At 53.2% G+C, this 57,671-nt stretch carries 47 protein-coding genes and 1 pseudogene (2 of these 48 cut by a window edge); 10 read left to right on the forward strand and 38 right to left on the reverse strand.

Annotated features, from left to right (window positions below; translation table 11 throughout):
- On the reverse strand, positions 1 to 472 hold the 5' end (the start) of the coding sequence (locus AC06G8_RS19165) for a LacI family DNA-binding transcriptional regulator (RefSeq protein WP_447664332.1). Its footprint begins 599 nt before the window's first position; the window shows 472 of its 1,071 coding nt (coding positions 1–472); its start codon is at positions 470 to 472; its stop codon lies beyond the left edge, outside the window.
- A gap of 302 nt (positions 473 to 774) precedes the next feature.
- Between AC06G8_RS19165 and AC06G8_RS19170 the strand changes: the two genes are divergently transcribed.
- A complete protein-coding gene (locus AC06G8_RS19170) occupies positions 775 to 1,605 on the forward strand; it encodes a sugar phosphate isomerase/epimerase family protein (protein WP_480283573.1) in 831 nt (276 codons plus the stop codon).
- A 75-nt stretch (positions 1,606 to 1,680) separates the two neighbouring features.
- On the opposite strand, the gene AC06G8_RS19175 is transcribed toward AC06G8_RS19170, so the two are convergent.
- From AC06G8_RS19175 to AC06G8_RS19185, 3 genes are all read right to left on the reverse strand, one after another.
- A complete protein-coding gene (locus AC06G8_RS19175; RefSeq protein ID WP_480283574.1) occupies positions 1,681 to 1,806 on the reverse strand; it encodes a hypothetical protein in 126 nt (41 codons plus the stop codon).
- A 115-nt stretch (positions 1,807 to 1,921) separates the two neighbouring features.
- Positions 1,922 to 2,572, reverse strand: a complete 651-nt coding sequence (bshB2, locus tag AC06G8_RS19180) for a bacillithiol biosynthesis deacetylase BshB2 (protein ID WP_447664328.1) — start codon at positions 2,570 to 2,572, stop codon at positions 1,922 to 1,924.
- 26 nt (positions 2,573 to 2,598) lie between these two features.
- Complete coding sequence (locus AC06G8_RS19185) at positions 2,599 to 2,943, reverse strand: YojF family protein (protein ID WP_021882082.1); 345 nt, start codon at positions 2,941 to 2,943, stop codon at positions 2,599 to 2,601.
- Positions 2,944 to 3,346: 403 nt separating this feature from the next.
- Between AC06G8_RS19185 and AC06G8_RS19190 the strand changes: the two genes are divergently transcribed.
- Entirely contained in the window at positions 3,347 to 4,615 is a 1,269-nt protein-coding gene (locus AC06G8_RS19190; protein WP_447664327.1) for an alkaline phosphatase, read from the forward strand.
- Between the two features lie 295 nt (positions 4,616 to 4,910).
- Here the strand turns inward: AC06G8_RS19190 and AC06G8_RS19195 are convergent, their stop codons facing one another.
- The 12 genes from AC06G8_RS19195 to AC06G8_RS19250 form a co-directional block, all read right to left on the reverse strand.
- Positions 4,911 to 5,585: a hypothetical protein gene (locus tag AC06G8_RS19195; protein ID WP_447664326.1), complete on the reverse strand. Its 675-nt coding sequence runs from the start codon at positions 5,583 to 5,585 to the stop codon at positions 4,911 to 4,913.
- A gap of 240 nt (positions 5,586 to 5,825) precedes the next feature.
- A complete protein-coding gene (locus AC06G8_RS19200; RefSeq protein ID WP_480283575.1) occupies positions 5,826 to 6,770 on the reverse strand; it encodes a metallophosphoesterase family protein in 945 nt (314 codons plus the stop codon).
- Between the two features lie 350 nt (positions 6,771 to 7,120).
- On the reverse strand, positions 7,121 to 7,429 hold the full coding sequence (locus tag AC06G8_RS19205) for a hypothetical protein (RefSeq protein ID WP_480283576.1): 309 nt from the start codon (positions 7,427 to 7,429) through the stop codon (positions 7,121 to 7,123).
- Entirely contained in the window at positions 7,426 to 8,106 is a 681-nt protein-coding gene (locus tag AC06G8_RS19210) for a hypothetical protein (RefSeq protein ID WP_480283577.1), read from the reverse strand. Before AC06G8_RS19210 ends, AC06G8_RS19205 begins: the two co-directional genes overlap by 4 nt.
- Positions 8,106 to 10,778 (reverse strand): alpha/beta fold hydrolase, encoded by a 2,673-nt coding sequence (locus tag AC06G8_RS19215; RefSeq protein ID WP_480283578.1) that lies wholly within the window; start codon positions 10,776 to 10,778, stop codon positions 8,106 to 8,108. Before AC06G8_RS19215 ends, AC06G8_RS19210 begins: the two co-directional genes overlap by 1 nt.
- Positions 10,775 to 11,518, reverse strand: coding sequence for a hypothetical protein (locus AC06G8_RS19220; protein WP_480283579.1), 744 nt, complete (start codon positions 11,516 to 11,518; stop codon positions 10,775 to 10,777). The genes AC06G8_RS19215 and AC06G8_RS19220 overlap by 4 nt, the downstream gene beginning before the upstream one ends.
- A gap of 424 nt (positions 11,519 to 11,942) precedes the next feature.
- Positions 11,943 to 12,422, reverse strand: coding sequence for a zinc ribbon domain-containing protein (locus AC06G8_RS19225; protein WP_480283580.1), 480 nt, complete (start codon positions 12,420 to 12,422; stop codon positions 11,943 to 11,945).
- A 35-nt stretch (positions 12,423 to 12,457) separates the two neighbouring features.
- On the reverse strand, positions 12,458 to 12,883 hold the full coding sequence (locus AC06G8_RS19230) for a hypothetical protein (RefSeq protein ID WP_447664317.1): 426 nt from the start codon (positions 12,881 to 12,883) through the stop codon (positions 12,458 to 12,460).
- Positions 12,884 to 12,902: 19 nt separating this feature from the next.
- Entirely contained in the window at positions 12,903 to 13,496 is a 594-nt protein-coding gene (locus tag AC06G8_RS19235) for a zinc ribbon domain-containing protein (protein WP_480283581.1), read from the reverse strand.
- A 21-nt stretch (positions 13,497 to 13,517) separates the two neighbouring features.
- Complete coding sequence (locus tag AC06G8_RS19240) at positions 13,518 to 15,323, reverse strand: zinc ribbon domain-containing protein (protein ID WP_480283582.1); 1,806 nt, start codon at positions 15,321 to 15,323, stop codon at positions 13,518 to 13,520.
- 309 nt (positions 15,324 to 15,632) lie between these two features.
- The gene (locus tag AC06G8_RS19245; protein ID WP_447664313.1) at positions 15,633 to 16,529 is read right to left on the reverse strand and encodes an SDR family oxidoreductase; all 897 of its coding nucleotides are present in this window, start codon (positions 16,527 to 16,529) and stop codon (positions 15,633 to 15,635) included.
- Between the two features lie 344 nt (positions 16,530 to 16,873).
- Complete coding sequence (locus tag AC06G8_RS19250; RefSeq protein ID WP_480283583.1) at positions 16,874 to 17,746, reverse strand: GNAT family N-acetyltransferase; 873 nt, start codon at positions 17,744 to 17,746, stop codon at positions 16,874 to 16,876.
- Between the two features lie 216 nt (positions 17,747 to 17,962).
- On the opposite strand from AC06G8_RS19250, the gene AC06G8_RS19255 reads away from it, so the two are divergent.
- Together AC06G8_RS19255 and AC06G8_RS19260 are read left to right on the forward strand one after the other, a co-directional pair.
- On the forward strand, positions 17,963 to 18,583 hold the full coding sequence (locus AC06G8_RS19255; protein WP_447664311.1) for a TetR/AcrR family transcriptional regulator: 621 nt from the start codon (positions 17,963 to 17,965) through the stop codon (positions 18,581 to 18,583).
- Between the two features lie 130 nt (positions 18,584 to 18,713).
- Positions 18,714 to 20,354, forward strand: a complete 1,641-nt coding sequence (locus tag AC06G8_RS19260) for an esterase/lipase family protein (protein WP_480283584.1) — start codon at positions 18,714 to 18,716, stop codon at positions 20,352 to 20,354.
- 84 nt (positions 20,355 to 20,438) lie between these two features.
- Here AC06G8_RS19260 and AC06G8_RS19265 read toward each other — a convergent pair whose 3' ends face one another.
- Positions 20,439 to 20,786, reverse strand: coding sequence for a hypothetical protein (locus AC06G8_RS19265; protein ID WP_480283585.1), 348 nt, complete (start codon positions 20,784 to 20,786; stop codon positions 20,439 to 20,441).
- A gap of 136 nt (positions 20,787 to 20,922) precedes the next feature.
- Between AC06G8_RS19265 and AC06G8_RS19270 the strand changes: the two genes are divergently transcribed.
- Positions 20,923 to 22,020, forward strand: coding sequence for a PdaC/SigV domain-containing protein (locus AC06G8_RS19270; RefSeq protein ID WP_480283586.1), 1,098 nt, complete (start codon positions 20,923 to 20,925; stop codon positions 22,018 to 22,020).
- A gap of 431 nt (positions 22,021 to 22,451) precedes the next feature.
- Complete coding sequence (locus tag AC06G8_RS19275; protein WP_480283587.1) at positions 22,452 to 23,546, forward strand: MBL fold metallo-hydrolase; 1,095 nt, start codon at positions 22,452 to 22,454, stop codon at positions 23,544 to 23,546.
- A gap of 373 nt (positions 23,547 to 23,919) precedes the next feature.
- On the opposite strand, the gene AC06G8_RS19280 is transcribed toward AC06G8_RS19275, so the two are convergent.
- The 13 genes from AC06G8_RS19280 to AC06G8_RS19340 all read right to left on the reverse strand — a co-directional run bounded on the left by AC06G8_RS19280 (position 23,920) and on the right by AC06G8_RS19340 (position 44,669).
- Positions 23,920 to 24,390 (reverse strand): phage tail protein, encoded by a 471-nt coding sequence (locus tag AC06G8_RS19280; RefSeq protein WP_480283588.1) that lies wholly within the window; start codon positions 24,388 to 24,390, stop codon positions 23,920 to 23,922.
- A 174-nt stretch (positions 24,391 to 24,564) separates the two neighbouring features.
- Positions 24,565 to 24,975, reverse strand: coding sequence for a VOC family protein (locus tag AC06G8_RS19285; protein WP_480283589.1), 411 nt, complete (start codon positions 24,973 to 24,975; stop codon positions 24,565 to 24,567).
- 254 nt (positions 24,976 to 25,229) lie between these two features.
- A complete protein-coding gene (locus AC06G8_RS19290) occupies positions 25,230 to 25,334 on the reverse strand; it encodes a WCX domain-containing protein (protein ID WP_480283590.1) in 105 nt (34 codons plus the stop codon).
- Between the two features lie 120 nt (positions 25,335 to 25,454).
- The gene (locus AC06G8_RS19295; protein ID WP_480283591.1) at positions 25,455 to 26,312 is read right to left on the reverse strand and encodes an SDR family oxidoreductase; all 858 of its coding nucleotides are present in this window, start codon (positions 26,310 to 26,312) and stop codon (positions 25,455 to 25,457) included.
- 100 nt (positions 26,313 to 26,412) lie between these two features.
- Complete coding sequence (locus tag AC06G8_RS19300) at positions 26,413 to 26,829, reverse strand: Rrf2 family transcriptional regulator (protein ID WP_447664408.1); 417 nt, start codon at positions 26,827 to 26,829, stop codon at positions 26,413 to 26,415.
- Positions 26,830 to 27,067: 238 nt separating this feature from the next.
- On the reverse strand, positions 27,068 to 29,344 hold the full coding sequence (locus AC06G8_RS19305; protein WP_480283592.1) for a hemopexin repeat-containing protein: 2,277 nt from the start codon (positions 29,342 to 29,344) through the stop codon (positions 27,068 to 27,070).
- 135 nt (positions 29,345 to 29,479) lie between these two features.
- Complete coding sequence (locus tag AC06G8_RS19310; RefSeq protein ID WP_480283593.1) at positions 29,480 to 29,713, reverse strand: DNA/RNA non-specific endonuclease; 234 nt, start codon at positions 29,711 to 29,713, stop codon at positions 29,480 to 29,482.
- Positions 29,714 to 29,969: 256 nt separating this feature from the next.
- Positions 29,970 to 31,169, reverse strand: coding sequence for a hemopexin repeat-containing protein (locus AC06G8_RS19315; protein ID WP_480283594.1), 1,200 nt, complete (start codon positions 31,167 to 31,169; stop codon positions 29,970 to 29,972).
- Positions 31,170 to 31,208: 39 nt separating this feature from the next.
- On the reverse strand, positions 31,209 to 32,774 hold the full coding sequence (locus AC06G8_RS19320; RefSeq protein ID WP_480283595.1) for a hypothetical protein: 1,566 nt from the start codon (positions 32,772 to 32,774) through the stop codon (positions 31,209 to 31,211).
- Positions 32,774 to 37,492, reverse strand: coding sequence for a hypothetical protein (locus tag AC06G8_RS19325; protein WP_480283596.1), 4,719 nt, complete (start codon positions 37,490 to 37,492; stop codon positions 32,774 to 32,776). The genes AC06G8_RS19320 and AC06G8_RS19325 overlap by 1 nt, the downstream gene beginning before the upstream one ends.
- Positions 37,493 to 37,497: 5 nt before the next feature.
- Positions 37,498 to 40,188: a hypothetical protein gene (locus AC06G8_RS19330; RefSeq protein ID WP_480283597.1), complete on the reverse strand. Its 2,691-nt coding sequence runs from the start codon at positions 40,186 to 40,188 to the stop codon at positions 37,498 to 37,500.
- A gap of 1 nt (position 40,189) precedes the next feature.
- A complete protein-coding gene (locus AC06G8_RS19335; RefSeq protein WP_480283598.1) occupies positions 40,190 to 43,534 on the reverse strand; it encodes a DUF6603 domain-containing protein in 3,345 nt (1,114 codons plus the stop codon).
- A gap of 796 nt (positions 43,535 to 44,330) precedes the next feature.
- Complete coding sequence (locus AC06G8_RS19340; protein WP_480283599.1) at positions 44,331 to 44,669, reverse strand: hypothetical protein; 339 nt, start codon at positions 44,667 to 44,669, stop codon at positions 44,331 to 44,333.
- A gap of 225 nt (positions 44,670 to 44,894) precedes the next feature.
- Between AC06G8_RS19340 and AC06G8_RS19345 the strand changes: the two genes are divergently transcribed.
- Entirely contained in the window at positions 44,895 to 45,212 is a 318-nt protein-coding gene (locus AC06G8_RS19345; RefSeq protein ID WP_480283600.1) for a recombinase family protein, read from the forward strand.
- A gap of 35 nt (positions 45,213 to 45,247) precedes the next feature.
- Positions 45,248 to 45,814: a hypothetical protein gene (locus AC06G8_RS19350; protein ID WP_480283601.1), complete on the forward strand. Its 567-nt coding sequence runs from the start codon at positions 45,248 to 45,250 to the stop codon at positions 45,812 to 45,814.
- A gap of 10 nt (positions 45,815 to 45,824) precedes the next feature.
- Here AC06G8_RS19350 and AC06G8_RS19355 read toward each other — a convergent pair whose 3' ends face one another.
- The 6 genes and pseudogenes from AC06G8_RS19355 to AC06G8_RS19380 all read right to left on the reverse strand — a co-directional run bounded on the left by AC06G8_RS19355 (position 45,825) and on the right by AC06G8_RS19380 (position 53,251).
- Complete coding sequence (locus AC06G8_RS19355; protein ID WP_480283602.1) at positions 45,825 to 47,480, reverse strand: thiamine pyrophosphate-binding protein; 1,656 nt, start codon at positions 47,478 to 47,480, stop codon at positions 45,825 to 45,827.
- Positions 47,477 to 50,299: a sensor domain-containing phosphodiesterase gene (locus AC06G8_RS19360; RefSeq protein WP_480283603.1), complete on the reverse strand. Its 2,823-nt coding sequence runs from the start codon at positions 50,297 to 50,299 to the stop codon at positions 47,477 to 47,479. The genes AC06G8_RS19355 and AC06G8_RS19360 overlap by 4 nt, the downstream gene beginning before the upstream one ends.
- A 261-nt stretch (positions 50,300 to 50,560) precedes the next feature.
- Positions 50,561 to 51,190 (reverse strand): DUF2306 domain-containing protein, encoded by a 630-nt coding sequence (locus tag AC06G8_RS19365; RefSeq protein ID WP_480283604.1) that lies wholly within the window; start codon positions 51,188 to 51,190, stop codon positions 50,561 to 50,563.
- Between the two features lie 270 nt (positions 51,191 to 51,460).
- A pseudogene (locus AC06G8_RS19370) lies at positions 51,461 to 51,758 on the reverse strand (MFS transporter); the annotation flags it as partial.
- Between the two features lie 24 nt (positions 51,759 to 51,782).
- Positions 51,783 to 52,415 (reverse strand): NAD(P)-dependent oxidoreductase, encoded by a 633-nt coding sequence (locus AC06G8_RS19375; RefSeq protein ID WP_480283605.1) that lies wholly within the window; start codon positions 52,413 to 52,415, stop codon positions 51,783 to 51,785.
- Positions 52,415 to 53,251 (reverse strand): SGNH/GDSL hydrolase family protein, encoded by an 837-nt coding sequence (locus AC06G8_RS19380; RefSeq protein WP_480283606.1) that lies wholly within the window; start codon positions 53,249 to 53,251, stop codon positions 52,415 to 52,417. Before AC06G8_RS19380 ends, AC06G8_RS19375 begins: the two co-directional genes overlap by 1 nt.
- Before the next feature lie 502 nt (positions 53,252 to 53,753).
- On the opposite strand from AC06G8_RS19380, the gene AC06G8_RS19385 reads away from it, so the two are divergent.
- Both AC06G8_RS19385 and AC06G8_RS19390 read left to right on the forward strand, forming a co-directional pair.
- Positions 53,754 to 54,446 (forward strand): response regulator transcription factor, encoded by a 693-nt coding sequence (locus AC06G8_RS19385; protein WP_480283607.1) that lies wholly within the window; start codon positions 53,754 to 53,756, stop codon positions 54,444 to 54,446.
- A complete protein-coding gene (locus tag AC06G8_RS19390; protein WP_480283608.1) occupies positions 54,443 to 55,747 on the forward strand; it encodes a sensor histidine kinase in 1,305 nt (434 codons plus the stop codon). The genes AC06G8_RS19385 and AC06G8_RS19390 overlap by 4 nt, the downstream gene beginning before the upstream one ends.
- A 429-nt stretch (positions 55,748 to 56,176) precedes the next feature.
- Here the strand turns inward: AC06G8_RS19390 and AC06G8_RS19395 are convergent, their stop codons facing one another.
- Entirely contained in the window at positions 56,177 to 56,893 is a 717-nt protein-coding gene (locus AC06G8_RS19395) for an SDR family oxidoreductase (protein WP_029198670.1), read from the reverse strand.
- A 24-nt stretch (positions 56,894 to 56,917) separates the two neighbouring features.
- A protein-coding gene (locus AC06G8_RS19400) for an oxidoreductase (RefSeq protein WP_480283609.1) crosses the window boundary here: on the reverse strand, positions 56,918 to 57,671 show its 3' portion. 116 nt of this gene lie beyond the right edge of the window; the window shows 754 of its 870 coding nt (coding positions 117–870); its start codon lies beyond the right edge, outside the window; the stop codon is at positions 56,918 to 56,920.

A 57,671-nucleotide genomic window follows, 5' to 3' on the forward strand; every position in this document is an offset into this window, starting at 1 on the left:
GCACCTGATCCACGATCCCGATCGTGAAGCCCTCCGCCGCCAGCTCGTCCAGGAATGGGTCCCGAATCGCCGCTCCGATGAAGATGCCGCCGTCGATTCGGCGCTGAAAGAAAATTTCCTTGACCCTCCGGAGTGTGACCGTATCGGCCGGATCCCGGATGATATGGGTCAGCACGAAGTACCCGAGGGACGAAGCATGCTCGATGACGCTCACGATGAGCATGTTGGTCAGCGTGTCGCTGGCGACAGTGCCGGGCTCGATCAGGAACAGCCCGATCGTGCGGGAGCTCTTGCCGGCCAGCATCTGCGCGGAAGCGTTCGGGAAATAATTATGTTCCCGGATGACCTCCATGACCTTCTCTCGCGTGTGGGCGGGGACATTGGAGTAATTGTTGATGACCCTGCTCACGGTGCTGCGGGACACCCCGGCCAGCCGCGCGATTTCTACGCTGTTGATATCTGTCTTTTTCATCCGGCTGCCAGCTCCCTTCAGCGTAAACACGCGTTTATGAATACCACTATACGTAAGTTGGAAAGCGCTGTCAACATGGAGCGGGCATAGAGGGAATACGAATGGCGACAAGCTGCCTGCATGTATAAACGCGTGTTTATACTATGCTATAATGAGTATTGAAAGCGCTGGCAAAGCCAAGCCGAAACTGGCAGGCAAGCCGGCAGAACCGACGAAGCGCTCTTGCAAGAGCAGCCGTGTCGGGATGATTGCATGGCGGCGGCAAACCCGCTGCACGATACAAGCAGAGGATGGGATCGCGAATGAGGCTAGGCGGACAAGTGTTGCTGGAGCAGATGAACCCCGAGTCCTGGTCGGAGGCGCTGGCGGAAGCGGGTTTCCGCGCCGCCCCCTTCCCTGTAGAAGGAAACGGCCTCTCCGAGATCGACGAATACGTGAAGGCTGCGCGCAAGCGCGACATCCTCATCTCCGAGGTAGGCGCCTGGAGCAACCCGATCAGCCGGGATGAGGAGACCCGGAGCCGAGCGGCCGCCTATTGCATCGAGCGGCTGAAGCTTGCGGAGCATATCGGCGCGGGCTGCTGCGTCAACATCGCCGGATCGCGGGGCGAGCAATGGGACGGCCCCGATCCGGACAACTTCAGCAGCGAGACGTTCGAGCTGATCGTCGAGACGACCCGCGGCATCATCGACGCCGTGAAGCCGGAGCGGACCGTATTCGCCCTGGAGATGATGCCCTGGGTATTCCCCGACTCCGCGGATTCCTACCTGGATCTGATCCGGGCGATCGACCGTCCCGGATTCGGCGTGCATTTCGATCCGGTCAACATCATCTCCAGCCCTCGCGCCTATTACCGGAACGGGGAGCTGATCCAGGACTTCTTCCGCAAGCTTGGACCTCATATCCGCAATTGCCATGCCAAGGATATCCGGCTCGGCAGCAAGCTGACCGTGCATCTGGACGAGGTTATCCCGGGCACGGGAGCGCTGGACTACCGGATCTTCCTGACGGAGCTGAACAAGCTTCATCCCGATACGACGCTGATCATCGAGCATCTGTCGACCAACGAGGATTATCGGCAGGCAGCCGCCTATATCCGCAGCGTGGCCGCAGAGCTTGGAATCAGGCTCTGAGCAGCATGAATAAACCCGCCTCATTCGAGAGGGCGGGTTTTTGACTTATCGGGACGGCCATCACATTGCAGCCGATCAGCCGTTTTTCATGGCGTCGGGATACACGACCGTATTGAACACTTCGCCCGATGCCTGGTCCTGGATATGGACAGTGACCTTCGTCTTGTCCGCAGCCGTCCCGCTGTATACCTGATAAAGCATGGACGGCAAGGCGACGCCAAGAGCGGCGAATGCGTCGAAGCTGCCTTCATAGGCGGCCTTGTCGCATGGGGCAAAATAAAAGAGACCGCCCTGAAAAGGACGATCTCTGCTGCCATTATTCGAATCGGTACGTCCAGAACCTCTCCGTGCCGAAACGTTCCCGAACCTCGCGGGACGGCTTCTTCTCATCCAGCCCCGGAACCTGGAACTGGGAACGGTGCGCCTGGATGGAGCCGATCTTCTGCTTCAAATAATCGCTGACATCGAATTCGGTATCCGGCGTTCCGATCGCCAGCTGATGATCTTTGGCGAAGGCCATGCAGTATACGACCGGACGCTCCTTCTCCGGAAGGCCTCCGATGACGCGGACGACGGCGGCGCCGGTCGCATCGTGATCCGGATGCACGCTGTAGCCCGGATAGAAGGTGAACACGATGTCCGGCTTCAGCTCCTCCAGAATGGCGCCGATGCTGCCGTCGAGCAGCTCCCGGTCCTCGAACTCGATCGTTTTGTCGTGGAAGCCGAGCATGCGCAGATCCTGGATGCCGATGATGCGGCAGGAAGCCTCCAGCTCCAGCTTGCGCACCTGGGGCAGCGTGATCCGGTTAGCGAACGGCGGAATGCCCATCGTGCGCGCCATCTCTCCGAGCGTCAGGCAGGCGTAGGTGACTTCGGCGCCCTCACGGATCATTTTGGCCAGCGTCCCCGACAGGCCGAAGCATTCGTCATCCGGGTGAGGAAGCACGACTACTATGCGTTTGTTCATACCCAACTCTCCTTTCTTCGCCGCCATCAGAACGGCTCCCGGCTCAGCTGCAGCGCCACGACCAGCTTGCCTGCGCTGTCATGGCCGGCCATGATCAGCCGCTCCGGCTCGGTCTCTTCGTAATGGGTCAGTCCTTCGGAATACACCCATCCCCGCTCCATCTTCAGGCCGACCCGGAAAGGCCCGACACCCGAAATCGAGCCCTGCGAATATTGAATGGAGGCGTTGCTGATGAACGTAGCCGCCGGGTGCTTAGAGCTATCGTTATGGGACGCGTAGGCGCCCGTCGTCATTTCGAGGTGAAGATAAATGTCCTGATCCTTCAATTGGTCGATGCGGCGCTGCACTTCAAGCGCATTGATGAGCTGCATCCTGGTCCCTCCTATTCCGAAATCAAGCTGGAGTCCCGCTATGAGGCAGGACGGCCATGGCCTGTATGCTAAATCTTCTGTAATAATGAAAGATACGCCCATCGAGAAAAAAATGCAAGTAAGCCGCCTGTATTATATGTATTTAAACTTCCGAATCCTCCGATTCATCCTCTGGCTGCAAGCCTCTGCTTCTACCCTACCACAACTGGGCGGGTTGGGGAAAATGACGTTGCGAAGAAGCATCCGATCCGTTCGGATTATAGACAGGATGCGCAGCCAGCCAAAGCCTGATTGCGACCGACATATTTTCTTTTCCTTCATTATTTCTTCGTCAATTATTAATATGTCGATGATGTTTATGTGATAAATTTGAATCACTTCAACCCGCTAAGGAGGAATTCGTATGAAATCGCCTCAAAAGACGTTCATGAAATCAGCGCTTGCCGGATCGGCAGCCGCAGCTCTTCTGGTTGCAGGCCTCATCACCGTTGCTGGCGGCGAAAAGGCCGACGCGGCCCCCAAGCAGGCCAAAAACGTCATCCTGTTCGTCGGCGACGGAATGGGACTGGCCCAGCGCGAAGCGATCCGGCTCGCTACCGTAGGCCAAAACGGCAAGCTGGCCATGGACGCCATGCCTTACGCAGGTCTGATCCACACCAGCTCCACCAGCCCGATTACCGATTCCGCCGCTTCCGCCACGGCCTACGCCAGCGGAGTCAAAACCTATAACGGCGCCATCGGCATGGACGCCAACAAGAAATCCGTCAAGACCATTCTCGAATATGCCAAGGAAACCGGCCGCTCCACCGGGATCGTGACGACGAGCCAGGTGACCGACGCGACAGGAGCCGCGTTCGCCTCCCATGTCGAGGACCGCTCCGCCCAGAGCGACATCGCCCTTCAATACCTGACCAAGAGCAAGGTCGACGTCATTCTCGGCGGCGGCGAGGACTTCTGGTATCCGGCTGGACAAGCGGGGAAATTCCAGGACGAGCCTGCTGAGGATCCATCGGAGAAGAGCAAGGGAACACAGGGCAACCTCGTCGAGAAAGCCAAAAAGCTCGGCTACAGCTATGTAACGAGCGCGTCCGACCTGCAAAAGGCGAAAGGCGGCAAGCTGCTCGGCCTGTTCGCCAACGAAGAAATGTTCCAACAGCGCGAGGAAGGCGATGGAGACATCTACAATCCGGTCGTTTCGCTGCCGGATATGACCCGCAAGGCGCTCAGCACCCTGTCTTCGAACAAAAAAGGCTTCTTCCTGATGGTGGAGGAAGAAGCGACGGATGAGATGGCGCATGAGAACAACGCCAAGCTGACGATCAAGGCCGGCCAGGAGCTGGACAAGTCGGTCCAGATCGCGAAGGATTTCGCCAAGAAGAATCCGGATACCCTCGTGCTCGTGCTGGCCGACCATGAAACGGGCGGCTTCTCCATCGAAGCCGTGGACGACAAGGACGAGTCCGGCGACGGCATCTCCAAGGAAGACGGTCCGTTCGCGATTGTCGGCTCCAAGGACAGCTTCGTCGTCGACTGGACGACTTCCGGCCATACCGGCGTAGACGTGCCGGTCACTGCGACGGGCCGCGGCTCCGAGCTGTTCAGCGGCGTGTTCCAGAACACGGATGTGTTCCACAAGCTGGCGGAGGCGATGGGGATCAAGGTGAAGAAGTAGGGTTTGAATCCAAGCAGCTCCCCGATCCCTGGGGGAGCTGCTTTTTTTCATGCAAAAACTAAAGACACCCTGTTCATTCCGGCTGGCAGAAGGAACCCCGCCTCTTTCACCTTCAGTCCGAACTCCGATTGCAGCACCTCTCGGTAAGCTTCCACCTGAGTACGAATGACAACATGACATAATCAGCCAGGTACTCTAAGGCAACCCGGAAGCAGCGCCTTCAGCCGCTCGGCCAACTGCTTCGCGCCTGCTTCTTGCTAGGGAACATCGTCATGCTTAGCGTTGCTAATGAAAGTCAAAAACGGATGATAGTACCCGCTATGGAAACCCGTCCCCCGGCAGACGGAAGCAATACCGGCGGGAAAGCTTCTGTACTTCCAAAGTCTCTAACTTCTAATGGCGCCCGGGCAGCTTCTCCAGCCTGCTTGAGGCTCTGGATCCGTTGATTCAGGCCGGCATGAGGAGGAAGGCCCAGCAGCTTCGAATCACGAGTGAATTCCGCTGTCACCTCCAGGGTGGACGAGCTGATGGAAGAACCGCTGTCTCCGTGCTTATACTCCAGTCCCATGAGCATAACCGGATGGATGCCGGTCTGATGAGGCATGATTTCGAGCTCCACAAGAACGGCTTTATCCTGCTTGTGGTAAATATCTCCAGCATGAATGATTTTTTCGCCGAAAATATCCTCCGCATAAAGTCCTGAAATGCCGCTGAATCGGACGTAATCCGAAGGCTGCAGTGTCAGCCTCAATTGGCGGGCCGCAAGCGCAAACTGGCTTTGAAGCTCTTCCCGGAACAAGTCGGAGGCAGTCGTGTCAGAGGCGCCGTTCTCCCTCGCTCCTTCCGAAGCCGCCTGTCCGCTTGCGGCTCCTTGAGCCTCAATGACCAGCTGGATTTTCCCGGTTCCGTCCGCCGGCAAATAGGGACGGCTCCATGCATATGTAAAGCTTACAGTTGGGGTTGGAATCATGGATGATGATACCCTCCTCGAGTATGTGCGAATCCCTGCAAGATTAAAACGCCGCTTGGAGAGAGTTGGTATGCGAACATGTGTTCTAGATAAGAAAAAAAGTCCCGAAACGGGGACTTTTAGTCTAGGTTGATGAAGACTCATTTTCACAAGGGCCGTATTACCCGGGAACACCCGTCTATCGCCGCATATGGAAACCTTTATGAACAGTCAGCTGACAGTGATTCAGCCCATTGTTTTTCATTCAAGCGGCACGTCATCCGGAGCCTCGCTCGTCCTCTGCCGTTCGGCCGTTCCGTCCTCCAGCCGCAGCCAGGAGTCGAACTCCCGGCTTCCCTCCGTCAGCTGAATGACGCGGGCTCCGCGCTGGAAGCCATCCCGGCCATAGGTGGCATAACCCGAAGCGCGCCCGTAGGAGAGCCGGATGCCGAGCCACTCTCCCGAGAAGTCATTGACATGGTCATGGCCGCAAAAGGTTCCGATCACGTCGCCGGCCTCCGCCATCGCGGCGAAAAAGCCGCCGTTCACCTCGGCGCAGCATACCCGCTCATGCTTGTTGCCCGAGCAGCAGCCGGATTCCCAAGCGGAATTGTACTCCGGCAGAGGAATGTGGAAGAAGGCCAGTGACGGCAAAGGCTCGCCGCCGCCCAGCTTCCGGTACTTCGCCGAGCGGGAGAGGTACCAATCGCTCTGGTCCCTGCCGATCCAGCCGTAGCCGGGAATCCGATCGACGCGGGAGTAATCGCCGCTGTCCAGGAAGTACAGTGCGGCAGCTGGCTTGCCGTCGCGGCCGAGCACGGCGTGCTCGTAATTGCCCCAGCCGCCGATGCCTGGTGTATGGCCCGTGACGCTGCCGCCGGCATTCTGCAGCTCTCGCAGCAACGCCTCGCGGCTGACGCCGCAGCCTTCCTCGGCGTCATGGTTGCCGAGCACGGCCGCCCATGAGATGCCGCTCTCTGCCGCCGCCGAGACGATCTCGCGCACCGATCCAAGCGGATCGCGGCAATACAGGCTGTAGATCAGATCGCCCGTGAAAACGATGAGATCCGGCTGCTCCGCCTTGATCACCCTTTCCATCAAGGCACGGGTCAACTGATCCTCAGCCTCTCCATTTTGCCAATGCGTATCCGTGAATTGAACGATCTTGAATGTGCCGTCCTTGCGAAACCGCAAGCTTCTGCCCATCTCAGCCAACCTCCTTCATCTCCTCATTCCTATGCTCCATCGCGCTCCGGGTACACTATTTCGGATCGTATGGGCATAAACAGATCGGCCCGCGAAATCAAGGCAGCTTGCCGTGAAGGTGTCTAAGAGCAAGCGCCGTAATTGCAGCTTGCAAACCGGCTTTTTCGGCCAGCCCCCGGTGTCACCGGATTTCAACCGCAAAACGGCAAGAATCAGAGGAATACGGGGACAACAGCGATCGGAAGAATGATCCGCGCACGCAGCGGCAACTTTTTCAGTGGCCTCGGTGCAGCAGCGGAGTTGTTCGTACGAATCTCCTCTGTCTATTCCAAGGATGCGGTCGGATCCGCTTAGTAGCGGGATTTGTAGACGGCTAACGCTGCCGCGTATACGATCAGCAGTCCGATCAGCGCGCTGATGGCATAGATCATTATCCTCTGCAGCTTGTTTCCTTCATATGGCTTCCTCAAGTAGGCATAAAAGCACCAGACGATAATCCCATAGACGGCTCCAATCGTCACATGAAAAGTCGCATCTGCAGGAGCATCGGTCGTATTCAAAAAAATTCCCGCCAATAGAAACAGCGCTACAATAGGCGTCAACGGGATGAAGATGACATTGCCTGCAATAAAAACGGCTTTCCGCAGCTTTTCAGTCACGGCTGCCTCCCCTTCCCCTTTGAACGCCATTGTACGGCCGCATGCAAGATCAGCAGGATCAGCAGCGGCGAGACGGCCTGCTCCCAATGAGAAGCAGCAAAAGATAGGGGCCGGATTCTGAGCTCCGTCAATCCATGCTGCGCAAAAAGAGTAAGCAAAAGAACGTAAACGCCCGTTAGGACGAATCCTGCCCTCAGACGAACGCTCGGCTCAAGCAAGAGCAGAATCAGCAGGATAAGTGCCGCTCCAGCATAGACGGAGAGCCGATTCCCAGCCAGCAAGGAGAGAATCGTTCCTGCCAGAAGGGAGAAAGGAAGCCAGTGCAGGCGTAGCGTGCCTAGCACACGGCTGAATCCGGCAGCCAGGACAGGATTCGATTCGGGCGCTGAGTGCAGACGCAATAGGGCAATGACGGCCAGCAAAGGCAGCATGATTCCTATTCCCCAATCCGGCAGCTTGTCCACATCGAAGCGGTGGGCGGCAAAATAACCGATTCCTGCAAAAAAAGCGAAGTTCAAATACCGGCTCCAAAAACCTCTGTCTCTCGTTAACAACCATACCGAGCAGAGAAGAATGACAGCGCAAGAGAGCTGATCGTTGACCAGCAGCAGCGCGGCCGACGCAAGCAGCGCAGCCAAAACCGCATCCGGTTCCACTAAGCGTATGACACGTCCCATCAGGGCTTGTACGCCTCCTTCAAATCTTCCCATAGCTGGACGCCTTTCGTCCACCAGCTGCGAAGGGAATCCGGCACCAGCGGGCCGTAAGCCGTCTCCGAGCTATTGGATCGATTGCCAGTCATTCGCATGGCAAGCAAATGGGCTTGGTCCAGATCGGGAGCGCTGTATGTCAGCGTATAGATATAATCACGTTGCTCGGTCATGATTTGATAGAGCTCCGATAGTTCCTCCGCACTGTATGAATAGGCTGCTTTGCCGGAAGTCTCTGCAGCCAGCTTTTGCAGAACGCCCATATTGGCTTGTCCGAGCGCCAGGATATAGATCGCCGCGTCTGCGTCCTTCGCAGCTTGAATGGCTTGTTCCATCGTCGCGCCGCTCCCGGAGTCCTCTCCGTCCGTCATAAGAAACAGCGTCTTGCGCCCCTTCTCCGCCGAGAGCATGGCCGATCCGGAGACGATCGCGTCATAGAGGCCCGTGCCTCCGGTCAAGTCCGTGAACACGGTTCTGCTGGCCGCCTTGTAGTTGTCCGTAAGTCCGGACAGAACCTTGACATTCTCCGTAAAACCAAGCACGCCAACCTGGGCCGTTGTTTTTCCCTCAAGGTGGAGGATGAATCTTTCGGCGCCATTCATCGAGAGCAGCTTCGGCCTGCCATTCATGCTGCTGGAATAATCCAGCGCCATGAGAATGCTGCTTGCCGATCGAATCGTCTGATTATCGACCGTAAGCTTCGCATCTGCAATCGGCTTGCCATCCAGTCGGAACACAAAGTCCTGACCGGAAAGTCCCGGCAGCGCTTGATCGGTGATTCGGTCCACAATCCGGAATGTCTGCTGAATCCGACCATTCTCCAGCCTGCAATCCAAGGCCTGCAAATAATAAGGGTAGTTGCCTGTGAACGGCTCCCCTCCCTCGGCATCCTCCTCGGCTTCGCGAACGATTCGAATCGAGACGGGATCAGGAGAGACAATCAGGTAATCGCTTATCTTGCTCTCGGGTTTCAAGTTGTACTCGCCGATAAAATCCTGTTCCCCTCTCGCAAGAGCTACGGTCTCCATGACATCCCAGGTTTGGTACTCGTCCCGCTGCGCCACTTTGACGGAAAGAGGCTTGGGCGAGCGGATCTCAATTCGGTACGCTTGTCCCCACGATACATTCGTCGGCTGCACGACGAAGAGATTGCCTTGCGAGGAAGTCTGTTCCGAGCCGTCCAGCTTCACAAGGATGCTTTGATCGTCTATGCCGGTCAAGGGATTGTCGTACTCCCGGCGAAGCAGCTCCGTTGCCTGCATTTGAGAGCCGTGCGCCACATAACCGGTCCGATTGACCTGCAGGAGGCCCGTATCTTCCTTCAGCTTGCCTGGGTCGGGAATATCCTTGACATTCCGGTCCAGCAGCCTTGCATTTTTGTCCAGTCCTCCACCCAACGTCACACTGCTGATGGGAACTACGGAATCATGCTCCTCATACTTCCAGGAACTTTGATTGATGATGAAGGGGTCAACGGCCAATCTTCCCATCGCATGCCAAGGGTCGTCTACGGTTGCGATCGTAATATACTGCGGCACATAGCGGTTGCTGCTCAATGCCTTGCTGCGGTATTGGGACTCCTCTTGCTCCAAGCGGTGCAGGAACAGATTGGCCACGAACTGCTGCGATTTCATCCTTCCATCCTCATCGACTTGGTACAAAAAGTCGAAGCGCTCCATCATGAGGCGATCCATGACGATATTTTTTGCGCTGGCCTTCTGGCAATCTGTAAACCAGAAGTTGCACCATTTGGTCTCCTTCAACGCCGTGGCTTCATCCAGCTTGCCTCTTTGGGCGAGATGCGAGCCGTCGACATCGTCGAATACAAGCCCTGAGGCTCCCAAAAGTCTCGCCCGGTCATCGAGATAATAGGAACGAGCCGCAGCCAGCTTGGCGTAGTCATCGAATGCCCGGCTGTATCTGTAATCCAGCCCGCCCGGCAAAACATTGGTGCCGACGGACTTAAGGAAGTCGGCATTGCCCGCCTCTGCAAGCTCGTCGCTGCGGAGCTGTTCGACTGGCTTATCCTTGTGCTCGCTGAGCCAGTATTCATAGGGCTGCTTTGGAATCTGCCCCCCAATGTAACGATCAAACATTTCATCTGCATATTGCTCATAATAGCTGCGGTACTTCCGTACATCCTCGTTCTTGCTCCCCCCGATCCAATAGTCGGACGGGTCGTCGATCATATCCTGCACCCGATTGAGAAAAGCAACAGGAGAACCGTGATTAGGCGTTCCGATCATGATGACTCTTCGGACTCTGCTGCGCAGTTCCTCATTCTGAAGCAAATAGTACCGCGTGAGCAAGCCGCCCATGCTGTGGGCGACGATATCGAATTTACCGTCGGGCAGCTTTTCCACCGCTTCGGCAAATCGATTCTGAACGGCCGTGGAGGTGATGTCGTTCCGGTTGTACTCGCTGTAATCCAGACTGATCACTTTGGCGCCGAGTGTCTGGACATAATTATAAAATTCCGATTGCTCCCACGATTCTCCCTTGTCGTTATAACCATGCACGAACAACACCGGCAATGGCTTCACAGCCTTGTAATTGATGATATCCGCATGAACGGGCGGTGGAGGGACAAGCAAGATCAGGAAGCATACGGCAAGAACGAGCGCGACCCCACTCCTCATCCTTGCGCCCCCTCTCCGCTGACAACGTATTTCACCTGTGAAGAATCCCATAAGCCATAGTTGCTCACGACGACTTTGGATCGCACCTTGACGCTGCTGATTTCCTTGCTCTTCACGAAGGACGCGCGCTCTCCAGGCTTCAGCCTCTTGCTTTGTCCGTCAAATTCGATCAGGATCGATCCTTCCTCATCCTCGAGGGTGACCTTCATCGGGATTCCGCCATACAGCCTTGCTTCGTTCAGATAACCGTAGTCCGGGTTCGACTGCGCATCCGGCTGGTTGAATTCAGGAAAATCCAACTGGATCCGGTCCTGGCTTGTCCAGCTCACCTGCTGGGATACGAACCGATCCATGGAGTTCACATCGTGTATGACCGCCAGCCGGTCCTCCTGATTCGGAAGCAGTTCTTGCCGATAAAAGTACATCGCCGCCGTATCTGGATTGAGCGACACGTCCCGTTCGGAAAGATCGCCCAGCTTCTTGCCGTAAACCAGATCCGTATTCAGCTCCCCCACATGCACGACGGTCCATTTTTTACGGAAGGTCAGACGGCTTTCGAGCGGCTGCTCTTTCTTCGCCCACCACTCCTCATCCCTCTGCTGCCCTTGCTCCTTGAGTCGAGCTTCCGAAGCCGATGCTGCTATCGAAGCTGCTGGCAGCTTGTCTTGATGCTCGAAATAGACATATAATCCTGCTATCCCCGCTGCGAACAGAGCCAGCATGATGATACGGACCCACATAAAATCGTTCCCCCCAGCCCATCAAGTCCATAAGCGGACACAGGCATAAATAAAAAGAGCTGCAAACGCAAGACTATACGCCAAAGTCGGCCAGCTTCGAAATGCCGGTGCCGAAGGCGCGCCGGAAATCACGACGGCAGAATTCGCCTTCAGCCGGACCGATTGCCGCACGGAAGGCCCCGCGCTTGTGTCCGGAAGCTCCGGCTTCTGTGCTTCCTTATTAAGAGCGGCCGGCTCTTGCGAGTAATTTGCCTGAACCATCCGAGGTGCTGAAACCTTGGATGGCCCATGAAGGTCAGCTCCGCATTTTCTGCAGAAATTCCCCTTCTCTTCCGAGCCGCAGTCCATACAAATCATGTTGTACCTCCCCCTCCAAAAGCAGCAGACCCCCAATCCGATCGATCTCGGTCTTGGGGGTCATCCGCTACTCGGCTTTATGACCGCAAAGGACGCAGAATCTGGAATCGGCATCGATCATGGAGCCGCAGTTCCCGCAGCTTTTGGACAGCTTCAGCTCTTCCAGCGGTTCTTCCGTCTGTTCGATCGTCCCCTCATGCTGCATAGGCTGACCGCAGCTGTTGCAGAATCGGGAGTCCAGGGAAACCGCCGAGCCGCAAGCGCAGATGCGCTCTCCCTTTACCTTGAACAGCTGAGCCTCCAATTCCGCAATGACGGCTTCAAGCTCGATTACGCTTCGCGACATAGCCAGGATTTGATCCTGTTGATCCGATAATTCTCCGCTCTGAAGCGTCTGATGAACGAATTCTCCCATCCGTTCAAATAAAGCGCTCTTTTCTTTCTTTTTACCTGCAATTTGGGAACTGATGCGGGTTGTTTCTACGGTTTGCTGCGCTTTGTCCTTGACCTGGTTCAAGCCCGACTTCATTTTCTTCATGAAGCTCATTTCGCCAACCTCCTCAAATTAGGGATGTACAAAAGCTAAGCACGGCTTGCCAGTTCGGAATAAGAGGAACTCGTATACCGGAACAGTGCATATCCGAGCACGATATAAACGGCAGGCGTAATCAGGGATGAAAGGGACATGCCCGTGAAGGGGAACAGATCAATGAAAGCATAAGCCCATAGGCCGTACGGCGTGTACTTTACATTCACCGAAGCGAGCGTCAGCCATATTCCGAGCAGAAATGCGTGATAGGCGATTGCCGAGAGCGGAATTGTATAGAAAAGCGTATTAAGCGTGGTATAGCTGGAGTACGGGAGAATCTGGTAGAGCAAAACCTTGAGCAGCAAAACGCCGAGTCCGCCGAACAGAAGATGCATTTCGAAGGAGCGCAGCAGGGAGTACCACGCAAACGATTCATACCAATTTCTCAGTGCCTTTAAAACCTCGGAAAATTTCTGCATTTAAAACAGCCTCCTTGATTTAAAATCCTAAACTATCTTCCTCTATGTACCATTTCTTTCCGATCCGGACCAAATCAATGGAATCATCCTCAGGCTCGTCCTTCTCCCCGTCACGGCTTATTTGAACCATATATCGAACGGTAGCGCTGCTCTCGCTCTTATTGACGTCCAAGATTTTGAAGCTGACGATTTCAACCTTGTTCTCCTTCAGCCGGTAATCCAGCATTTCCTTGGCCAATTTCAGATCGGCGCCTTCAGGCCTTGCATCGGGCGGGACGAGCTTCATCATGGCATCGAAGTCATGCTTGCCGGCGGCTTTCATAAAACTCTTCACTGTCGCCGAAGGGTTGGATTGGGATGAGCCTCCCCTGAACGAATTCATGCCGATCATAATCAAGGCTATAGCGACCAGAACCGCTCCGAATAGGATCGGTTTTCGATACTTTGCCGTTGATGTCATCGCCAGATTGTCCGCTGCCACCGTTGTAGGCATAGCTGCGGCTGGTTTCGGAGCCGATTCGGCAGCAGATGCCGCCGGCGCTATTTGCTCCCCGCATTTGACGCAGAACTTCGCCTGCTCCTCCAGCTCGCTGCCGCAATATTTGCAATACATGGATTCAACCTGTCCTTTCTTCTACTGTTCTTTCACTTCAAGCAATTTCCGCACGCGCGGCTTGCCGTCTATCAAGACGACTTTATAAGAAGACTTGAAGGCCTTTGTTTTCTCGGTACCGTCCTTGTAAGCGATGGCGTATGATTCACTCGTCGAAATGTTGTAGCTGCCATCCTCCTGGAGTTCGATTCCGTCCACTTCGGCGCTCAGCAGCTGCTCGGTAATTCCTTTCTCTTCCAGATGGAGAATATAGTTCTCCGACTCCTTGTACGAAGGGCCGTCAGGGTCATGCATGGCGGCAACGACTTGGAAATCCCGCGCATTGATCGCTTCGACCGACGCTTCAAGATAGCGGAGAAGGAAAGCACCGATTTCTGATTTGCCGGAATCTGCCGAAGGATTCAAAAGAGCGCTTGGGGATGATTTAAAGGTCTGTGGATGGGAATTCTCCACATATTTCACCCGTTCATTAGTTAATTCGCTGCCGTACAAGCCTCGAACCGAATCGACCATCCAGACTGCGGCCGATTCATCGTAAATGAGCGTCATTCCCTGCAGCTCGACTTCCTCTCTCAGCTCTTGCGGAGGCAAGTCATCGGCCCTATAATCCGCCCTCAGACGGTGAACCGCTGTATCGAGCATGCCGTGCCACTGGCCGCCAGCCGATTCCAAACGGAACGAGTCCAGGTCAAAGGCCGCTCCGGTAAAGGATGCGGTCATCAGCCTCCCCTGCAATCCGGCCTCTTCAATGCTGCGGCTTAGCTCGCCTCTCATGGCTTCGGTTCCCGACTTGAGCTTGGCGGCATCCCCTGTCGCCATTCCTTCCAGCCACTCCTGCTGGAATTGGTTCGCCTTCTCGATCAAAGCCGCTTGCAGCGGTTCGGAATCCGCCACATTCACTTCCATATACGAGTCCATTATAGGAAGTTCATTCGATCGGACAGCCCCCCACGGAAAGTCTGCTTCAACTGCCAGATTCAGGGAACCGTCTGTCGTCACAGGTCCGTAAGAACGGTTCTCGAACGGATTCACGCCGACATCCTTGTCATTCAGGTACAATCTGCCTTGCAATCCGTCTCCCTCCAAGCCCGTCCTTATCTCCACCTCATCGCCTTGAAGATCGAGCGTCGCTGAATATTCCCGAACCCCGCCCCATAACTCGGCTTCTTGCACGGAGGACAAATCGACGTAATCGGTTTTCAGCCTGGCTTCCACGGCATAGATTCCCGGCAGGAGCGGACCATCCACGTACGGATCGCCCGGATTTTGGGATTTTGCCACTTCCTTGCCACCTACCAGAAAAGAAGCGTCCTTGTAATTCGTACTCAGCTCGATGAATACCGGAGAGACGGACAGCCGGTAGGAATCCAATACGAGCAGCTTTTTCGACTTGACCAGATGAATGGCTGATTCGCTGTCGGGAGAGATACTTTCTCCCCCTGCCAATAGAAAGCTTTGCTTGCGGAGGCTGCCCGTCAGTTCTCCCGCCGCTTCCGGATGCTCTTCAAGATAGGCGAGAAAGCCTTGCACATCTGCCTTTTGGAGGTCCAGACGCTCGTCATCGGTGGTCATGAGGCCAACGATAGCCTGCCCGTCTTTTTGCAGCAAGGCATGCTCAAACCGGCTGACCAAGCGATCGGCGGACAACCAGTATTGACCGAACTTAAAGCCTCCGGCCAGCAGCACGACTGCCATCAGTACTGCCGCTGCCAGGAAGATTGCCGGCTTCCTTCTTTTGCTTGAAGACTGGACCGGTTCAGGCGGATAAGCAATGATCAATGCTTCATCCTCTGCCGATTTTTCCATTGAATCTGTTTCGATCGACATGGTTGCTTTTGTCCCGCATTCTTTGCAAAACAACATGCGTTCATTTAGTCTGGTGCCGCAATTTCCGCAAAAAGACATCTTTCCTTGCATCCCCCAAACGAATCATATTCCAGTAAGTTTATAACTTAGATCGGACGAAAGGCCTGGGTAATTTATACTAGAGGTCAAATATCCCCTCAATTAATTAGGCATCAAAAAGAAGAACCCGATCCATATAGGCTCGGGTTCTTCATCTATCCGTTAAATCGCTTATGACGTGAATAGGCGGCAGCAGCTTCAATAACAGGCTGAATTTCCAGCGGCCGCGGCTTAAGGAGTCGGCTCGCCGCCGTTCGCGTTCAGCGTCTCCCCGATGACGTAGCTCGATTCCGGGCTCGCCAGGAACACATACGCCGGCGCCATCTCCGCTGGCTGCCCCGGACGGCCAAGCGGCGTGTTCTCGCCGAACTTCGCCAGCTTGGACTGCGGCTGACCGCCGCTGATCTGCAGCGGAGTCCATACCGGACCCGGCGCGACGGCGTTCACGCGGATGCCCTTGGGAGCGACCTGCTGGGCGAGCGCCTTGGTGAAGGTGTTGTTCGCGCTCTTGGTCGTGGCGTAGTCGAGCAGGATAGGCGAAGGCTTGTACGCCTGAATGGAGCTCGTGTTGATGATCGCGCTGCCCGGAGGCATATGCTTGACAGCTGCCTTGCACAGCCAGAAGAGCGAGTAGACGTTCGTCTTGAACGTGGCGTCGAACTGCTCCGTCGTCAGATCCGCGATATCCTCCACGAACTGCTGCATGCCGGCTACGTTCGCGAGAATGTCGATGCCTCCAAGCTGCTCCACCGCAGCAGTGATAAGCGACTCGCAGTAGGACTCGTCCTTCACGTCACCTGGCATGGCGACCGCCTTGCGGCCGGCCTCTTCGATCAGCTTCACGACTTCCTTGGCATCCGGCTCCTCCTCGGGCAGATAGGACAGCACGACGTCCGCTCCCTCCCGGGCAAATGCAATCGCAACAGCGCGGCCGATGCCGCTGTCGGCGCCGGTAACGACCGCTTTGCGGCCGCTTAGGCGGCCGGTGCCGCGATACGACTTCTCCCCTGCGTCGGGCTTCGGCGTCATTTCCTTTTCCAGACCAGGCGGGTTCTGCTTCTGCTGAAAATCCGGACCCGCCTTCTGATATTGGGTGGTCGGATCCTGCATCTTGTATTGGTCGCTCATATGCACAGCCTCCTTCAGATTGTTGTCTAATGTGTATATACCCACTTTGAAGCCTTTGAAAGGGTTCACCTTATTCGAGGCCACTGAAAATGTGTCGCTGCAGACGGAAACCATCTTCCGATCGCTGTTGTCCCCAGATTTCTCTGATTTCTGCCGCTTTTAACGGGAGAAATCCGGGGACAAAGGCGACCACATCCGTTTCTCCAGAACGATTTCGCGCCTTACGCTGCTTTTTCAGTGGCCTCCCTTCATTCTCCCCTCTTTCGGGACAAATAAAATCAGCCCCCATTCGGAAGTACTCCGAACAGAGGCTGCTGTAATCGCTGCTTTCCGATGATAGCCTATTAGCCGCGTTGCAGCTCCTGCAGCATGAACACCTGCTCCAGATTGGACGGCTTGAATCCAAGCTCCGTCAACAGCCGGTGCTGTGCGTCGTCGGAACGAAGCATAGGCACCGTCCGCTTGTACGAGCTCCGCTCGGGCTCGGCAATATGGGCCAGCAGGAAACGAAGCAGAGCATCGTGATCGTCTCTTGCATCCAGCACCCGCAGCTGGCTGATCGTAACGCCGATGCCCGTTCCTGTCGAATCGAAGCTGCGACGGTATAGAGCGTAGGCGACTGGCTTTCCCCGCTCAAGCACAACCAGAGACTGTCCGTCGCGCCGATAGTTCGGCCACTGGAACTGCCAAGGAAGCATCCTCTCATAAGGCTTCAGGTCCAGCGCGGTGCCCGGCACAGCCGTCAAGCCATCCACGTCCCCCGCGAGATCGGGCAGCTTGGAGTCGCAGGCCAGATAGACCATCTCATCGACAACCTCGTATCCCCTGCTCTTGTACAGGCGAATCGCCCTTTCGTTCTCGCTGATCGCCTCCAGCGTCGCGATGTCCACGCCTTGTTCCCGGTAAAGCTCAAGCGCATGGTCGATCATCGCCTGGCCGATCCCGGTCCCCCTCTCCTCCTGAGCAACCCCTGTCCCCCCGTTCCAGGCGACCTTCCGGCCCTGCACCTCGCGGATTCCGCTCAGGACGATGCCGACAGCACGGTTGTCGCGGCAAGCAAGGAAGGAAAGGGTCGGCGACAGCTCTTCCAGCACCAGGCGGTTCACAAAAGACTCGACAGACATGGAGATGGGAACGGAGTACCCGGCAAAGCCTTCATTCCACACGTTGACGGCTTCCTCCAACGTGCATTCGCTCAAACATTTGAATGTGATCAAAGCTTGATCCCTCCGCAAGGAATGATAGAATAGGAGCAGCGTAAATAAAACCGACTGGTCAGTCTTTATTATAGAATGGACATTATATGGATGGCAAGGATAAAACTTACTGGATTTGCTTTCTTCCTCCATCCAGCCTCCATAGGAAGAAATGTATGCTATCATTTCCCTAGCGGACAACATATGACACGCAAACAAAGCCGAAGGAGATCAACGATGGCACCGAAGGTTACCGAGCAGTATCGAAAAGAAAAACGGGCTTCCATTTTGGACGCAGCCCTGGACTGTTTTGTCGAGAAAGGCTTTCTGGCGACATCCGTGGACGATATCGTCCGCAGCTCCGGCATGAGCAAGGGCGCCCTATACGGGTATTTCTCCAGCAAGGAAGAGATGTATATCGAGCTGGCACACAGCCGCATGGATGAAATGACAGAAATGGTGCACGGCCAGTTCCAGCAGTTGGATGGCGCTACGGCTAAAATCCGCAGCCTGTTCACCCGCTTCCGGAGCCAGCCGCTGGCCGATCTGCGGAAATGGCTGACTTTCCACCTGGAATTCATGGTTTATGTCTCCCGCAATCCCGACCTGATCGGCATGCATAATAATTACCGGGACAAGGGACTCGGCATCATCGGAAGGCTGCTGGACGAGGGCAAGGCAAGCGGGGAATTCCGTTCCGACCTCGACGATGCCGCGGCATCCTATATCTTCTGGTCCTTTCGGGACGGGCTGGCTGTCAACTTCATGCTGGACGGGGCTGAAGGCGAATATCGGCGGATTCTGGATCAGATGGAAGAGATGATGCTGACCTACCTCAGGAAGGAACCGATGCGTTGACGTGATCGCTGCCGCCCATGGACAGGCCGTCTTTGTAGAACCTTCATTTCGTTCGAATACTCCGTAAATCTTTCTCATTTAATTTATAGGTGGAAAACGATTCCATTTATTGAAGGGAGAGAGATTTACGTTGAGAACAAAACGGTTGAAAGCCGCGCTTGCGCTGGTCATGGGGGCGGCCTTGGCATTCCCTCAAGCGATTCACGCCGCTCCCGCTCCTCTGCTGCATAAGGAAAATGCATCCGGCCAGTCAGGCAACTGGTATACCGGCGCGGTGCCGTCCCAAGCCTCGTCCGACAAGCCCGTCCTTCTGTTCGTCCAGGGGCTTCATTCCAACTATGAGCGCTGGATCGGGACCGACAGCTACTACGATGCCGCCTACAATGCCGGCTACCGGACGGCGTTCGTGCAGCTGCCCGACGCCGACGGTCCGGGAGGAGACATGTGGAAGAACGGCCCGATTCTCGCCTCCCTGATCCGCAAGGTCGCTGCCTACTACAACGTGCCCAAGCTCAACATCATCGCCCACTCCAAAGGCGGCATCGACACGCAGACGGCGCTCGTCTATTACGGGGCTTCCCCTTACGTGAACGTGGTCCATCAGCTCTCGACGCCCAACCGGGGCTCGGAGCTGGCGGATATGGCCTACAGCACTTGGACCTCCTGGCTCGGCGCGATCATGGGACAGCAGGATGACGCCGTCTACTCGCTGCAAACGTCCTATATGGCGAACTTCCGCGCCCAGACCGACGTCAAGCCGGAAGTGAATGCGACCAAGACCTATATGTCCGGAGGCGAGGGAGACGACGGCATCTTCACCAGCTACTGGTTCGCCCATGCCGTGCTTCCGGGCGAGGACGACGGGGCGGTATCCGTATATTCCGCCATGGGCCTGCCCTACGGCATCCGGAGCTTTACGAAAAACATCTCCCACAGCGCCATGGCGCGCGCTTCCCAGACGTGGAGCCTCGTGCAGCCGAAGCTGAAGCTGGCCACGGCCGCTCTTGCCCCGTCCGGAGCGGCGATGCCGAGCGGGCAGCCGCAGACATCGCCGGAAGCGGCTCCGTCCGGACAGCTGCAAGCGGCACTCGGTTCGCCGTCTCTTGCTGCAAATGCGGGAGAGCAGGATGCCAGCCTGATCCTTCGCGGCGGTCCCGTTGACGGCGCATCGGCCGTCTCGTTCCCGCTCGAGAGCGGAATCGGCAGCGCCGCCCTGGAAGTGATGACGAGCCGGGAGGACACGGCGCTGTCTCTCGTTTCTCCATCCGGCCAAGTCTATCCTTCCGTGGCCGCTCCGGCGGACAGCGATCCGGACGGCATCTTCGGCAAGGCGGTCCGCCGGGTATTCCAGATCATGCAGCCGGAGGCGGGAGAATGGAGCCTGAAGCTGGACGGCAAAAACGACGCCTACTTCGCGATGGCGCAGATCGAGGGCTCAGCCTCCACGAAGCTGAAGGCGAGCCGCAAAGTGGTCCGCAAAGGCGAAGCGTTCCAGCTCTCCGTCGACTTCGGCAAGCCGTTCAAAGGCAGCGTCAAGCGTCCCAAGCTGACCAAATCGGTCCCCGGCCGCCCGGCATCCTTATCCTCAACCCGCGAGCTTCCGGACCTGGCCGTCGACGGCAGCCTGAACATGCCCCTGACGGCGCCGGCCGAGCCCGGCATCTACAACATCTCCTTCGACGTGGAGGGCGTGAACGACAAAGGCGAGAAGCTCGTCCGCTCGGTGAACTACAACTTTGCGGTTGCGGATGACCAGGGTACGGTGAAATAACCCTACGAATACAGGCAAAAGACAGGCGGGAATTCAATCCCCCTGTCTTTTTAATTTGCTTCCAAATTTCCGACGACAGCCGCATTACTTCCTATCCACTTGCAGCAGCGTCACTTTCTTGACCGAATAGGTGTCCTTCAGGCTGTCTTCCGTTAGAACCTTCAGCTTAATCAGACTCGCGATCTTGGCCGAATCGGCCTTGGATAGCAGCCGCCACAGCTCGGGGTCGGGCAAAGCCTCATACAGCTTCTTATCGTCGTATTCTTTGCGCTCCTGGGAAATGAGCTTGATCCTGTAACTCCCGGCTTCAAGCTCGGGCACCGCCAGCTCCAGACATTGATGGATGATTTCACTGCGGAGTTCCGAAAGCTCCTGTTCGATCTCTTTCTGCTTCTGCTTCAACTGGTAAAAACGCTGTGCCTTCTTGTCCATATCCTCACCCTCCTCATCAGCATGTTTATGCCGGGGGAGGTTTTTTAGGACTTGCAACATTTGCCGTATAGCTCTCGTTAATGGAGGGTAATCAACCAGATAAGCATTTGACCAGCAAGAGAAAGGAATGTTGAATATGAATAAAAAGAACCGGAAAAGAAATCTGCTCGCGGCCACGCTGACTGCCGCTCTTCTGACGGCGCCGATGGCGCTGTCCTTGCCTGCCGGGCAAGCAGCGGCGGCGAAGGCCGGCCTCATTCTCAAAACCGCCGCGACGCCGTTCAGCATTGAAGGAAAAGAAACGAGCATCGCTACGATTAATAAAGACAGCACGACCTACATCGCGCTGCGCAGCCTGAACGCCAGCCTCGGCCTCAGCACGACGTACGAGAAGGCAGCCGGTACGGTGAAGATCACGGGAAGAGACCGTGTCCTGCAGATCGGCTTGAAGGACAGCAGCTTCAAGCTCAACGGGCAGCCTATATACAACGGATCGGAAGCGATCGTACAGGACAACACGACGTATCTGCCGCTCCGCGTCCTGCTGGAGCAGATGGGCTATGCCGTTTCCTATGAGCAAGCCAGCAAAAGGATCGGCATTCATGCCGTCCAGGAAAACAAGCTGAAGATCGGCACGAAAGCCATCGCCTCCGAGGAGGGCGGCAAGTCGATCCATGTGTACTATCCCGTCCTGTCGGGGTATGGCGATACGGCCGTGCAAGACAAGATCAACGCTTTCTTGAAGAAAGAAGCGGACCGGAACGTGGCGGAAGGCTCCAAGGAGATGGACCCTCAAGCCAAAGAAAACAAGAAGATTCTGGCGGGCGACCCGAAAGCCGATGTCCGCACGCCAAGCCTGGATGGCCGATACACGGTCTCCTATAACGAAAAGGGGAAATTGAGCCTCTACGTGGACTATTACGTCTATACCGGGGGGGCGCATGGCATGACGGTGCGCGAGCCTTACACCTTCGATCTCGCGACGGGCAGCGTGCTTTCCTTGAAGGAAGCCGCGGGCGGCAAGGAGAACTACGTCTCCGCGATCAACAAGGAAATCAAGGAGCAGATCAAAAGCCGCCATATGGACTTGATGGTTCCGTTCCAGACCATCGAGGCGGACCGCGACTATTTCCTCAACCGCAACGGAATCGTCATTTACTTCACCCAGTACGAGTACACCTCCTATGCGGAAGGCATGCCGGAGTTCGTCATTCCTTATTCGATCTTCAAATAAGCTGCTCCCCCCTCGCCCTGTTGCTAGAAAGAGATTCAAACCATATGGAGAGCCTCTTGGCAGCGAGGGACGAATGAAAGTCGGAATGGTCTCCTACGGTTTCTGATCGAACCTTCTATGTTGAGGTTGCGACCAATATACTGCAACAGCGCTTGTGGAAGATTTGCATATAGAGGACTTTATTCCATCAATGGGCCTTTGATCAACGCAAAAAAACGATTGTTCGGCAGTAGCCGACGATCGTTTTTTTGCCTCCTCAAGCAACTAATTCGAATAGAGAGCTTGCCTTGAAGTCAGCTTCGCAAATTGTCGCCGGACGCGTTATGATGAATAAAGCCGTATACTTGTAGAACCAAAGACGAGTCTCGTGATTCGCGGACGAATCTTTTGCCGTTCTACTGAAGAATGTTGGAGCGAAGGCGGGATGCAGCTTGACGTGGTTGATCATTATTGTTGGAGTCATTTCCGTTGTTTATGCAACGTTTTTAATCTATCCGGCGTTAGGCGGACGGGTATCTCGCGCGGAGCGCTTGAAGTTCGCATCAAAAGAAGCTTTATATTCCGGCCGTCGATTCAACAACAGCATTGAAACCCCTATGGCTGCCAATCCTGCCACCATGTTGGCCGTGGCGAAGGAATTCCTCAAAGGCGGAAATAATCGCCGGCCCGCAGCGGCACTTTCGGTCGACAGGGTCGATCCGGACGAATTCACGAGCTCCGAGAGGACGAGCATCATCTGGTTTGGACATTCGACGTTTCTGCTTCGCATAGAGGGACAGACGATCTTGGTCGATCCGATGCTCGGCCACGCGCCTTCGCCCTTTCCGATATTCGGCGGCAAACGGTTCAGCGGGCGCCCGCCGCTGGATGCCGAGCAATTGCCGTCGCTGGACGCCGTATTGATTACCCATGATCACTACGATCATCTCGACTACGGCACGGTCAAACGGATCAAGGATAAGGTCGGCCGCTTTTTCGTACCGCTCGGCGTGCGGGCTCATTTGATCCGATGGGGTGTCGCTCCGGACAAGATCGAGGAGCTTGGCTGGTGGGATGCTGCTGATTTGGGAGAACTGCAGCTTGCTTGCACGCCGGCGCGCCATTTTTCGGGCAGGCGCGGAGTGGATTCGAATGCGACCCTATGGTGCTCCTGGGTTTTGAAGGGCCGGCATACGAGCGTCTTCTGCAGCGGAGACAGCGGATACGGCCCCCACTTCAAGGAAATCGGCGAACGGCATGGACCTTTCGACGTCGCTTTGATGGAATGCGGCCAGTACGATGCAAGCTGGGAGGCCATTCATATGATGCCGGAGCAGACGGTGCAGGCGCATCTTGATGTGCAGGCGAATCTGCTGATTCCGATTCACTGGGGCGCGTTTACGTTAGCGCTGCACCAATGGACCGATCCCATCGAACGTGTCGTTGCAGCTGCACGCCAAGAGGGAGTCGCGATCGCAACCCCTAGGCTCGGACAACCTGTGGTTGTCGGCGCTCCTGAAGAGATGACGTCGGCTTGGTGGAAATAGGCGAGCCGGACGGATGGAGCCACATCAGTATGTGTCGGACTGGCGGTCATTTTGCTGACTGCCGTCAGCCGCCGTCTATACGTTCAGGAAAAGCGGCTTGGACAAGCCGCTTTTTTGGCATTTTCCAGATTGCTCTTGAAACACGACCGCGAATTCCGACTCAAAGGACATGGCTTATCACAGGAGCAAGCAGCGGATTTGGTCGTCTCATGAGGGAACGGGTACAAAAGCTCCAAGCTTGCTCCCAAAATCGATGCTTATGAAGTCTCGCCTGCTCATGAAGCATCACTGGGCATAACCAAGCCATGCTTGGCTCGCTTATGAATGACGAGACGGAGCCGGCACAGCGCCCCGACTCGAGCCGTTCATCCGGTTACCTCAAATATTCTTTTTTGATGACAAAATACGAACCCCGGATTGTTCCAGCCAGCTTGGACTTCTGCCTGGCGAACTTGAATTTCTCTTCCAGCTCCTTGGGTATTTCCATCCCCTCGGACAGCTTGAAACCAACGGCCCGCTTCTTAGGGTCATCAACCGTATACATGACATTGACCGAAAGGCCATCCTCATAAAAGACGTACGTAAATTGGATATTCTCGACTTGAAACTGCGACGTTTCTAGAGGCTTGGCCGCAAACTCAAGTTCACGTTCTTCTTTCAAAATCCGGTTCACATAATCAAGGGCTTCCTGGCTTTCGCCGGCTGGCACGACCACAAACTCATGCTTGTACTTGTTCATAAAATAACGGGCTTCATTCGCGCGCAATCCCGCAAGCGCTTCTGCAACAGGCGAAGACTCCAAACCAACCGTAGATACGTTTTTGAAATCAACGATATCGGACAATTTCATCTCTCCTTTTTTCTCAGTGTTCCCGAAAAAACTTGCCATTACTTATTTATGGCTCAGCGTATCAATCAAACGGCAAAAGAGCCTACTTCATTATCGAACAGAAGATAGGCTGGATACAAGTTTTACAGGTCTTGCCCAAACAAGGAGAAGACCTGCTTTATTTTTTGATTAGAGGGTTCGCCTTCCACTGAACCGTTCGATCGCTTCCTCAGTCACCGGCTCGAAGAGGTTGACAAGATTGCCGTCGGGATCCCGGAACAGAATCGAACGGTTCCCCCATGGCATCGTCGTCGGTTCCTGTACCCATTCATCGACAAATGGCTTCAAGCGCGCGTATTCGGCTTCGACATGGTCGACGCGGAACTCGAGGATGACACTGTGATTATGGGCTGCCGCTACGGAACCAGCGCCGAAAAGCTGCGCCGTCTGGGAGTGGCCGATTGCCAGGGTACATGATGGCACAACGAGTTCGGCAAATACAGGCGCGGGGCGCTCCGCCGAAACACCCATGACTTTCTCATAGAACTCGACGAGACGATCTACATCGTTGGTAATGATGCGCACAGAAGCGAATTTCACAAGATATCATCCTTCCTATAATAATTGTTAAAGTAACCTGCTTCACCGATTAGCTGTAGCAGTATTCATAACCAAGTGCTTTTCTCCTCTCAAATTTAGGCGGAAGTCACGCCTGCCGTGAATGAGCTTGTGGATATCGATTGGCTGTATCTCCCAACCGATGCAAGACGTACTTCACCTTTATCTCACCACTCCTTTACGTTTACATTCCGATTATAAAAAAACGCTGCTGACAGCGTTATGTCAGTAGCGTTTCAACATTTTTGGACTTCCTCACGAATTCTGTCTTGGAAGGATTCAGGTTCCAATACGATTACACCCGCTCCCCAGCCAAGCACCCCTGGCAGCAAATCACCCACGATGAATTTAACTATCGTTCCTCGTAACGACTTGGCAAGATTTGAACCTTCAAATCGAAAACCGACCTCACATTACGAAAGGTCGGTTTTCGATTAAGTTCATTTATTTTGTTTGAGAGATCACACGTTAACTACTTCAGTTAGTGCCTCCCTAATTGGCGTAACTGGACGACCGAGCAGCTTTTCGAAATCATTACTTTCGATCTCCAGTGCGCCTTCTCGAATGCCTTGCTGGATACTTACGAGAATAGGGATAACGAAGTCGGGTACACCTGCGCCTTTCATGATGTCGGCATAAGTGGCGTCATCGACCTGTTGGACAGGCACTTCCTTGCCTAGTACCGTGCCAAGAGCAGACGCCAGTTCTTCTTGAGTCATCAGTTTACCCGAAAGTTCATAAATGGTATTGTCGTGTCCGTTCCCCGCCAATACGGTTGCAGCCGCAGCCGCGTAATCTTGGCGCAGTGCCCAACCCACTTTGCCAGATCCAGCAGAAGTCACCCAGGGAGCTCCTGCTATCACGCCTTGAATGCTCGAAATTTCATTCTCCAAGTACCAGTTGTTGCGTAAGAAGGAGTAAGGAATGCCAGTTTTGACGATGGCTTCTTCTGTGACACGGTGTACTTCAGCAAGGAATAACTTGCTTTCATTTGCATTCGTTGCACTGGTATATGCAATGAATTTAACTCCAGCACGCTCTGCAGCAGCAACAGCATTTGTGTGCTGCCGAATTCTTGTTTCGTTGTCTCCATCCGCAGAAATAATCAATAAACGATCGATACCTGCAAAAGCAGAGTCCAATGTTTCTGGACGGTCAAAATCTCCTTCACGAACTTCTACTCCACGAGCTCGCAATCCTTCCGCTTTCTCTGGATTGCGGACACTGACAGCCAGATGACTCGCTGGTGCAGATTTCAATAGCGTCTCTACAACCAAAGTCCCCAATTTCCCTGTCGCTCCTGTGACTAACATTTTCATCTTCTATTCCTCCAAATATGTTTGTTGTAATTCCCATTGTTATAACAATATTAGTTACAACAATTCTATAAAATAAAAGCTCTCTTAAAGGAGCTCTCATTTATTTGAACCTTGGTGTGAGTTGGCTCAAAGTCGTTTGTGCCAACCTGTGTTCCATAGCGGATTGAGCCTCATTCAACTCGGATTGGAGAACCAACTCAATGTTCCGCCCGACTGGACATCGCTCATTCGGATCTGCGTGAACACGGAATAATTGGTTGTCTTCAATTACATTTACAGCCCGATAAACATCGAGAAGCGTAATTTCCTCAGGTGCTTTGAGTAGAGAAGCACCTCCAACCCCAGGCCGTACTTCCACTAACCCCATCTTTTTTAACATCCCCATAATTCTCCGGATTATAACGGGATTTGTATTTACGCTGCCCGCAATGAAGTCCCCCGTACATTCGTTTGGACTGACAGCAATCAGGGAAAGGATATGAACAGCAATAGAAAAGCGAGTACTTATCTGTTTCAAGTGCATCACCACCGTTGTAACCAGTATAGTTACTACCGAAAGTGATGTCAATATCCGTGCCATTTATTACGCATTTCTTTCAGAACTATCAATATTAGACACTCCACATGCACCGTATGCAACGGAGATTTTGTTCCATTTGGTCGATGCATGGAATTGCCTTGATTTATAAGGGTTTTCTCGATTTGAGAAGCCTGAGAGCCGAGGCCCTCAGGCGGAAGATGATCGTACCAGCAACTCAGCACTTCGTCTCCACATTCATGAAATGATTGCGAATGATCGCTTCCGGGTCTGGAATCAAATTTTCAAGAACGACATCCGGTATTAGCTCTAGCGGCATGGCTGGCAGAGCAATCGGAAAGACAAAGTTCATCTTGATCAATTCAAGGATAAGACGGCGAAGGGCCTTATGATCAACCGGTCCCGGTTGTATATGATGACAGACGGCATGATGGCGCCGATTCGGAACGGCAGGATTGGACGAAGCTTGATCCGGCCATTGGATCAGGCCGAGAATAGGATCATCGATTGTGCTATTGTCCGGCAATCCCAGGTGCTCGCGCCAAAGAGCGAGTCTCAACTCCTTCGCGAAACTGCATACTTGAACGCCCACGCCGTTCATCGATCCCGGTACGACATTCCCGTCAACGATGCCCAAGTGCATTTCGGAATCCGTGGTGTGGCTGCGCAAACCAATATTTGCAGTCCCAACGGCGGCGTAACAATCGTCCACAATCATTAGCTTTGAATGCAAATAGATATCTTTATCAAGACCGGTCTGTTGCAAATGATAGACATAAACATTGGCCGGGCTGTTCTGGCGGATTTGATTAATTGCGCCTGCTCGCATTCGCTCATGAACGATGGAGAGTCCAATAATATCGTATTTATGCGCGAGCATAAATATGATCTTTACTCCGCGATCGGCAGCCTTCTGCAGCTTGTCAATGAGCGTGCATGGCCACAAATACTGATCTTCGATGTAGATGTAATGCCGTGCATTGTCGATGGCCCGCTCATACGCCAGGCGAATCGTTTGCTCACCGCTCGGCATAAACGAGTATATGCCTTTGCAAGCCAGCGTTCTTAATACCTGCACATGCTGGTTGCCAATGCTGACACCACTCGGTGGTGCTTCATTCATAGGAGAAGGTTTTGAACCGCCTGGCACGCCAGGAAAATAATGAGGTGCTGAAGGATCATTCCAGCGTTGCCTGAAATTTTCCCATACTTGCGCCACAGCGGGACCTTTTACCGCTAATTGGACATCATGCCAGGCATCCATAATTTCTGTTTGCCGTTGCGGCGGACTCGTATGTTCGGGAATATCCCAGCGGTCTACGCAAATATCAATACCACCGACATAAGCCCAGTCCAAACCTTCCGAACTCAATATGACCGTCTTCTGATGATGTGACCCGCTAAGGGCTACCCGACCGTCGAGAATAGCGGTGCCATTGGAGACGCCCAAGTTATTGATGGCAGAAACAAAACTCATATTCTCGCCCGGGTGCTTATAGAGCAAACCGAAAATCTGGCCTGGCATTGTCCATTGGATCAACCCGGATCCAAAATGGTACCATAAGATGGCCCGCACGGTTACTCCACTTTGAATCAGCGACACAACCTGTTGCTTGTAGGTAGGCGGCCCAGCTGTAGTCGGCTCAAGCAATTGATCCGGCGATACCCGCCAGCCGGTCTGATAAAAGTAATCGCCTGGACGCATTGCTGCTATACGAGCCGCTAGATGCGACATGTATGCCTCTCCATCAATAAGTGGCGTGACCTCATTGCCTGAAGTATAGTGAGGGTCTCTAGGCATAGACGCAGCAGGAAGGAACCAATGCTCCGGGTCAGTGTTACTCTGTTCCTTAATACTAAGATTAATAGACGCACTCAAGCCAAATGCGAATCCGGCCTCCTGCATACCTTGCCATTGTGCTGCGATCGCAAGCGGGTACCCGTCGTCTACAATATTTCCAACAAAATCAAAACGAACATACTGATCCCCTTTGAAAAAGTAGATCTTGTTGTTTCCCCAATTCAATGCCGCATCCAAATCCTGCTCGAATCCCGCCTCTTGAATGCCGGGCCATTGATCGGCGATTGAAAGCGGGTACCCGTCGTCTACCTTATCTTCAGTTAAATCATATCGTACATACTGATTCCCTTTGAAAAAGTAGATCTTGTTGTTTCCCCAATTCAATGCCGCATCCAAATCCTGCTCGAATCCCGCCTCTTGCATGCCGGACCATTGTTCGGCGATTGAAAGCGGGTAGCCGTCTTCCACCCTATTTTCCGCACTATCAAAACGAACATATTGGCTTCCTTTAAAGAAATAAACCTTGCCGTTTTCTAAACTCACCGCCGTGTCGAGGTTGACGTCAAAACCCGCCTCTTTCATACCCGGCCAAAAATCGGCAACCGGCAGGGGGTAGCCGCCGTCAACCGTGTCTTCCTCTCGATCATAACGTACATATTGAGCTTCATTAAAAAAGTAAACTTTTGAGCCCATCTCTAAGCCTCCTAATTTATTCGTTGCTTGTTCGAATTCATAGCTTGATGTCCCCTGCATCTTCGATGACATGTGTCATCTCAGCTTCCATTCGCATCGGGTCATGCTCGCGCAGATTGCCGAACCGCAGTCCCGTCACTTCTTCGATTTCATTACGGCAGCCTTCCAAAATTCGGCCGGAATTTGAATGCCCCGATAACGCATGTCATCCGGACCGCACTGGAATGCGCGATCTATCCGCGGATCAAAATACCATTTGTCATCCTTGCGCTTCATTTCGATCGATTGTTTACCGTCGATATTTACCGCCGTGTAAAATGCCAGCTTGCGGGATTTGCTCATCGCGATAGAGAAGTGGGTGCAGGTCAATATTTTATCGCCCGTCTTGAGAGGAGTAATGTCTTGCTGCAGGTCTTCCCGAAATACGGGAAGAGGTATTTGATAATCATTGCCGAGAAAAAGGGGGTCGTAGCCGGTTAGTCCTTCGTATCTATCGATGCTTAATTGTTCTACTTCCTTTGCTACCGGATCTCCTGCGACAGTTTCCGCTTTGGATCATTCATCGATCATCGATTTTCGCGCATAATAGCTGCCAGGCTCGGTCTGCAATGAAAGAACCCGGCGATCATGAATTCAGTAAAGCACTAATGTCGATTGCACCAGGATCCCAATGATTTTGCCCAGGCACGTGCTGGTGACCACACCAACCGGAGAAGACAGCCCAATCCTGAACCGACATCCGATTCTCCGGGTGCGCATTCACCTCGTTAAAATGAAGAAAAGTACGGTCGGATCTTCTTGGAATGGGTACCAAATCTTCTATCTGACGCATAACATCGCGAATGAATGCCAAATGCTCCGGTGGTAAATCGGGGGAATCTTTCGCCATGCCAACGATTTCGATCTGTACGGCATGAGCCGAGTTCGACGCGAGCGTTCCATTGGCGTCGCCTAAAGCCCTTGACCCGACGTTTAGCGGAATGTACTGCACGACTTTGAACGTTTTGGGTTCAATAATGAGATGAGGCCAGTCTTTGTTCGTATCAAATGTGCCATCCGCTCCGGAGAAAGTCCCCCCCTCAGTTGTATGCAGTACTCCGCGCCATGGCATGGGTCTATATTTCGGACCTAAAGGTGTTTTCCGACGTATTTCAGCACCTGGAATCCATATCTCGCTATTCAAGTCAATGAGATCGAAAGAGGCGCACAAGTTTTGGTCGAACCCCGCTGTTTGCATACCAGGCCACATGTCTGCGATCGCAAGGGGATAACCATCGTCAACTTTATCGGCGGCGATATCGTATCGAACATACGTACTCCCTTTGAAAAAGAAGATCTTGCCGTCTCCCCAATTTATTGCAGCGTCCAGATCCTGCTCGAATCCCGCTGGCAGCATACCAGGCCAATTATCTGCGATCATGAGCGGATAACCGTCGTCAACTTTGTCATTTGCAATATCGTAACGAACATAATGATCCCCTTTAAAGAAATAGACTTTGCCGTCGCCGAGGCTAACCGCCGCTTCCAAGTCCTTATCGAATCCCGCCGCCTGCATACCGGACCATCCATCAGCGATTGCTATTGGGTAGCCATCATCCGCTTTGTCTGAGGCAATATCATAACGAACATACTGGCTGCCTTTGAAGAAAAAGAGCTTGCCTCCACCCAAATTTACCGCCGTATCAAGATTCGTGTCGAAACCCGAGACTTGCATGCCAGGCCAATTATTTACGATAGTAAGAGGATAACCTTCGTCTACCTTATCGTCTCCCCTATCATAACGAACATAATTACCACCGCTGAAAAAAAACACTTTAGTCCCCATCGCAAATTCTCCTTTTATCCTTCATCATTTTTAAAAGCCCTACACTTTCAACTCGATTTCCTCCATGACGTCAAAACGCAAAAGATGAACGGGTGGAGAAACGAGAGGCTTGCGTTGGCGTTGCGTCCACGATACGGGATTGCCGAGCAGATCCCGGGCGAGCATCCAGCGACGTTCGATCTCGATACCGTTCGAGGGGATGGCCGATGGATCGACCCTGTGAAGCAGACGGGCGTTCGGTGTTCCCGCGTATAACGTCTCGGCTGCCGGATGGGGAAGCGGAAGCGGTTGATGGCGCGACAGGTCGGCGAGCCCGCGTTGCACGAAGACGCGCTTATTGTCTTCCGTCACGAGATCATAGGGGTGCCAATAAAGCTGCGCTCCTACGCCTGGGATGTACTGGAAAGATTTTGCTTTGTGCACGGCGCTGTTCGGTTTGCTCGCAGGGTCCAATATCAGGGGGTTCGCCGCATCGTCGATCAAGATCCGTTCCTTCGATTCGACCTCGCGTCCGTCCACGATGCGTTCCACGCCCCAAAGATAGTTGGTTTGTTCGTCGATGCCGAACTGTACGCGTTCGATCGGTTCGCTTTCGAGCGGGCACTCGGCGATGTTCCACAGCACGAGGGACGCCTCGTCCATTCCCGCGCAATTGAACATGCCCCAATCGGAAGGCGGAAGCAGTCCCGGATACGCTGGATCCGTACTCTTGTACGATCTTCCGAAACAATCTTTTATCACGACTTCCTTGATCGTTGAGACATTGCCGGCTCTGACGGTGACGGGAAAGAGGAACCAGTCGTCCGCGTGGGAATAGATCAAGTCCACCAGCAGCATCGTCGCGAAGCTTGAAGGATCGGGAGGGTACCCGCCGATGTCGGTTTTCGCTTCTTCGATTTGCCACCAACGGGGGTTCGGAGCACCCGGATAGACGAGCGGCGAAGGGATCACGGTCCCCTCCACGATCTGAGCGGGTTCGCCGCCATTGCCCGGTTCCTTCGCATCCACGGAATACCAGTCCATCGGTCCGCCATGATGGCGCTTTACTTCCAGAACGGAAGACGATGCATCGAAGGACCGTTCGTAATGGAGATGGGCCGATTTCCACGCGAGCGGGCTGTCGGGAGGAGACGTCTCGCCCCAATCGAAGTCGTTCAATTCGGGAACAGCAGCTCTTTGGCGCCACGCCGCAAGCCCGTCGATTTTGCCGTGAAAGGCGTCGTACGGCGGAGGCGGTCGATTGAACCGCAACTCCGGATGGGCATCGGCGTCGCCAAGCAACGCTTTGACCTGTCGGCCCACTCGAATGCGCCTTCCCATCGTCCACCAGTCGTCCAGCTCCGACTCGACGACGGCTTCCGCGGGAACCTCAGTTAAATTCACTTTAGGCTCGCCGGGAAGCGTCCGAATATCTTCCAAGGAAAGCCTATAATGGGCCGCGACAGGCGAAGAAGCATTCTCGCCCTGGTGTTCTCCCATCTGCCATTGGCGGGCAAGAAACCAGCAGGGATCATAGACGCTGGCTTCGAATCCGCGATCCAGGTCACGAACGCGAGAATAGGGTTCGAGCCTCACATATCGATCGTAAAAGGTGGTCTGGGCCATTAGAGAATCGACCTCCTGTATTGGAAGCTTGAGTCGAACCGAACGCTGTCCTTGGCACCGTCCTGGAACCAAAGACTGGAGGCGAGCATGCCAAGTTCTTTCAAATCTTCGGGTCTTGCGGCTCTAGCGTGAGCAAGTTCCCTCGTCTCAGAGAGAATGTCGATCAGAGTTTCGCCCTCAAGCTTCTCCCGGGGCTTGGGCGGGACCGCGAGCAGAATCGCTTGCGGCGCCCTTGAAGACGGGGCGTTGAAACCTAGCGCGACGAAGGAGTTCCTCTCTGCCATAGGAATGCTCTCGCTGAACTTGTCCAACAAACCGATGGCCATCTTATCGCCCGACCACGCATCCGAAGGACCGTAAACGGCGACGAACCGCGGGATATCGAATTGCGGCGCTTTGCCGGCCCTTCTCAATGCCGCATTCTCTTCAATAATCCCGGTGCGCCATGGATCGACCGGGAAGTTGCTCTTCGCAACCATGGATTCGTGCGTCTCGAGCGACAATGCTTGCAATTGAAGCGATTCCAGCTTCGCAAGAGGCCTTCTTACTGTCGCCATCGTCGTGAGCCACTCTTCTTGAAGAGGCGAGTCATCGTCTAGCTTCATGCCGGTAAGGGATAATGCGTCTCCCTTCTGCCAAAAGCCGAGAATAGGGAGCGAACCGTCCGGCGTGGCCACAGAGGATACGATCCGCGCCAGATCGGCGATTTCCGCATTGAGTTCCTGATGCTGCGGCAAACGGGTTTCGAGGGTTTCGGCAGCGGATCGAGCCAGACGTTCGAGCAAATCCGGCGACAAGGTCTCCGCCGTATCGGGGAGCGTACCGTGCACGAATCCATGAAATAGCATTCGGCGCTCGAATGTGTCGCTAGTGGGTACGATGCCCCACCGGAGCGCTTTGCGCAGTGCGAAGAGGCACTGAGTGTCGTCCGCCGCTTCCCGAAGCTCCTTCGAAGTCGCCGTCAAGACTGTCGCGAGGTTGTTCAATCTTTCCAAAAGGTCGTCTTTGATCCCGTTATCCAATGCCTTCGCGCTCGCTGCAGTAAGCTTGATATCCTTCGTCAGCGATCTGGCGTCGGCTGGCTGACTGGCGAATATTCCAGTCAATTGCCGGGCTGCGGAATAGGCCGCGGGAGACGTTACCGAAACGACTCTATTGAACTTACACCTAGCGCCGGCCAAGTCCGCCAAAATTTCCTCCGGCAGCAAAGCCGCTTCGGCGAGCGTCCAACCGAGCCCCAACTGAACCAGCGTCACGCTGCCGGTTTGCTCCTCTTCGGTTGCTTCTCCGCCGTCGTCCGCCGGCAAAGTTACCGTGCCTTTCACGTTCCACGTGTAGTCACCCCCCGGGAACAATCCCTTTACGTAATCGAAAAGCGACGGTTCGGCGATCCGGCAAGGATGTTCTTCGGATAGATCCAGAGGCAATTCCGCCCACGGAAGAGCGGTTAGGACGCTTGTGTGCAGTGCATACCCGGAAGGCTGCGTACGAACGGCTTCTAAGGACGGAGGTCTTCCCAAACCGGAGGCCGCTTCCATGGTCGCCGAAGCCATGTCCGGGCGCCCGGTGACGATCTGATGCACGGCGTCGGTCACAAGCAAGTCGGCGTAGGCATCGAGCGTACGATAGAGCAGGTCGACTTCCTCTGGTTGACCTTCCGTGAGTTCGGGAAAAGCTTTACCCTGTTTCCATCCGTTGACCGCGTCGATACCATGACAGCTTTCCCTGAGGGGGTTATCGGACGGCCGCATCGGATAGGCATGCCGAAGGAATTCCACTTTCTCCTTGCTGCCGACGATGCCTTCCAAGCGCCTCCCGACGACTTCATACAAATGGAATCCCATGCGCGTCTCCTCAGCGAGCTCGATGGCCATGCGCACGGTTTGCGAGTTCAGGTCAATCTGCCAAGTACCGGGGCCGCCCGCCGCCGTTCCATCGATCGCGGCTACATCTCTTTGGGCGGTCAAGTATTTGTCCCGCAAGACGAGCGCCGTTAACGCCTGCGAATAAGAAGGCGCATGGAGTCGTCCGGCATCGTTAGGACCGGGCTTACCTAAGAACGGGCCGTCGACCCAGCCGTACGCGCCGAGCCTGAATCTTTTGCGGATACTATTGCCGGCCGTTTGGATACGCCCCCAAGCGAGTCCGATCAGCCAGGGATCAATCCGGTGAGTCGCCGTGTCCAGCGTAGCCTTAAAGGCTCGTTCCAACTGGGCTAGCCGATCGACGGGGATCTCGAACCACGCATAGCGCGATTCCTGATCCTCCGGCTGTTTCCAAAAGAGGTCCAGTTCTCCCGCTAGTTGCTTCAAAGCGTCCATATGGGACAAAATAATCGCATGAATGTCGGGTCCGCCCTGGGCATTCTGAAATAAAGGAGGGAATGCCCTTCGGAAGGCCTCTAAGACTGAACTCGCCTGATTGTTCCGTAAGGGCTCCAGCAAAGGCTCCATGTTGCCAAGGGCGGCTTGCGAATACCAGGCTTGGCTGAGAGACAAAGCATGGAGCATCATACGAATGAGTAGGCTGTCCGGCCAAACGCTTCGAAATTCCTCAAACACGATATTGTCGAAAGATTTGCCCGAAAAGAAGGAATGGATCATTTCTTTCACTGGAAATCTATGAGGAGAGTGCTTGGCGGCGATCAACTGAAGCCCGACTTCATAGATGCCCTCGTGCATGCTCACGAAGAGGCGTTCCGGATCTTTCTCCATAACGGATTTGGCGCTCTGGTAGTAGGAATGGATAACTTCGCGGAAAAGTTGATTGTCCTTTATGTATGCGGCAGCTAGAAATTCCGCGGAACTGAAGATGCGATAGCCATAGGAGGCACTCAAAGCATCTTGGCCGAGAAGATCGATCAGCCGATTCGTATCCGAACCGAACGTTGTCCCGCGGCCTTCGGCGGAGGCGGCCCAACTTCTGCTCAACTGCGTCATGCGACGCGCCAGCCGAGTTTCCAGTTCACCCTCTCCGTCCGTGTCGCCTTCCCACCGGGTCCACACCGTCGCCGGCAACAAGCCGTAAGGCTGGTCGTCGATGCGAACCGGAGGAAGAGGCCCCTCGGGATACAAATTTTGCGTCGCCCATCTGCCGAGAGCGAGGGCTTCGTCTCCTTTGCCCCACAGATCACGCAGAAAATGGCCCCACAATGCCGGCCATAACGCTTGAACGAATCGTACGCTTTCCTGGGTGTCGTTCGCGTCCCCCCCAGGTATGTAAGGCATGGACCTGTCATCTCCCGTCAAGGCCCGGCTAACGGCAGCCGAAACGGGGTGTTGCTTGGCATAATCTTCTGGCTCCGTTTGCTGCCGGATACGGGTCAACGCCACGCCGAGCCATATGTCCGGATCATTGAACAAGTCGGCGGCTTCCGCGCCATGGACGCTGTTGGTGGGCTCTCCTAGACGGAGAATGCCCATCTCCCCGGCATCGGCTTGAGTGCGGAAATGCTCTTCCGGCGTCGCTTCGCCAAGCCCGACAACGTAGATCGCGCGAATGGAAGAAGGCGTCCATTCGGCAGGCAGCACTTCCTCGAATCCAAGCCCGATGTGCTTAGCCATCTCCCAATTCGCCCACCAGACATTGTCCGCGAAATCCTTGTCATTCGGCAGAGATAGACTAGCCAAGGCTTTTTTCCGATCATTCGCACCCTCTTCTCCGTCAGCTTGAAGCGTACCTACGAGTCTGCGCAGAGGTAAGCCCGTCTCTTGGAGGAGACTGGCATGCACGGCCCATACTTCCATCGAATCAGGCAATCCGCCAAGTCTGTTCGGCTTGGCGTCGCCGATTCGTTCGGCAGGAACGTTCGCGGTAAAGGGGCCTTCGCCGAACGCGGATGGGTAGAAGGAAGAGACGAGCCATGCTGCCCTTGCCGGAGCCAGTCGTCCGCATAGCCGACGCCAAGCAGAGCCGGCGAGCGAGCGATCCTCCATAAGGGCCAACAACTCGATCAGATTGATCGGATTCCGCTGCTTAACGGACTGATAGAGATCGGCCCAGAAGTCGTCCAAGTACCGACGCTCCGACTCGCTTACGTTGGATGAATCTCGTTGGAGGGAAGCTTCGTCCGGTATCACGCGAAGGGAGAGCATCCACTGGCCCGGAGCAAGCTCGTCGAACAATGTCTCCAGACGCAGCGGGAGAAGAACCCCGACTTCGTCATAGGGATAGAAACGGCTTTCGCGCTCCAAAAACCAAAGCCGGTGTCCGTTGATCAGAAGATCGTCGAAAATCCGTTCATCGCCGGCGATTGCCGCCAACACTTGATCCGCGAAGCCGGCAGACGCATCCCCCTTTCCAAGGGAAACGTCCGCGATATTCTGGCCCATTTCCGCCGTAAATCCGGAAGGCTGCTTCAACAATTGAACCGCGGGATCCTCCTTCATGCGGTTAAACGCGCTGCCGGCGTTTTCCCATAGCCATTGCAGGCCGACTTCACGGTAGATTTCATCGGTAACCTGCCAACCGGAAGTGTTCAACAACGCTAGCTCCCGCTCCAGAAGGGTTCTCCAACCCGACAACTGCTGCAACCGAAGACGGTCTATAGGCGATGGAACCGGAAACGGGAAAGGAATCGGGTTGGGCTCCTGCCCTCTACGGGGTCGCCCGCCCGATCCGGGAAGAGAGAGTTTTCGCGCTTTTTTCTCCTCCGAGGCCAAAACTTCCATTGCCCTCTTGACCAGGTCCAGCCGGTGATCTCGATATGCGAATACCATGATTATCAATCCACCTGTTCTTTAAGATAATGGCCATCCCACGCCACTCGGGTCGGGTGGTCGATCGTGCTCTTGGCGAAATCGACGCTGGTCACGTCGGGACTGTCCGGCACGGGATGCGGCTTATACTCGAATCTTAGCTCTGCCGGCGGCTCGTCAAGGATGAGCCAATAATCATCGAGCGTGTTCGGGTCGATATCGAAGAGGAACGCATGCAGATCCGTCTCCAACTCGGCCATGAAGTTCGGCCCGACGTAAGTCCGGCTGTCTATTTCACCTGCGTTGTAAGTGAAATCAGGGGTTGTCTTGAGATTGTCATCATCTAATGTCGCATTCCCCGACTTGCGTACAAGATAGACCAAAGTAGAGGGATATCTTCGGAACAAGTCGGTACGAAATACAACGACCAGATCTTCGGTCGACTTGATGTCGCCGGGATCTTGAAGGACGAGCTTCGGGGAGTCGAGATCGGCTTCCGGCGCCTTTACCCATTCCAGGAAAGGAAGGATATCGGGTTGTCTCGCTACGTCCTCGGCCGCCGGGGTCCTCTCGTAATTCACGCGACCCCAGAATCGGCGGAGAGGAGTAAATGTCGGGTCGACGGGCAAATTGCGCCAACGCATCTCGCGCATGAACTGGGTATTGATTCCGACCATGAAGGCGTTGATAAAAGCCGGGTTTGTTTTCAGGGATACAACGGAGTCTTTGGGCAAGTCCCCGACGCCCGGCAGGAGCCACTCTTTGGCAAGCTTGTTCAACAGCTGCCACGTCGGAAAGTAAAGCCCGAGCGGCAGTTCCGGCGGAGCGAGATGGGATAAATCCAAGCCTTCGATCGTCGAAGCGACTCGCCGCCAAGCCGGCGGCTTATCTTGGGTCGGGTCGATTGCGGCTCCAATGACTCCCGCGAGCTTACTCAGCTCGACGGGACGAACGAAGGAGGGCGGGGGCGGAAGCAGCGAATCCAAGACGAAAGCGAGTTCGATTCCTTCCGTTTCCGCATTTGTATCGTAGAAGCACATTCGCAGCACGGTTCGGACAATCTGCTCCTTAACTAGTAAACGAAGACCGGATTGTTCTAAAATCCCCGTGATATCCTGCGCACAGCCGAGATCCGATTGGACTAGCGCACGCAACAACTCCGATCTCATGTCCGGCGAATTAGGCTGCCCATCGAACTTCTCTCCGATTTCATACAAGCGTTCCAGCAGCCTCGGAACGATCGGCTTTAATCCGAATTGCTTTTCCAACGGGAGAAAACCAAGTTTGCCCAAAACGTCGTTCGCATGCGGGAGTCCCGCAGCAGTGCCTATGGTCGGGTCGATCGGACGGTTGGCTGCTTCGAGAGCTTCGGCTCTATCGAACGTACCGTTGTGATGGCGCGTCCGGGCTGTGCCGTTTCGAAGTACCCGCATCGCCGCGCTGGAGAACAAAGCCGGCGCCAATGGGCTCGTCCCGGAGGTGACTCGGTCCAGCACTCTGCGGCCATCGGAAGCGCGCATGCGCCCCATCGCCGGTCCGAAGAGGCTGAGGCGTCGAAGCGGATGGTCCGGCAGCCATCGCAGCCACAAGCTTTGCGAAGCTAACAACCCTTGCGCGAGTTGGCGAATGCGTTGCGATGCTTCAAGCAGGCTCCCGGCTTGCTCGACCGCGGCCTTCATGAGCTCCTCCTGCGCTTCGATGCCCAGCCAAGCGCCAAGTCCCGAGATCGATCTGTAGCGGGGATCGTCGTTCAGCTTCTTTCCCCATATCGTTGAACGCGGATCGGGCAACCAAGGGCGGCCGTACTGCGGCAAACCGACGATGTCTCTTAACGGCTCGCCGACGTCCTTCACGTCTTGTGCCAGAGCGTTCAAATCCTCTCTGACCATCGCTTCTTTGTCTATCGCTTCGGGCGTAACAGGCGGCAGCTTGAGCGAAGTCAGGGCGCCTCGTGCCTCTAGCGTCACATCGATTTCGATCGAAGGTTCTTCTACATGACGGGCATAGCGCAGCTTTGCCAGTCCAAGGTCGCCGCCTTCCTTCACCTTTAAGGCCGCGGCGAGCGTCTCGAAGTCGCCCGCTTCCGCAGTCCAAAATTTCCAACTGTAGAGCACGGTCCTTACGGCGTGGTCGGATAAAACTCCGTTCGACCAGGCTGGCCCTCCTAGCGCATCGAAGGCGGGAACAAGAGCGGCGACGTATTCGGTGAATTTTTGCAGCTCGACGTTAGCTAGAAGGCGGGATCGGCCATTCTGCACGTGAGCCCACAAGTGCGATTTCTCCAACAGGTAATGAGTCAATAAGTCCGAGCTTGCCGTGACCAGTTGTCCTTCTTTGATGACGAGCTGTTCTGGCGTACCGACTAACAGCGCGAGCCAGGGCTTGAGGGTGGGCGAATTCTCCTTGGGCGTATAGCGCCACGGAAAATCTTGTTCCGCGAAATCCACGTGAGGGAGCTTCGTCGTCTCCGCGCCGTGGGTAAACGGCCTCGGGGCGACTCCGAGAATGGCTCCGTTTCTTAGGCCGACAATCTCGTCAGCCGAAAAGACGGCGAAGGAAAGCGGGGATTCCGCTTTAGCGACACTTCCGGTAACATCGTCCTTCAACGTCAGCTTTAAGGAGCCGACAAGCCGTTGCCCGTCTTCCTTCATCGCCCGGAACAAAGGCGAACGCGCGTTGGCGTGAAATTGAAGAGGACCCGGAGCGTTATCCGTCATGTCAGATCACCTCGCTTAGATCGATTGTCGAATCCAGCTCGGATAGGGCGAATCCGCCCTTCTCCGTCCTTGCGGAGAGAATGGCTTGCGCCGGATTAAGCGCCGAGCGGTGCACCGCTCCTTGCTTGTCGTAAGATGACCAGTTCTCCTGACGCGTCTTCACCATCGGTTCGGTCGCACGCGCGGGGACATAATGGCCTCGTTCGCGCTGCAAGTTCAGCAAGCCGGCTCCTACATAGTTGAGAACAATTCTTTCGCACGCAAACTTGGGAAATCTCTTCGGTAATTTCCAGAGGTCAAGATTAACGGTGTAATCGCGCGTATCGGTGAAATCCAGTTTACCGGCACCGATTCTTAAGCCGGACTGCAGTTCGGAGAACGTCGGAGCGTTTAATTGTTCGGCTTTTCCGAGCTTGGCGAAAGTGCCGACGCCGAACCAGTCCTTCTCCGGCGTGCAGAGGATCTCGGGTTGTTGGTTCAACTCCGGTTGTTCGTCCAGATTGACGGACAGATGGTGAGGACCGGCGAGGTCGACCCCCTCGAAGCGCGTGATATCCAGCGCCAATGGGACGCGCTTCTGCTCCCAAATGAGCGATCCGACCGGGGAGATGCGGAGAATGCTACCGTCCGCGCCTCCTGCAGCAGCTTTTCGCGTGCGGATCAGTACGCTCCCGTCTTCACCTTCCGCTCTCAAGTTCTGCGCTTTGGAGAGTTCGCTTTTGAGAAGATTGACAATGTCCTCGTCGACCCCAGCCGTGTCCCTGTGCCCGGATCCGATCTCCAGCGTAACGCTCTCCGAGATTTCGAAGAAAAGGATGCTTATGCTCGCTCTGGCATTAATCGTAATCGGTCCCGGTCCGGTCATATTGCCTTGAACGCGAACGCCGCACAAGGAATAATCCGCGACCTCGACGTCGAACCCAGCGTCGATTTCGGCTTCGAAGAAAAACGGACGAAATTGGATTAAACTATCGAAAGAGAACCAACCGTGCGCGCTTATAGGGCCGATGGAGAGACCTGCTTCCACGTTCGCGCCTAACTGCAATGTGTTCGGCGTAATGGCGAGATACATCCCGAGCTTAAGCCATGCACTAACGACCATGTCCATGGAGAGCGATGCGCCGGCTCGGGTGAGCCGGGGAATATTAAGCGGACCGGGATTAAACGAGGGGTGGAATCCCCCTACGCTAAAGACGAAGTAGCCGTTCGGGCCGTAACCGATCCGAAGAGCGGCTTCCCCGGTAATGTCGAGGATAAGCATGACATGAGAATTCACAAGCGCGGCTTGAAAAAATATAAGCTGCTGCGTGAAGTCCATTCCGCCGACGAAATCAAGCCTGATATTGACAAGCGCGAGATTCTCGTCCGCGCCTAACTGCATGCGCGCCGATCCGGTGAGGAAGAGCTTGCGGGGTCCGGGAAGTTCGATGAAGACGCCTACGTCAAGATGCAGTAATTCCAACCAATTCAGCTTGAAGGTCGGGCCGACAACGAAGATGCCCTTTTCCTCGGGGAAAAACGCGCGAAGGTCGTTAAGCAGCGCGGGCGCTTGCTTGACTGGATCTTCGCAAAAAAGAACATGGCCGCTCGCGCCGTTGGATAACCGATCCCGCAGGAGGTCCGTATCGGCTCTTCTGTTTATGCCGACGAGCCCGCCGACGCCTTCCAGCGCGAATCCCCAGCTCAGTTGAATGCCGGGGAAGGGAAATTTGACGCCGAGCACCGCGACGAAAGAAGGGTCGCCCTCCGGTAGTCGCTTGTACAAGCCGAAGGCGGTCACGCCGATTCCATCCAGTACCTTGAGCTGCATGGCTCCGCTATACTCGCCGGAGTCGTATTTCTTCAGGAATCCGCCGCCGCTGACGGGGCCGGCCGCGATTTCGAGACCTACGCCCGCAGGAGGTTCGACGGTAAACGCGTTGCCCTCTTCCCAGCGGCCGAACATGACGCCCGCGGCATCCATGGTCGCATGAAGCGGACCGAGTTGGGCGCTGGCTCCAAAGTTCAGGTGCATCCTTGCGTAGAAGGTGCCGCCAATCTCATCCGGCTTGATCTCGAGTTTGACCTGTACCTGAGTGAGCTTTATTTCGACAGGGGAGGATCCGATTGTGAACGACATAGGCGCCGCGAATAAGGCGGAGAAGACGCCGTCGGCTCCGGCGTGCAGCAGCAAGCCTTTCCCCGCCTCGTATGCCAGCCGCAGCTCCGCTTCCCATTGCACGGAAGCGGGCAATGCAGAACCGCCGATCGATTGGAGCGATTCGGTCGTCAGCACGAGAGTGATTCGTTGAAGATCAAGGCTAAGCGTAAAGTACGGTTCACTATCCCGCATTTGAAGCAAGACTCGCGCCGAGCCCAAAGAGAGATGCGTGCCGTTTTTGGGACCGAACACCATCGCGTCTTCTCCGGAGGGTGGTTGTTTGGAGACGAATATTTCGAACTCCCCTTCGGAGAGCTGCGGCGGGGAATGATCCAAGTGACCATCCTGGAGGAAGACCCGGTACGTTTTGTTTCCCGCGTCGGGACTGGCGATGCCCAGCTTCCATCCGCCTCCGAGATCAAGCGTTTTCGAGAGGACGTTCTGCACGTTCTGAAGCGCAATTTCGATACCGAAGCCGTTCAGCCGATGCTGGCCGTCAACCGGCAGTATGTCGGGACCAATAACGTTGAACAAGTCGGTGGGATCAGCAGCCGGAAGGCCGGTTTGGGCGGCATAAGCTAGAAAGTCGTTCAAAATCGCGGTAGGTAAACGGACGGGAAGCGGGGAATGGACTAACCCGAGGAGATCGGTTAGATCAATCGTCGGGTCGGCTACCTCAGGCGAAGGCAATGCGGCGAATCCCTTCCGTTCATATTCGAGCCGAATCAAGGCTGCGGGAGAGACGGCGAGCATAGAGGCGTAAACTTGGACGCGTTTAACGTCATCGATAGTATGGATTTTGCCGATCCACCAACCCGGGTCGGCTGCGGTAGGGCCGGGGTTGCTGAAAAGCCGAGTCAGTTTGTCCCATTTAATGTTGAAATGATGAACGTTGTTCGCTCCGATGACCGGTTCATCCACGAAGGAATAGGTGATGACGCCGAGAATCGTCAAAGACTCCGCGACTCGCGGCGCCTTCATCTGAAGGGCCCGAACAAGAAGCGAGTCCCGAAGATTTTGATCTCCGAAAATAATTTTGAACTCGTCAAGCCAGTGTTGCACGCCTTGCCCCATCCAGTCCACGGATACGCCGGATAACCGCTCCAGCTTATCGCCGAGAGCGTCGAGAACAGTGGGTAATGGCAGTACATCTGTTGCCATCGCATCCTTAAACGCGTTGGTAATGGTTTGGAACAGATCGGACACGACACAATACCTCCTTCACTGTAACAAACAGATTGTAAGATATTGCTATATCGAAGTCTGTACAACCGAAGCATTAAAGTTGAGCCAAGTTTCTACAGCATTTTCTAATCCTCAGCAAAGGGGAAGAACAAAAACTTAGGCACAAAGTCTTAGATATCTTGAATAAAGCAGCTTGGTTTACTAAGATAATAGACTTACTTCTTACATCTTTAAGCTGTATGATCTGTTCGTCATATCAATAACAATCCAAACAAAACATTCATGGTCTTTCGTCCGCAACCCGCACATGAAAGTGGGGTTTAGTGATGCCCTCCCTGACTGAGTAATCTACGATTGGACAGAAATACGAGGCTTTTTATGGTGGTTCGACCCTGTCATCCACAATATTGTAGCCGAGTATTACTACAAGAGCGGATTAAGGCAATGTGAGGACTGGATTCAAAAAGTAGGTGGCGAGGGGATTCGACTATGGAGAGAAGCGATAATAGACACCTTGGCAAAGGAAGCCAAAAAAGAGACGTTCTACGAGCCCGACAATGACTAGCATCAAAAGTTGATGGAGGTACGTCAAAATTTGACCCACCCCTAACAAGTATCCAAAATACAGAAAAAGCCGCTCCTGCTGACACAGAAGGCGGCTTGTTGCCCCTGTTGACGCAGAAAGCGACTATTGAATAAAGCAGCTTGGTAGAAAGATATTCAGTTTGCAAGAGTATTGTTGCTCCCTCATGAGACAATGCTATTGACTGTCATAGTGCGGCGGGTATATCAAAAATTGACCCACCCCCGTCAAATTTCACTTCTTCTTGGCAGGTCTCCATTTGAAGCCGCAGTTCATACAGCCGTTGACAATCTCATTTCTGCCGACAAAGCCCACCAAAATACTTACAGGTAGAGTTAGGAAAAAAATAATGATTCCGACAATGCCAAATGCCCCAAGTGCCGAACCAGCACCACCGTTCTTACTGTACATAAAAGCAAAACCGCTTGCCATGATAAGAAGTATGCCAATAAGAATCATAATACCAAGAGTTTTGAACAGGTTAGCAAAGCTGTAACCTCTTTTGTTGGCTACCACTTGCTGTGACTTACATTTGCGGCAAGTTACGGTATTCACATTATTTGTAGTATTCAACTGGCTTCCTGCTCCCCCTGCTTGGCTGACTGTAGTCCTATTTACTTGGGAACTAGCCGCCCTAGATTGACCGTTAATAGCCCTATTAACTTGGGAGGGCGTTGACCTATTGGGCTGATTGAATGTAGTTCTAGTATCACGTTGCACTTCTTTTGATTCCCTCCTGATGAATGTTTGTAGGTATGTAGAACTATGTTCGACCTCTATCTGTATCAGAATTGAGGCATGTACAAAATCAGCAATTACTTCATAGGCAGAGGTATTGCAACCCCTAGAACTGTATCAGGTGGCGGCAACAGAGGGACATTATGGAATCAAAGTTCCGTAAGCGTCATTCTCAAAAACATTGTCTACACAGGCACTCTTGTACATCATCGTGAAGAGACAAGAGACTTCATCTCCAAGAAGCGTAGACGTGTAGACCCTAGCGAACAAATAATCCATGAAAATGCACATCCCGCCATTATCACAATGGACGAGCATTTAGCCGTATTGGAGATTATGTTTGTTTTGCTGTTGCATCATGAGTGCTTTTCCACCTGAAACCCGATATAATCGTTTTGAAGGAGGATGGCGTGATGACAAAGGCAGAGGCAATGGACAAGCACATGGGTGCTGATGAAAAAGGTATCAGCAGTTTTGACATTATAAATATTGTCCACCAGATTTTCAATATCGATTTGGAATCCATCGCTGATTCGCCAATCCTGTTCCGGGCAGCCCTGGATACCTATCTGGAGCACAGCGGCAACAAAGCAACGGGCGCAGAAGTCCGCAAATGGATAAATCAAATTCTGAGTATTAATTTAGATGCCCTCTCTAAGTTGGAAGGGGCCAAAATCTCTTTGTACTCCAAAAATCAATGGATGATTCGGCATGAAAAAGACTTGTTTGTTGTTCATACCGGAACCGGAGATGTTGATGTGAGAATTTTCCCCACAAACTACTTTACCGAGCAAACCGGCTCCGGAGCGTTGCCGGTCGACTTAATCAACGCATTAATCTCTCTGGGATTCCAATTCGAGGAGAACAAAGGAAGCTGCTATTTCACAAGCCCTGAAGGCGAACCTGTTCCAGATTCCTTTAAGGGACAAACGATTATGGCAGTAAGGAATGTCATTCAACACTCATACTCTCATTTGTAAGCAATCGACATTACTTCCCAAAAGACGATAAAAATTTAACACGATCCCCCATCGGAGGAACATTGTTGTCCCTTAAAGCCACTTCTAATATAGCCGGCCCATTGGAATCCAATAAACGGTAAATCATGTCTGGGTTGATATCGTCCAAACCGTTGATTCTAAAGCTGGGAATATGCATAGCGGCGGCCATCTCGGCGATATTGACCGCTTCCTGATCAAAGGATGGATGGGTTCTCTTAAATTGCAGCGAATGCCCGTGATAAACCATTCCTAAGCGCGCATTATTCATCACAATAAACAAAATGGGCAGACCCTTTTCTTTAGCTGTCAATATTTCCATTCCATGCATGAAAAAACAACCATCGCCTGTAATACATACGACAGGACGTTCAGGTTCAGCTAATTTTGCACCGATAGCTGACCCGATGCCGCTTCCCATTGCTCCGAAATGGACATTGATGTCATAGGAATCGCAATCCAAAACCTTCATGTAATGTATGACATAGGACATAAACTCGCCAATATCGACGGTATACCGGGTTGCGGGCGGCAACAGCTTCTGAATATTCAACAGGACATTTCTCGTGTTGTACGCCTCGATATCCTGAAATGACGGTTCATTCCCTTTAACAATCTTTTTAAAGGCAAGGTCCTTACTTTCCCTCGACAACCCCAAAACTCTTAATTCTTCGATTATCATCAATAGGCTCAAACGAATATCGCCCAAGACAGGGATATCGATCTCGTATTTCCGATTAAACACCGACTGGTCAAAGTCAAGTTGGACAGTGAATCGGCCTTTGGTAAGATTCGGATTATAATTGCTCGTAGCGGTTTCGCCCAAACTTGAACCCGCAATCAACAGGGCTTGACCCGTGCCTTCGGTAATTAAGGTCGAAGCGGCTTCATGGCCCGCAAATCCAAATACGCCTGCAAGAAGCGGATGATGATCCGGAATATATCCTTTTGCCTGCGGGGTTGTGACGATTGGCCAATTCAGCATTTCCGCCAGCTCGATTAACGAGTCGACAGCACCTCTGACGCCTTGTCCGACAAGAATGCAGCCATCTTTCCTCTGCAATAACGCTTTGGCTGCTTTTTGAATCGTTTCTAGAACAGGAGTCATAGGCTTTCTTTCAAGAAAAACCGGAGAATCAAGGCTTTCGACTTCGGCATGCTGCACGTCGATCGGGATCGCTATGTGAACAGGGCCCGGCACGCCGGATATTGCAATTTGGCTTGCTTTAACGACTTCAGGGAGCAAATCCTTTGCCTCTTTTACAATGACGCTATATTTGGTGACGGAACGAAAGAGAGGATCGGCATCCAGTTCCTGGGAGGCGTTTAATCCCATGGTATTCACAGGAACAGCGCCAGTTAAAAATAAAACGGGCAAATGTTCGCGCATCGCGTTGGCCGCCCCGGTAAGCAGGTTCGTTCCCCCCGGTCCACTGCAACCGATCGCTACGCTCATCCGGCCTGTGTATTTTGCATAGGCAGCCGCCATGTAGGAAGCGGCTCCCTCATGCTTTGTTACCACCGGTTCTATCTCAGGCATATCGTAAAGCGCATCATAAAAAGCGTTGACGGAGCCCGCCGGAATACCAAAAATATGCTTCACGTCATTTTGTTTTAAAAATTCTAATACTGCACGGGCTGCTTTCATGTTCGAATCCTTCCTCCATTATCGGCCATTGTTAATAAACGATTGCTTATATCTTCTGCACTCATAGGTTTGCTGAAGTAATAACCTTGCATTAAATAACAGTTTCGAGCGGATAGAAATTCTACATGCTGCTTTGTTTCAACCCCTTCGGCAATGACACGAAGATTCAGGTTTTGAGCCAGTGTAATAATGGTGCTTGTAATCGCTGCATTATCGTTCTCATCCGTATTGTCCAGTAAAAACGATTTGTCAATTTTCAAAGTATCAATCGGCAAGCTTTTTAAGTATCCTAACGAAGAATATCCCGTCCCAAAATCATCGATCGCGATTTTAATGCCTAAGCCTTTTAATTCCTTCATCGTTTTTAACGTTAAGTCTCTGTTCTTAATAATAAGATTTTCTGTAAGCTCCAGGTGCAAATGTTCAGGGGACAAGTTTACTTCACTTAACGTGTTGCTAACCAATGCAAATAAATTGTTTTGCTCAAACTGACGGGCCGACAAATTAACGGATACGCTTAACAGGGGGTGTCCTTCGTCATGCCACTGTTTTAATTGTTTGCATGCCTCTCTAAGAACCCACTCGCCGATGGGCACGATTAAGGCTGTTTCTTCAGCAATCGGAATAAATTGATCTGGCGCTATCATTCCTTTATGGGGGTGATTCCATCTTAGCAAAGCCTCTACGCCCACAATTTGATTCGTTGTCAAGTCGATTAACGGCTGGTAATAAACCAAGAGTTCCTTTTGATCCAGAGCTCTATATAACGCATTCTCGAGTTTAACGCTTTCGAATGTTCGGGTGTCCATTCCTTCAATAAAGAAATGAAAACTATTGCCCGATATTTCTTTGGATTTGTACATCGCAGTATCCGCATTTTTAATCAATGTCTCGGTCGTATCGCCGTCATCGGGAAACAAACTAATGCCAACACTCGTCTTAACATAAATTTCATTGTCCAATAATTGAAAGGGTTCCGTGAATGAATCTATGACGAGATGAACGGCCTGCAACACTTCACTTTCGCTTTTAACATGGGGCAAGCAGATGGTGAATTCATCTCCGCCTTGACGCGATACCGTTGCACCCTTTGGAACACAAAGACTGAGCCGCCTGGCAACTTCCCGTAATAATTGATCGCCGAGGCTATGTCCCAAAGAATCGTTGATGAACTTAAACCGATCTAAATCCAAGTAAAGAAGGGCCAGTTTTTCTCCACTGAGCTTTGCATGAGTGATCTCTTGATTCAGTCTGTCTCTCAAGAAAACCCGGTTAGGCAAATCGGTGACGCTATCGAAGTAAGCGTGGTATTTGATTTCCTCTTCCATTTGTTTCCTTTGCGTTATATCCTTGAAGGTGACCACTTCCCCCACAATCTCGTCACCCTCCCTAATGGAGGAGATGACATATTCAACGGGAAAGCAGGTATTATCTTTGCGATAAAATCTATGATCCTTATCGTAAGGATCCCAATTCCTATAGAAACCGGCGGAGACATTATCCTTGTTCTCCAGATTATCTTTGCCGTTGAAAATAATGCTTGCCGATTGTCCGATCAATTCACCTTTTGTGCCGTAGCCCAATATGGAGATGCCGGCCGGATTGCAGAATGTAATGTTTCGGTCAAGATCCAAACCAAATATCCCTTCACCCGCCGAGTTGAGAATTAACTCCTTCTCTCGGCTAAGCTGCCGCAATTCGGTTACGAATCTTTCCAGTTCCTTATTTTTCTCCGTGATTTCTGAAGTTCTCTCTACGATGATAATCTCTTGCTTTTCCATATACAGGATGTTTGATATTGTCGAAGCGGTAGCATCCACAATGGATTGCGCGAGTTCCACCACAGCGCTCGGATACACGAGATTCCCTTTTTCAAGATCGACAACCGGTATGGCGCCCAATACTTCACCCATCGAAACCAATGGGAGAATAAATATGCCCTTGATGCCGAAATTGCGGCAAACCTCATGGTTGGGCCTTACATCTGCGAAGACATCCGGAATAAGGAGGGCTTTTTTCGAGTGAATGACCTCTTGAAACAAAAGGTCGGTGCTTGGATCCAATTCGCTTGAACCGTGTGTCTTCAGCCAGTCTTCTTCCGTCCAGTCACTATCCTTGCTTAACTTCGCCGGACTAATTTTTCTTTCCATTATGGGATCTAATAAGTGAACGCCTATATTGGAGTTGTTCAAGACTTTCCCCAAGTACGAAAAGCAAATATCCAAACTCTCATTCAACGTGGAGCACATCGCCAAATCGCGGGTCACATCCAGCAACAGCTGCTTCTCGGCAATGAGATTTTCTTTATGCGCCAAATTGTTTGCGTTTTGTATCGCTACGGCTGCCATGTTCACATATGCCTCGACACTTTGAATTTCCGACTCTGTCAGATTCATCGGAATGCCATAATCAAATAAGAAAACAAGACCGAATAATTCCTGCTCAAACGAGATCGGAAGAACGAGTAATGATTTGATTTTAAACCCTTCTACCGCTCTGGGGTCGGGCCGATTGTCCTTTGATGTATCCGGTATGTAAATGGTCTTTTTTGTTTCAATTACTTCTTTTGCCAGCAAGTCCATATCCGTATCAATGACATGCATATCCAGCGTCCATCCGTTAATAACCTGCGGTTTGCCTACATACCCTCTGAACGTCCCGTCCTCCTGCGGTAAATAAATACCTACGGAATTGCATTGAACGATTTCTTCGGATATTGCCGTCGTTACATGCTGCAATACTTCACGCAGCTCCAGCTTCGTATTGATCAATTTTGTAAGATGCGCTAAACGAGAATATCTCATCTGTTCTTTCAACATAATCTGCCTCCGCAGTTTTTTAAAAACAGCCATATTTCTACATAGTTCTACACGAAACATCAGTTTCCTTTATTCCCAAGAAAACCCGTCATCCTCTCGGACAGAGAATGTCGGTTTTTATCTAGATTGTTATAAAAAAGATCGCTCCTCCGCGGGAGCGATCGTTTCATCCTCAGGCTGCTCTTGTTTTCTCCAGACCGAACGAAAAAAACACATGATGTCCCCACCACACATTTGGAACCTCCCTGAAACACTATTTTGTCATTTCTTTCTAGATCCGAAAATCCACCATTCCACGATAATTAAATTGATGACAATACCCGTCCAGATGTTGACGTTCAATATCGCATCGATCATAACTTTCCTGCTGTCTACTGAAAATCCCTTGCTGGCCAAATAGGCAAGAATAAGAAAAGGCACCAATAGCCGAGCGCAAACGGCGACCAGCGTCATCGCCATACTCCGGAACATCCAGATCCGATGTTCGTCCCATCTTTTATTCAGGGCCGCTCGATACCCTTTCCAGCAGGTAAACAGCCACAGCACCGACAAGACGAAGAAAGACATGGCTTTTACATAATTGCTTTCATAGAAAAATAGTCCGATTGCCGTCAACCCGCTTATAATCACGCATATAACATAGATCCGTCCCAAATATCGGTGTATGTTCGGCCTCTTTAACCTGAAATAATTGATAAACTGCATCAATCCGACAATAAGAGCAATCATGGCCGTTCCGATATGCGCGATCAGTAGAGGGAACTGCACCGTACTCGAAACGATGGGAATCCGGCTGTTCGCAGGATCCAGAGCAAAATAAGGGGTGGAGAAGGGAATCATCACTCCTAACGAGAGAACGACAAGGAGCCACCATTTTTTTTGAAGCTTCATTCTACAGCCTCCGTATCGATCCATTCGAGATTTTTTGTATCAAGCAAACTGTCACAAACATACAATCAGCGGGAGGTATGACCGCTTGAACAACCAGAAGACGATACTGCTCGCCCGATGACGATAAAGCCATTTTGGTGTTCAGCCAGTCCGAACTTTGCGCTCCCCTGTCATTCTCTTTCTTTCGCTTTGCTGCTGTCGGGTTTTAACTTGCCTTTAGGAGCTAACGCCACCCGTTCATTCGACATGGAAAAGATCGCGACGGCAGCCAGTACAGCCGGAATTAGTTCCACACAGGATAGAGCCCGCGATGAAGATCGCCAAACCGGTGACGAAAAAGATTCTACGGCCGTACATATCGGATAGTTTGCCGAAAATCGGCGTTCCCGCCATCATCGCGACCATATAGGCGGGGAGGTCACCCATACGAAGAAGTCGAAACCTCCCAAATCCGAGACGATCGTTCCATGGCCGTCGCGACGATCGAATTGTCCATAGCCGCCATCAGAATGCCGAGCAGCAGCGCTGCGATAACCCATCCGATCTTTGTCGTACGGATGCTTGACATCGGATTGCTCTTCTTTCTTTTCGTTTAGTTGGATATTTCCACGATGGCTTGGTAGGATGCCTCGTCCGGAACCGCTTTGATCATGTAGTCGGCCAAATCCGCCCGCGCAATGCCCTCGGCCTTATGCAGATGCTTGTTAATCGCCGTTCGGTAAGCGCCCGTCTTCGGTCCGTTCGTCAGCCGCGGAGGGCGAACGACGGTCCAGTCCAACCCGGACCTCTTAAGCTTCTTCTCCATCCGGGCCATGTCCTCATAAGCGTTTTTAAACATCGGTTGGATCACGAGCTTAATCGTCAGCTTGATCATCCATGGCGTATCGCCGGGAATCTCCAAGCCAGAAGAGGACAGGGACACCAACCGGCGCACCCCCGCCTCCTGCATCGCTTTCGCGATATTGCCCGTTCCTTCGGAATAAACGGTCGTAGGCTTGCGATGATTGACGCCAAGCGCGGATAATACCGCGTCTTGGCCGAAAATCCGTTTGCTGAACGATGCCGGGTCGAGCACGTCGCCTTGGAAAATTCCCAACCGTTCGCCGCGAATGTCGACGGCTTCGGGATTCCGCGCGATAACGGTCACTTCGTGGCCCGCCTCAAGCGCCTGGGTGACGACTTGGCGGCCCGTTCCGCCCGTAGCTCCGAATACGACGATTTTCATTACTCTTTGCCCCCGGTAAGGCTCTCGATAACCCAGCGCACGATCGCTTGTTGTCCTTCGACTGAAGGGTGGACTCCGTCAAAGCCCATATATTTCTCTTGCGCCGGTTGCCCGAAGCCCGCTTGCGTCTCGACGACCAGATCGGTCATGCCGCGGATCAAGTCGCCGACCGCTACGATATCTTCGTTTCTCCAACTGAGCTGCCCCATCTGGAAATACGTATACGCGTTGACGCGCTCTTCGTCGATAGTCGAAGGCGTAATCCATACCCATTCGGTTTTGGATCGCGCCGCGGCGATCCGCCGAATCTCGTGCAGGTTTTTGGCCGTTTCCTCCAAGCTGACTTGCGTTTTCGTGGAGTCGGGCCCGATGCGCAGCGTATCGTTTCCTCCAATCATGCACAGGATCCAATTTGGCCGCCTGGCGACGATGCCGTTGATTCGGCCAAGAACCTGGGTGGTCGTATTGCCGGCAATCCCTTCGTTGACAAAGTGAATTCCGTCTTGCGGCCTTTGCAGCTCGATAAGATGCCGAAGAATTTCGAACCACGAAAGCAAATCGTCCGTCGTGCTTTCGCCCAGACCGACCACGGTTTCGCCCGCTTTGAACGGCAAGCGGTCGACCCGAGCGGCAAAATCGGGGTATTGCAGCAATTGCTCCGCCGCTTCTTTCGCTTGTTGCGTCAATTGCTTTTTGACGAGTAGGTACGTATCGACGTCCATGCCGTAAATCGCCGCTAGCGCCTTGTCGTCCAAATTACGCGCGAACACCAATATTTTCTCGGGATGTTGCGATTGCACCAGCTTTGCCAATTGCGGATTCAAGTTCGTTTCCATTTGTCGTCAATTCTCCTTTTTGTATGTATGATGATTTCTTTCTTGGAACAGTTTTAACGCATGAACATGCCGCCGTTGGTCTCGATCGTCTCCCCCGTCACAAAAGCGGACATGCCTGAATCGATAGGAACTGAACACGACGAGCGCGAGCATTCCCAAGCCGCCTCAGCGCTGAATTTTGACAAACGATTTGTGCGTCTCCCAATTCGAGTCATCAGAGAACGTCGCCAGCTCGACAATAATCACTCTCGCTACGATGCAGACTAGAAATGCTCAAACTAATATTCAGAAAATGAATCAACCCTTGCATGCACTTTTCTTCCTCCCACAGTGATATTGCTTATCGACATTGCTAACGATACCTTTCAAATATCACTAAACACTGAGTGAAAAAGTCACAAAACGCTCAACGTGCGGTTTCATTCCGCTCACTCGGAACTCTGGTCCGAGTGCATATGCTAGAATGACTTCAGGGCATCTGAACAAATTTGGAGGAAACAACATGAATACGAAACGAATGGTATTGATCGTCGACGACGACAAAGAAATCGCGGAGTTAATGAGGGATTATCTCGAAGACGAACAGTTCGAAGTCGTGGAAGCATATAATGCCGCCCAAGCGATCGAAGCATTGGAGCGCAACCAGGTCGACTGCATTTTGCTGGACGTGATGATGCCCGGTCAGAGCGGGCTCGAGCTTTGCAGGCAAATCCGGAAAACGCAAGATACGCCGATTATGTTCCTGAGCGCGCGCGGCGAAGACATGGATAAGATCAGGGGTCTTAGCCTGGGCGGCGACGATTATATCGTGAAATCCGCGACGCCTGAGGAAGTCGTCGCCCGCATCAAAGCCGTGCTCCGCCGATACAGCAAGCACGAAAAGGACGTCAAGCTCGAGTTGGATTTCGGCCGTCTCGTCCTAGACATCCCGGCGCACGAAGCAAGAATTGACGGCGTTCCGGTACCGATGACGCCCAAAGAGTTCGATATTCTTTGCTTGTTCGCGGAGTACCCTCGCCAAGTTTTCACGTACGGGCAATTGCTGCAGCGCTTCTGGGAAGGAGTCGGAGACAAGCATTCCGTCATCGTCCACATCGGTAGAATTCGCGAAAAAATCGAAGAAGACCCGAGGAAGCCGGCGTATATCGCCAACGTCTGGGGCGTCGGTTATCGCTTCGAAGGGGTGCAGCGATGAAACCGCTACGCATCCGCCAGTGGATGGTTATCGGCATGCTTATTGTGCTCATCCTTCCGCAACTGTTCTATGAAATTCCGGGCTTATTCGACCGGTATGTATTGGAAAACGCCAAATATTCACGCCAACAGGCGGCCCTGAACGAGTTGATGCGCGATGTCGGGGACGCAGACGTCGCACACTGGCGCGATCCGGATTGGCAGTCGGCGATCGGCCAAAAGGTCACCTCTTCTTATACGGGAATAGTCCTGCTCGATGCTTCGGGCAATGAAATTTATCGTTCCATCCTTTCGGGATCGGAATCGGACGCTTCAAGGGAACTAAGCGTCATGGAACAAGGGCGACTGCAAGGAAAGGCCCTCTTCTATGCTCCGAAGCAAACGAGCGAATTGGCGACGGCGTTCGCCATCATCGCGGGAATATTGGCCATTCTGTTCATCGGGATTCAGATGGGCCGCGTCGTGGTGAAGCCTTTGGAGGCGATGAGCGTGGCAGCCAGGCGGATCGCCGGGGGCGATTTGGATTTTCAACTTCCCGCGTCGACGGTTATGGAGGTCGCGGATGTTCGCGCCGCTTTCGAAGCGATGGGCAAGGGCCTGCGAGAATCGATCCTACGCCAATCCGAGCTGGAGGAAGAACGGCGATTCTTCATCAGCTCGATCGCGCATGACTTAAGAACGCCCTTATTCGCGTTGCGGGGATTTCTGACAAGGCTGGAACGCGGCGGCAATCCGGAGAAAACCGCTAGATATGCCGCTATTTGCAGCAAAAAGGCCGAGCAATTGGAACGGCTCGTGGCTGATCTTTTTTCGTACGGGCAGATGTCGTCCTTGGAGCAATTATTGCGGCCGCAGCCGCTGGACATCGGCGCCTTGTTCCAGGATATCACGGCGGATTATATCGCTTTGGCGAGGGAAAAAGGAATTGAAATGATCTATGAAGCCCCGGCGGAGAGCGGCGAGCTTCAGGGCGATGCCCATCTGCTGCGGCGCGCGATCGGAAATCTGATCGATAACGCCCTTCGCTATACGCCAGCAAATGGCTTCATTACAATACGATTGCGCGTGGAGAAAACGCGAGCCCATTTTACTATCGAAGATAGCGGGCCCGGCATTCCAGAGCAACACCTCTCTCATCTATTCGATGCGTTCTACCGGGGCGACGATTCAAGAAACCCGGAATCCGGTGGCACGGGGCTTGGGCTTACGATCGCGCAGCGAATTATTAGAGCGCACGACGGTGAACTCATCGCCGCGAATCGCCCCCAAGGAGGCGCCGTGTTTACCGGCTGGATCGGATAAGTTCAACGTTTGATCCCAGTTTTGCTTCCGTGGGCTTACTCCCATGATGCCTCCCGCAGCTCGCCGTTTCGTAACACTCAGATCACAAACTTATCTTCTGTCGTATTTTACTTTTTTTTAAATGGAATCCATTGAAGGGCAGTTTTTCTTGTATTTAAAACTGTCTAACGACAGAAATGTTTAGACGGGACATCTCCTCGCTTCCTCTAAATCAAAAAAAGCCGGCGTGGAAACGGCGGGTAATTGACCAAATGGAAAGGTGCATTAAATTCCTCGCATTCCTCAAGCCGAGGGCACAAATTGACGGATGTTCGGAAAAGCACATTGAATATATAGGTTAAATCTTGTTTGAAAAATAGGCCACGAACTCTACTCGCGTAGATATTCATGACCTTCTCCGTGCACTTTAATATGTTTTACGTACTGAGTTTAGGATAGGAGCGCCCCGCCCTCAATCAGGATAACGGAGCCAGTGGTGAATCCGTTTTTCGCAAGGTAAACATAAGCTTCGGCAATATCTTCCGACTGCGCGATCCGTCCGACAGGCAATTGGCGCGCAATGGCGTTGAACATGGATTTCCGGTCTTCCTCCGGCATACCTGCGTAGACAGGCGTATCTACGATTCCGGGAGAAACCACATTGACCCGAATCGGGGCAAGATCCACCGTCAATCCCCGCATTAAACCCTCCAACGCAGAGTTGATCGCAGCCAGCGTGGATGCCCCCTTCGGAGGCCGTTTGCCGTAAACGCCGGAAGTCAAGGAGATGGAACCTTCTTGGTTCAAATAGGGGATAGCTGCTTTAACGGTGATATACTGGCCCCAGAACTTGCTGTCGAAGGCAGTTTGCGCCTGTTCAACCGGCAATTCGCGGAACTCACCCATCGCGCCTTCGCCAGCGGTGATCACCAAGTGATCAAACTTGCCAACCTTTTCGAAAAATTCCGCGGCTTTCTCTTCACTCCGAAAATCCAGCTCGTAAGCTTCAACATTCCCGCCAAGCGTTTGTTTGGCTTCCGAGAGCTTGGCAGCGGAACGGCTTGCGATAACTACCTTTGCCCCTTCATCCAGAAATGCCTTGGCAGTCGATAATCCAATTCCTGATGTGCCTCCTACAACTATGACTCGCTTCTCTTTCAATGACATTCGGATAGCCTCCCTATTTTCCCATTAATGATAAGCCCGCTCATATTGCTTTGGAATGGTGGTATATTCACTTCTAAGCGATTTAGCAGCATGGATAGTCCAGTAAGGATCTCGAAGCATGCCACGGGCGATCGCCACTAAATCCGCTTCTTCGCTGCAGATGACGGATTGAGCAAGTGCCGGGTCCTCAAGCATGCCTACAGCTACGACGGGAACCCCAAGAGCCTCCCGAATTTTGCGCGCAAAAGGAACTTGATAACCTGGGTAGTTGCCAGGCTTTCTTTCCCCTACGGGTCCTTCCCCGCCAGAACTTACATGAAAGACATCTACACCTGCTGCATGGTAAGCTTTAGATAACTTAATGGCATGTTCCATACCATACCCCCCATCCGCGTACCCGTGAAGTTCAATCATATCTACGCCTGCCTGAACAGCCCGGCGGGCTGCATCAGCGTAGAGCTGTACCATCTGATTTACCTCATCGACTGTAAGTGCGCGGGGCATCTTATAGCGGGATCCCGGATATGGAATAGCGGAAGGGGCCACTGGCTCTTTAGCATCTTCCGCTTTTCGGCCAGCATGAGCAATTTGAATCCCAATCTTGGCCCCATGAGCATGAACCCCATCAATAATTCTGGCAAATGCCGGAATATGGTCATCGGACCAAATCCCTAAATCAAAGTCGGTTATTCGACCATCCGGCTCAACGTCCGTCATTTCCATGATGATCAAGGCTGCACCGCCAATTGCGCGGCTAAGGTAGTGAACGTAATGCCAT

The organism is Paenibacillus sp. SJS-P3, from assembly GCF_056711585.1.

Excerpts from the sequence above, each read along its gene's own strand:
- AC06G8_RS19230 (WP_447664317.1), bottom strand. The coding sequence starts at position 12,883 with ATGCAGAAATTTTCCGAGGTTTTAAAGGCACTGAGAAATTGGTATGAA.
- AC06G8_RS19200 (WP_480283575.1), bottom strand. The coding sequence starts at position 6,770 with ATGGGCAGAAGCTTGCGGTTTCGCAAGGACGGCACATTCAAGATCGTT.
- AC06G8_RS19185 (WP_021882082.1), bottom strand. The coding sequence starts at position 2,943 with ATGCAGCTCATCAATGCGCTTGAAGTGCAGCGCCGCATCGACCAATTG.
- AC06G8_RS19210 (WP_480283577.1), bottom strand. The coding sequence starts at position 8,106 with ATGGGACGTGTCATACGCTTAGTGGAACCGGATGCGGTTTTGGCTGCG.
- AC06G8_RS19220 (WP_480283579.1), bottom strand. The coding sequence starts at position 11,518 with ATGTGGGTCCGTATCATCATGCTGGCTCTGTTCGCAGCGGGGATAGCA.
- AC06G8_RS19360 (WP_480283603.1), bottom strand. The coding sequence starts at position 50,299 with ATGTTGAAAGAACAGATGAGATATTCTCGTTTAGCGCATCTTACAAAA.
- bshB2 (WP_447664328.1), bottom strand. The coding sequence starts at position 2,572 with ATGAACAAACGCATAGTAGTCGTGCTTCCTCACCCGGATGACGAATGC.
- AC06G8_RS19265 (WP_480283585.1), bottom strand. The coding sequence starts at position 20,786 with ATGGACAAGAAGGCACAGCGTTTTTACCAGTTGAAGCAGAAGCAGAAA.
- AC06G8_RS19390 (WP_480283608.1), top strand. The coding sequence starts at position 54,443 with ATGAAACCGCTACGCATCCGCCAGTGGATGGTTATCGGCATGCTTATT.
- AC06G8_RS19305 (WP_480283592.1), bottom strand. The coding sequence starts at position 29,344 with ATGGGCTCAAAAGTTTACTTTTTTAATGAAGCTCAATATGTACGTTAT.
- AC06G8_RS19395 (WP_029198670.1), bottom strand. The coding sequence starts at position 56,893 with ATGTCATTGAAAGAGAAGCGAGTCATAGTTGTAGGAGGCACATCAGGA.
- AC06G8_RS19215 (WP_480283578.1), bottom strand. The coding sequence starts at position 10,778 with ATGAGGAGTGGGGTCGCGCTCGTTCTTGCCGTATGCTTCCTGATCTTG.
- AC06G8_RS19245 (WP_447664313.1), bottom strand. The coding sequence starts at position 16,529 with ATGAGCGACCAATACAAGATGCAGGATCCGACCACCCAATATCAGAAG.
- AC06G8_RS19325 (WP_480283596.1), bottom strand. The coding sequence starts at position 37,492 with ATGGTATTCGCATATCGAGATCACCGGCTGGACCTGGTCAAGAGGGCA.
- AC06G8_RS19355 (WP_480283602.1), bottom strand. The coding sequence starts at position 47,480 with ATGAAAGCAGCCCGTGCAGTATTAGAATTTTTAAAACAAAATGACGTG.
- AC06G8_RS19240 (WP_480283582.1), bottom strand. The coding sequence starts at position 15,323 with ATGTCGATCGAAACAGATTCAATGGAAAAATCGGCAGAGGATGAAGCA.
- AC06G8_RS19380 (WP_480283606.1), bottom strand. The coding sequence starts at position 53,251 with ATGGAAACGAACTTGAATCCGCAATTGGCAAAGCTGGTGCAATCGCAA.
- AC06G8_RS19270 (WP_480283586.1), top strand. The coding sequence starts at position 20,923 with ATGAATAAAAAGAACCGGAAAAGAAATCTGCTCGCGGCCACGCTGACT.
- AC06G8_RS19170 (WP_480283573.1), top strand. The coding sequence starts at position 775 with ATGAGGCTAGGCGGACAAGTGTTGCTGGAGCAGATGAACCCCGAGTCC.
- AC06G8_RS19295 (WP_480283591.1), bottom strand. The coding sequence starts at position 26,312 with ATGAAAATGTTAGTCACAGGAGCGACAGGGAAATTGGGGACTTTGGTT.
- AC06G8_RS19255 (WP_447664311.1), top strand. The coding sequence starts at position 17,963 with ATGGCACCGAAGGTTACCGAGCAGTATCGAAAAGAAAAACGGGCTTCC.
- AC06G8_RS19385 (WP_480283607.1), top strand. The coding sequence starts at position 53,754 with ATGAATACGAAACGAATGGTATTGATCGTCGACGACGACAAAGAAATC.
- AC06G8_RS19375 (WP_480283605.1), bottom strand. The coding sequence starts at position 52,415 with ATGAAAATCGTCGTATTCGGAGCTACGGGCGGAACGGGCCGCCAAGTC.
- AC06G8_RS19175 (WP_480283574.1), bottom strand. The coding sequence starts at position 1,806 with ATGCTTTATCAGGTATACAGCGGGACGGCTGCGGACAAGACGAAGGTC.
- AC06G8_RS19320 (WP_480283595.1), bottom strand. The coding sequence starts at position 32,774 with ATGGCCCAGACCACCTTTTACGATCGATATGTGAGGCTCGAACCCTAT.
- AC06G8_RS19315 (WP_480283594.1), bottom strand. The coding sequence starts at position 31,169 with ATGGGGACTAAAGTGTTTTTTTTCAGCGGTGGTAATTATGTTCGTTAT.
- AC06G8_RS19330 (WP_480283597.1), bottom strand. The coding sequence starts at position 40,188 with ATGACGGATAACGCTCCGGGTCCTCTTCAATTTCACGCCAACGCGCGT.
- AC06G8_RS19235 (WP_480283581.1), bottom strand. The coding sequence starts at position 13,496 with ATGTATTGCAAATATTGCGGCAGCGAGCTGGAGGAGCAGGCGAAGTTC.
- AC06G8_RS19345 (WP_480283600.1), top strand. The coding sequence starts at position 44,895 with ATGTACAAAATCAGCAATTACTTCATAGGCAGAGGTATTGCAACCCCT.
- AC06G8_RS19365 (WP_480283604.1), bottom strand. The coding sequence starts at position 51,190 with ATGAAGCTTCAAAAAAAATGGTGGCTCCTTGTCGTTCTCTCGTTAGGA.
- AC06G8_RS19195 (WP_447664326.1), bottom strand. The coding sequence starts at position 5,585 with ATGATTCCAACCCCAACTGTAAGCTTTACATATGCATGGAGCCGTCCC.
- AC06G8_RS19225 (WP_480283580.1), bottom strand. The coding sequence starts at position 12,422 with ATGAGCTTCATGAAGAAAATGAAGTCGGGCTTGAACCAGGTCAAGGAC.
- AC06G8_RS19350 (WP_480283601.1), top strand. The coding sequence starts at position 45,248 with ATGACAAAGGCAGAGGCAATGGACAAGCACATGGGTGCTGATGAAAAA.
- AC06G8_RS19190 (WP_447664327.1), top strand. The coding sequence starts at position 3,347 with ATGAAATCGCCTCAAAAGACGTTCATGAAATCAGCGCTTGCCGGATCG.